Source organism: Geomicrobium sp. JCM 19038, from assembly GCF_000698125.1.
Classification (GTDB): domain Bacteria; phylum Bacillota; class Bacilli; order Bacillales; family Marinococcaceae; genus Geomicrobium_A.
The window spans coordinates 57672-115342 of the sequence record NZ_BAXA01000004.1 but is presented as its reverse complement, the minus strand read 5'-3'; the positions used below and the strand labels follow the sequence as shown (position 1 = coordinate 115342).

General features: G+C 42.7%; 56 protein-coding genes and 5 pseudogenes (2 of these 61 cut by a window edge). 27 read left to right on the top strand and 34 right to left on the bottom strand.

Going from position 1 to position 57671, the window contains the following annotated elements:
* The 5 genes in view from JCM19038_RS06850 to JCM19038_RS06830 are tightly spaced (at most 16 nt apart) and all read right to left on the bottom strand, a layout consistent with a single transcriptional unit that may run on beyond the window.
* Positions 1-109 carry the start of a mannitol-1-phosphate 5-dehydrogenase gene (locus JCM19038_RS06850; protein ID WP_042416009.1) on the bottom strand. Its footprint begins 1004 nt before the window's first position, so 109 of the gene's 1113 nt are visible here — the first part of the coding sequence; the start codon lies at positions 107-109; its stop codon lies beyond the left edge, outside the window.
* Positions 110-538, bottom strand: coding sequence for a PTS sugar transporter subunit IIA (locus tag JCM19038_RS06845; RefSeq protein ID WP_042416007.1), 429 nt, complete (start codon positions 536-538; stop codon positions 110-112).
* Positions 539-542: 4 nt separating this feature from the next.
* Positions 543-1067: a PTS sugar transporter subunit IIA gene (locus JCM19038_RS06840; RefSeq protein ID WP_042416004.1), complete on the bottom strand. Its 525-nt coding sequence runs from the start codon at positions 1065-1067 to the stop codon at positions 543-545.
* A complete protein-coding gene (locus JCM19038_RS06835) occupies positions 1064-2581 on the bottom strand; it encodes a transcription antiterminator (RefSeq protein ID WP_052361193.1) in 1518 nt (505 codons plus the stop codon). The genes JCM19038_RS06840 and JCM19038_RS06835 overlap by 4 nt, the downstream gene beginning before the upstream one ends.
* Before the next feature lie 16 nt (positions 2582-2597).
* Entirely contained in the window at positions 2598-4316 is a 1719-nt protein-coding gene (locus JCM19038_RS06830; RefSeq protein WP_238554309.1) for a PTS mannitol-specific transporter subunit IIBC, read from the bottom strand.
* Between the two features lie 234 nt (positions 4317-4550).
* On the opposite strand from JCM19038_RS06830, the gene JCM19038_RS06825 reads away from it, so the two are divergent.
* Genes JCM19038_RS06825 through JCM19038_RS06810 form a run of 5 tightly spaced genes read left to right on the top strand, consistent with a single transcriptional unit; the run spans position 4551 to position 6448 of the window.
* Positions 4551-4931, top strand: a complete 381-nt coding sequence (locus JCM19038_RS06825; protein WP_081831660.1) for a GntR family transcriptional regulator — start codon at positions 4551-4553, stop codon at positions 4929-4931.
* A complete protein-coding gene (locus tag JCM19038_RS24945; protein WP_307189983.1) occupies positions 4921-5280 on the top strand; it encodes an ATP-binding cassette domain-containing protein in 360 nt (119 codons plus the stop codon). Before JCM19038_RS06825 ends, JCM19038_RS24945 begins: the two co-directional genes overlap by 11 nt.
* Entirely contained in the window at positions 5246-5797 is a 552-nt protein-coding gene (locus JCM19038_RS24940; protein WP_307189982.1) for a hypothetical protein, read from the top strand. The genes JCM19038_RS24945 and JCM19038_RS24940 overlap by 35 nt, the downstream gene beginning before the upstream one ends.
* On the top strand, positions 5787-6005 hold the full coding sequence (locus tag JCM19038_RS06815) for a hypothetical protein (protein WP_042415998.1): 219 nt from the start codon (positions 5787-5789) through the stop codon (positions 6003-6005). The genes JCM19038_RS24940 and JCM19038_RS06815 overlap by 11 nt, the downstream gene beginning before the upstream one ends.
* On the top strand, positions 6002-6448 hold the full coding sequence (locus JCM19038_RS06810; protein WP_042415995.1) for a hypothetical protein: 447 nt from the start codon (positions 6002-6004) through the stop codon (positions 6446-6448). Before JCM19038_RS06815 ends, JCM19038_RS06810 begins: the two co-directional genes overlap by 4 nt.
* Before the next feature lie 112 nt (positions 6449-6560).
* Here the strand turns inward: JCM19038_RS06810 and JCM19038_RS06805 are convergent, their stop codons facing one another.
* Positions 6561-7727 (bottom strand): M20 family metallo-hydrolase, encoded by a 1167-nt coding sequence (locus JCM19038_RS06805; RefSeq protein ID WP_238554308.1) that lies wholly within the window; start codon positions 7725-7727, stop codon positions 6561-6563.
* 415 nt (positions 7728-8142) lie between these two features.
* Here JCM19038_RS06805 and JCM19038_RS06800 point away from each other — a divergent pair, with 415 nt between their 5' ends.
* Positions 8143-9411, top strand: coding sequence for an ArgE/DapE family deacylase (locus tag JCM19038_RS06800; protein ID WP_042415992.1), 1269 nt, complete (start codon positions 8143-8145; stop codon positions 9409-9411).
* Between the two features lie 19 nt (positions 9412-9430).
* The gene (locus JCM19038_RS06795) at positions 9431-10846 is read left to right on the top strand and encodes a sodium:solute symporter (protein ID WP_042415989.1); all 1416 of its coding nucleotides are present in this window, start codon (positions 9431-9433) and stop codon (positions 10844-10846) included.
* A 31-nt stretch (positions 10847-10877) separates the two neighbouring features.
* Here the strand turns inward: JCM19038_RS06795 and JCM19038_RS23400 are convergent.
* Positions 10878-11365 (bottom strand): annotated as a pseudogene (locus JCM19038_RS23400) (GNAT family N-acetyltransferase).
* A gap of 94 nt (positions 11366-11459) precedes the next feature.
* Here JCM19038_RS23400 and JCM19038_RS20505 point away from each other — a divergent pair.
* Positions 11460-11726: a PAS domain S-box protein gene (locus JCM19038_RS20505; RefSeq protein WP_052361188.1), complete on the top strand. Its 267-nt coding sequence runs from the start codon at positions 11460-11462 to the stop codon at positions 11724-11726.
* An 8-nt stretch (positions 11727-11734) separates the two neighbouring features.
* Positions 11735-12853, top strand: coding sequence for a sigma-54-dependent Fis family transcriptional regulator (locus JCM19038_RS06785; RefSeq protein WP_052361186.1), 1119 nt, complete (start codon positions 11735-11737; stop codon positions 12851-12853).
* 41 nt (positions 12854-12894) lie between these two features.
* Here the strand turns inward: JCM19038_RS06785 and JCM19038_RS06780 are convergent, their stop codons facing one another.
* Positions 12895-14307 (bottom strand): PLP-dependent aminotransferase family protein, encoded by a 1413-nt coding sequence (locus JCM19038_RS06780; protein ID WP_042415985.1) that lies wholly within the window; start codon positions 14305-14307, stop codon positions 12895-12897.
* Between the two features lie 106 nt (positions 14308-14413).
* Here JCM19038_RS06780 and gabT point away from each other — a divergent pair, with 106 nt between their 5' ends.
* Positions 14414-15724, top strand: coding sequence for a 4-aminobutyrate--2-oxoglutarate transaminase (gene gabT / locus JCM19038_RS06775; RefSeq protein WP_042415983.1), 1311 nt, complete (start codon positions 14414-14416; stop codon positions 15722-15724).
* A 12-nt stretch (positions 15725-15736) separates the two neighbouring features.
* Positions 15737-17133, top strand: a pseudogene (locus JCM19038_RS06770) (NAD-dependent succinate-semialdehyde dehydrogenase).
* A 23-nt stretch (positions 17134-17156) separates the two neighbouring features.
* Here JCM19038_RS06770 and JCM19038_RS06765 read toward each other — a convergent pair.
* Positions 17157-18602 (bottom strand): Na+/H+ antiporter NhaC family protein, encoded by a 1446-nt coding sequence (locus tag JCM19038_RS06765; RefSeq protein WP_042415980.1) that lies wholly within the window; start codon positions 18600-18602, stop codon positions 17157-17159.
* A gap of 383 nt (positions 18603-18985) precedes the next feature.
* Here JCM19038_RS06765 and JCM19038_RS21685 point away from each other — a divergent pair, with 383 nt between their 5' ends.
* Positions 18986-19144, top strand: a complete 159-nt coding sequence (locus JCM19038_RS21685) for an aspartyl-phosphate phosphatase Spo0E family protein (RefSeq protein WP_081831659.1) — start codon at positions 18986-18988, stop codon at positions 19142-19144.
* 76 nt (positions 19145-19220) lie between these two features.
* Here JCM19038_RS21685 and JCM19038_RS06760 read toward each other — a convergent pair whose 3' ends face one another.
* From JCM19038_RS06760 to JCM19038_RS06720, 9 genes are all read right to left on the bottom strand, one after another.
* The gene (locus JCM19038_RS06760) at positions 19221-19814 is read right to left on the bottom strand and encodes a GNAT family N-acetyltransferase (protein WP_052361185.1); all 594 of its coding nucleotides are present in this window, start codon (positions 19812-19814) and stop codon (positions 19221-19223) included.
* A gap of 23 nt (positions 19815-19837) precedes the next feature.
* Positions 19838-21109, bottom strand: coding sequence for an FAD-binding oxidoreductase (locus JCM19038_RS06755; RefSeq protein WP_052361184.1), 1272 nt, complete (start codon positions 21107-21109; stop codon positions 19838-19840).
* A 28-nt stretch (positions 21110-21137) separates the two neighbouring features.
* On the bottom strand, positions 21138-21986 hold the full coding sequence (locus tag JCM19038_RS06750; protein WP_042415977.1) for an ABC transporter permease: 849 nt from the start codon (positions 21984-21986) through the stop codon (positions 21138-21140).
* Positions 21983-22780, bottom strand: a complete 798-nt coding sequence (locus JCM19038_RS06745; RefSeq protein WP_042415976.1) for an ABC transporter permease — start codon at positions 22778-22780, stop codon at positions 21983-21985. Before JCM19038_RS06745 ends, JCM19038_RS06750 begins: the two co-directional genes overlap by 4 nt.
* An 18-nt stretch (positions 22781-22798) precedes the next feature.
* Complete coding sequence (locus JCM19038_RS24935) at positions 22799-23059, bottom strand: TOBE domain-containing protein (RefSeq protein WP_042415973.1); 261 nt, start codon at positions 23057-23059, stop codon at positions 22799-22801.
* Positions 23060-23105: 46 nt separating this feature from the next.
* The gene (locus tag JCM19038_RS06735; RefSeq protein ID WP_307189981.1) at positions 23106-23867 is read right to left on the bottom strand and encodes an ABC transporter ATP-binding protein; all 762 of its coding nucleotides are present in this window, start codon (positions 23865-23867) and stop codon (positions 23106-23108) included.
* A 60-nt stretch (positions 23868-23927) separates the two neighbouring features.
* Positions 23928-24995 carry a PotD/PotF family extracellular solute-binding protein gene (locus JCM19038_RS06730; protein ID WP_042415970.1) on the bottom strand — a complete coding sequence of 356 codons (1068 nt, stop codon included), beginning with the start codon at positions 24993-24995 and terminating at the stop codon, positions 23928-23930.
* A gap of 79 nt (positions 24996-25074) precedes the next feature.
* Positions 25075-26691, bottom strand: a complete 1617-nt coding sequence (locus JCM19038_RS06725; protein ID WP_042415968.1) for an amidohydrolase — start codon at positions 26689-26691, stop codon at positions 25075-25077.
* Positions 26692-26865: 174 nt separating this feature from the next.
* On the bottom strand, positions 26866-27777 hold the full coding sequence (locus JCM19038_RS06720; protein ID WP_052361182.1) for a ketopantoate reductase family protein: 912 nt from the start codon (positions 27775-27777) through the stop codon (positions 26866-26868).
* Positions 27778-27935: 158 nt separating this feature from the next.
* Between JCM19038_RS06720 and JCM19038_RS06715 the strand changes: the two genes are divergently transcribed.
* Positions 27936-28760, top strand: coding sequence for a class I SAM-dependent methyltransferase (locus JCM19038_RS06715; protein WP_052361181.1), 825 nt, complete (start codon positions 27936-27938; stop codon positions 28758-28760).
* A gap of 48 nt (positions 28761-28808) precedes the next feature.
* On the opposite strand, the gene JCM19038_RS22675 is transcribed toward JCM19038_RS06715, so the two are convergent.
* The 5 genes and pseudogenes from JCM19038_RS22675 to JCM19038_RS06700 form a co-directional block, all read right to left on the bottom strand.
* Positions 28809-28967, bottom strand: coding sequence for a hypothetical protein (locus tag JCM19038_RS22675; RefSeq protein ID WP_169966568.1), 159 nt, complete (start codon positions 28965-28967; stop codon positions 28809-28811).
* A gap of 161 nt (positions 28968-29128) precedes the next feature.
* Positions 29129-29791 (bottom strand): MFS transporter, encoded by a 663-nt coding sequence (locus tag JCM19038_RS24300; RefSeq protein WP_193745062.1) that lies wholly within the window; start codon positions 29789-29791, stop codon positions 29129-29131.
* Complete coding sequence (locus tag JCM19038_RS24295; RefSeq protein WP_373902561.1) at positions 29788-30324, bottom strand: MFS transporter; 537 nt, start codon at positions 30322-30324, stop codon at positions 29788-29790. The genes JCM19038_RS24300 and JCM19038_RS24295 overlap by 4 nt, the downstream gene beginning before the upstream one ends.
* A 197-nt stretch (positions 30325-30521) precedes the next feature.
* Positions 30522-30911 carry a VOC family protein gene (locus tag JCM19038_RS06705; protein ID WP_042415961.1) on the bottom strand — a complete coding sequence of 130 codons (390 nt, stop codon included), beginning with the start codon at positions 30909-30911 and terminating at the stop codon, positions 30522-30524.
* Between the two features lie 18 nt (positions 30912-30929).
* Positions 30930-32130 (bottom strand): annotated as a pseudogene (locus JCM19038_RS06700) (multidrug effflux MFS transporter).
* A gap of 71 nt (positions 32131-32201) precedes the next feature.
* On the opposite strand from JCM19038_RS06700, the gene JCM19038_RS06695 reads away from it, so the two are divergent.
* The 6 genes from JCM19038_RS06695 (at position 32202) to JCM19038_RS06675 (ending at position 38007) form a co-directional block, all read left to right on the top strand.
* Entirely contained in the window at positions 32202-33131 is a 930-nt protein-coding gene (locus JCM19038_RS06695; RefSeq protein WP_042415958.1) for a nucleoside hydrolase, read from the top strand.
* A gap of 265 nt (positions 33132-33396) precedes the next feature.
* Positions 33397-34494, top strand: a complete 1098-nt coding sequence (locus tag JCM19038_RS06690; RefSeq protein ID WP_238554307.1) for a thiamine pyrophosphate-binding protein — start codon at positions 33397-33399, stop codon at positions 34492-34494.
* On the top strand, positions 34491-35000 hold the full coding sequence (locus JCM19038_RS23390) for a thiamine pyrophosphate-dependent enzyme (RefSeq protein ID WP_238554306.1): 510 nt from the start codon (positions 34491-34493) through the stop codon (positions 34998-35000). The genes JCM19038_RS06690 and JCM19038_RS23390 overlap by 4 nt, the downstream gene beginning before the upstream one ends.
* A 379-nt stretch (positions 35001-35379) precedes the next feature.
* The gene (locus JCM19038_RS06685) at positions 35380-36420 is read left to right on the top strand and encodes an ArgE/DapE family deacylase (RefSeq protein WP_081831656.1); all 1041 of its coding nucleotides are present in this window, start codon (positions 35380-35382) and stop codon (positions 36418-36420) included.
* Positions 36421-36437: 17 nt separating this feature from the next.
* Positions 36438-37781: an ABC transporter substrate-binding protein gene (locus JCM19038_RS06680; protein ID WP_042415955.1), complete on the top strand. Its 1344-nt coding sequence runs from the start codon at positions 36438-36440 to the stop codon at positions 37779-37781.
* Between the two features lie 19 nt (positions 37782-37800).
* The gene (locus tag JCM19038_RS06675) at positions 37801-38007 is read left to right on the top strand and encodes a hypothetical protein (RefSeq protein WP_042415952.1); all 207 of its coding nucleotides are present in this window, start codon (positions 37801-37803) and stop codon (positions 38005-38007) included.
* A gap of 101 nt (positions 38008-38108) precedes the next feature.
* On the opposite strand, the gene JCM19038_RS06670 is transcribed toward JCM19038_RS06675, so the two are convergent.
* The 4 genes from JCM19038_RS06670 to JCM19038_RS06655 form a co-directional block, all read right to left on the bottom strand.
* On the bottom strand, positions 38109-39035 hold the full coding sequence (locus JCM19038_RS06670; RefSeq protein WP_042415949.1) for an alpha/beta hydrolase: 927 nt from the start codon (positions 39033-39035) through the stop codon (positions 38109-38111).
* Positions 39032-39496 (bottom strand): GNAT family N-acetyltransferase, encoded by a 465-nt coding sequence (locus JCM19038_RS06665; RefSeq protein WP_042415946.1) that lies wholly within the window; start codon positions 39494-39496, stop codon positions 39032-39034. Before JCM19038_RS06665 ends, JCM19038_RS06670 begins: the two co-directional genes overlap by 4 nt.
* Positions 39497-39624: 128 nt before the next feature.
* The gene (gene tcuA / locus JCM19038_RS06660; protein WP_042415943.1) at positions 39625-41127 is read right to left on the bottom strand and encodes an FAD-dependent tricarballylate dehydrogenase TcuA; all 1503 of its coding nucleotides are present in this window, start codon (positions 41125-41127) and stop codon (positions 39625-39627) included.
* 106 nt (positions 41128-41233) lie between these two features.
* A complete protein-coding gene (locus JCM19038_RS06655) occupies positions 41234-42094 on the bottom strand; it encodes a LysR family transcriptional regulator (RefSeq protein ID WP_042415940.1) in 861 nt (286 codons plus the stop codon).
* Positions 42095-42505: 411 nt separating this feature from the next.
* On the opposite strand from JCM19038_RS06655, the gene JCM19038_RS06650 reads away from it, so the two are divergent.
* From JCM19038_RS06650 to JCM19038_RS06630, 6 genes are all read left to right on the top strand, one after another.
* Positions 42506-43270 carry a tripartite tricarboxylate transporter substrate binding protein gene (locus JCM19038_RS06650; RefSeq protein WP_238554305.1) on the top strand — a complete coding sequence of 255 codons (765 nt, stop codon included), beginning with the start codon at positions 42506-42508 and terminating at the stop codon, positions 43268-43270.
* Between the two features lie 12 nt (positions 43271-43282).
* The gene (locus tag JCM19038_RS06645) at positions 43283-43732 is read left to right on the top strand and encodes a tripartite tricarboxylate transporter TctB family protein (RefSeq protein ID WP_042415937.1); all 450 of its coding nucleotides are present in this window, start codon (positions 43283-43285) and stop codon (positions 43730-43732) included.
* A gap of 12 nt (positions 43733-43744) precedes the next feature.
* A complete protein-coding gene (locus JCM19038_RS06640; protein ID WP_042415934.1) occupies positions 43745-45250 on the top strand; it encodes a tripartite tricarboxylate transporter permease in 1506 nt (501 codons plus the stop codon).
* A 363-nt stretch (positions 45251-45613) separates the two neighbouring features.
* Entirely contained in the window at positions 45614-46780 is a 1167-nt protein-coding gene (locus JCM19038_RS06635) for a hypothetical protein (RefSeq protein ID WP_042415932.1), read from the top strand.
* 12 nt (positions 46781-46792) lie between these two features.
* Positions 46793-47029, top strand: a complete 237-nt coding sequence (locus tag JCM19038_RS24930) for a hypothetical protein (RefSeq protein ID WP_307189980.1) — start codon at positions 46793-46795, stop codon at positions 47027-47029.
* On the top strand, positions 47002-48027 hold the full coding sequence (locus JCM19038_RS06630) for an amidohydrolase family protein (RefSeq protein WP_307189979.1): 1026 nt from the start codon (positions 47002-47004) through the stop codon (positions 48025-48027). The genes JCM19038_RS24930 and JCM19038_RS06630 overlap by 28 nt, the downstream gene beginning before the upstream one ends.
* Positions 48028-48080: 53 nt before the next feature.
* On the opposite strand, the gene JCM19038_RS06625 is transcribed toward JCM19038_RS06630, so the two are convergent.
* The 4 genes and pseudogenes from JCM19038_RS06625 to JCM19038_RS06610 form a co-directional block, all read right to left on the bottom strand.
* Positions 48081-50657, bottom strand: a complete 2577-nt coding sequence (locus JCM19038_RS06625; protein ID WP_042415930.1) for a hypothetical protein — start codon at positions 50655-50657, stop codon at positions 48081-48083.
* 171 nt (positions 50658-50828) lie between these two features.
* Complete coding sequence (locus tag JCM19038_RS06620) at positions 50829-51173, bottom strand: cytochrome C oxidase subunit IV family protein (RefSeq protein ID WP_042415928.1); 345 nt, start codon at positions 51171-51173, stop codon at positions 50829-50831.
* A 5-nt stretch (positions 51174-51178) separates the two neighbouring features.
* Positions 51179-51799: a cytochrome (ubi)quinol oxidase subunit III gene (locus JCM19038_RS06615; protein ID WP_042415926.1), complete on the bottom strand. Its 621-nt coding sequence runs from the start codon at positions 51797-51799 to the stop codon at positions 51179-51181.
* Positions 51783-53670, bottom strand: a pseudogene (locus JCM19038_RS06610) (cbb3-type cytochrome c oxidase subunit I). Before JCM19038_RS06610 ends, JCM19038_RS06615 begins: the two are co-directional and overlap by 17 nt.
* A 272-nt stretch (positions 53671-53942) precedes the next feature.
* Here JCM19038_RS06610 and JCM19038_RS20475 point away from each other — a divergent pair.
* Positions 53943-55111: pseudogene (locus JCM19038_RS20475) on the top strand (pyridoxal phosphate-dependent aminotransferase).
* 45 nt (positions 55112-55156) lie between these two features.
* Positions 55157-55330 carry a hypothetical protein gene (locus JCM19038_RS22670; RefSeq protein WP_193745061.1) on the top strand — a complete coding sequence of 58 codons (174 nt, stop codon included), beginning with the start codon at positions 55157-55159 and terminating at the stop codon, positions 55328-55330.
* Positions 55331-55373: 43 nt separating this feature from the next.
* Here JCM19038_RS22670 and JCM19038_RS06600 read toward each other — a convergent pair whose 3' ends face one another.
* The 3 genes in view from JCM19038_RS06600 to JCM19038_RS06590 are tightly spaced (at most 34 nt apart) and all read right to left on the bottom strand, a layout consistent with a single transcriptional unit that may run on beyond the window.
* Positions 55374-56198, bottom strand: coding sequence for an aldo/keto reductase (locus JCM19038_RS06600; RefSeq protein ID WP_042415924.1), 825 nt, complete (start codon positions 56196-56198; stop codon positions 55374-55376).
* A 34-nt stretch (positions 56199-56232) separates the two neighbouring features.
* The gene (locus tag JCM19038_RS06595; protein WP_042415922.1) at positions 56233-56985 is read right to left on the bottom strand and encodes an NUDIX hydrolase; all 753 of its coding nucleotides are present in this window, start codon (positions 56983-56985) and stop codon (positions 56233-56235) included.
* A gap of 16 nt (positions 56986-57001) precedes the next feature.
* Positions 57002-57671, bottom strand: the 3' end of a protein-coding gene (locus JCM19038_RS06590; RefSeq protein ID WP_042415920.1) for an amidase family protein. Its footprint extends 809 nt past the window's final position; 670 of the gene's 1479 nt are visible here — the last part of the coding sequence; the start codon falls outside the window, past its right edge — the gene reads right to left on this strand; its stop codon occupies positions 57002-57004.

Genomic DNA, 57671 nt, shown 5'->3' with positions numbered 1-57671 from the left:
TAACCTCTTCATTCACATCCACGAACGTAACTGCGTAGCCTGCTTGTTGCAAAAGTGCACCGATAAACCCTCTGCCAATATTCCCTGCTCCAAAGTGCACGGCATTCATTTACGCATTTACCTCCGAGAAGAAGTTTAGAACATCTTCTGCAGACTTTGACTGTAGCAGTGCATGAACATTTTCTTCTTCAGAACAAGCAATCGCAATCTTAGATAAGATCTCTAAGTGCTCGCCGTCTTTCCCAGCAATTCCGATAACAACTTGTACATCATTTCCATCCCACTGAACTTTTTCGTCAAGGAGTAGAATGCTAAGTCCAGACTCAATTACTTCATCTCTTGCATCTTCTGTTCCGTGTGGAATTGCAAGCAAGTTGCCCATATACGTAGATGTCAGCGCCTCACGAGCATGCATTTTCTCAAGGTAGTCTTGTTTCACATACCCTTCTTGTACAAGCACCTCTCCTGCACGGTCAATGGCTTCATCTCTAGATACAACCTCTACGTTTAGTTGGATATTCTCAGCTTTTAAAATCATAAATTTAATCTCCTTCACGAATAAAATTAATGAGATACTGCTTTGCTTTTTCTTCTAATAAAGCTAGTAGCTCTTCTCGTTTCCCTTCACTAAAGACCTTTACATCTTGCTCTGAACCAATAAATAACGTACTCACGTAGCTTAAAAAGGACAAATGATGAGGTGTGATTTCTTTTGGAGCTGCATAAACTACAATTCGTTTCACCCACTCATGACCTTCAATCATCGACGGTAGTGAGATCGCTTCCTCTAAATCAATGACATTGAAAAAGGGATCGCGGACCGCATCATTACGTCCATGATACAATGCAATATCCGTATTCGGAATCGCAAGCCCACCCACCCGTTCACGCTCTTTAAGCATCGTCACAATCGCATCAACGTGATCGACAAAACCAAGCCGATGCATCTCTTCTACACTCGCTTCGATTCCTTGCCATACGTCGCGATGGGAGAAAAACCGAATCGATTCGAGTAACCGTTCTATCATCGCGCTTAATGAGGAGATTTGCTGAAATGCGACCTTCACGCCGACGGTTGATCTTGAGTTTTCGTTGGGTTCTTTGTCGGTAAGCCACGAATGTACTGACGGATTTCTTTCACTTCCTGTTCCGTTAATACCGGACTTACATGAAATACTCGGTCCATATCATCAATATTCACCGTTGAGATAATCACATCGTAATTTGCTTTTTCCTTACTCAGTTCTAACAATGAAGCATTTTTAATTGTTGAGATTTCAGGAATTTCTTGCTCGATTCGACTCGCTAACATTTTTGCAGAACCGATGCCACTAGGGCAAATAACTAGAGCAGACACGTGGTGGCTACGCTTTCTTCTCTCAAGAACCGAACCAAAATGCAAACACAAATAACCAATCTCTTCATCTGGTAACTGTAATGGCTCAAAAGCAACTTGTGCTTGTCCACGCACAATGTTGAACAACGTTTCATAATCATTTTGTAATCGTTGAAGCAATGGGTTTGAAATGTGCATTCCTTGACGAATTCGATAAAGCGCAGGCTTTAAATGGGCGAGTAAGTCCTGAACAAGTGTTGGACCATAAATCGAAGTGTTTAGCTCTTTTTCAACACCATAAATGAGTGTTTTAATTCGACCGATTAACTCCGCATTCTGCTCCTCAAATGGCAGACTTTGACTCCCACTAATTCGAGCTCCTCGCAAGTGCATAGCAAGGTACCCTACTTCTTCACCTGGAATGCGAATGTTCATTTGTTTTTCTAACGCTCGTGCAAGCATTGAAGCCACTTCAAACTCTTCCATTTTGCGCAATGCTTCTAACTGATCGGTATCCATCATTATGATTTCTCCAAGTTCTAACCGCTTCACAGCAAGCGCCGTATGAACAACTAGAGCAATTAACGATTGATCGGCTATATACGGAAACAACGCAGGCTTCTCTGTTTGAATGACATGGGAGACTTCTTTAACCCGTTCGACATCAACGATATGAAGTAATCGTTCAGCAATTTGATTGTGAACGTTCTCTTCATAAAGCACCTCATACAATTCACTTTCATTAAAGTGAATTGCAATAATGCCACTAAGTGCTCGTCGTTTACGTTCTTCAGCACCTTGAATCTCAATGCCGTATCCCCTTTTCCTAACCACTTGTAGACCATATGTTTCGAGCCATTGTGACGCCTTATCTAAGTCTGAGCTGATTGTAGCAGCTGTCACACGTAACTCTGATGAGAGTGTAAAAAGCTTTACTGGTTCACGCTCTTGCAAGAGCCGAACAAGTAGGACTTGCTGCCGCTCATCACTCGTGTAATCACGATGGGTATCCGTTTTTACATACTGCGCTAATACGTGTGTGTCGCCTCGAAGTTGGACGGTTTGGTCAGGTAAACGTTGGAGATTGACATTAATCTTTGCAAGCTCTTTTTCTATCCCTTTTAAGTCTCTTTGAATCGTACGTAAACTAACAGAAGTAGCCTCAGCAAGTGAGGCTTGAGTCAACGGTGAAGACGCTGCTAAAAGCAGTGTCACTACCTGTCTTTCTCTTGCGGTAAGTTGCATTTGGCTACCTCCTTTATTAGTTTTTCAGACGTTCAACAAGTTCCGTGTATCTCGGACTATTTAAGAAGTTGTCAACCGAGATATGCTCAGCATTTGGCTGTTGCTCTTTTGCTCTTGTCGTTAAATCTTTATGCGTAATCACAAGATCCGCATCACTCGGAATGTTGCTAATGGATGTGTTTGACACATGGATCTCTGTTAATCCTGCCTTTTTGAACTTATCTTTTAGGATTGAAGCACCCATTGCACTTGAACCCATTCCAGCGTCACACGCAAAAATGACTTTGTTGATTGCTTTGTCATCCACCGCGTCACTCTCTTGAACAACCTCGTCTTCGTTGCCTTGTAACTTATCTATAATCTCTTTATAGCGAGGGCTGTTCATGAAATTATCGACGGATACGTGTATCGCATTCGGATGCTGTTCCTTCGCTCGTGTCGTCAAATCTTTGTGCGTAATGACAAGATCTGCGTGTTCAGGAATGTTACTAATGGATGTGTTGCTCACATCTACACCTTCAATTCCTGCTTTTTTAACGCGATCTTTCATAATGGATGCGCCCATCGCACTTGAGCCCATGCCCGCATCACAAGCAAAAATGATTGTAGATACTTGGCTGAATTGATTTGCCTCTGGCTCTGCTTGTGTTGCTTCATTGTTTTTGCCAGATTTCATAGCCGCTACTTTCGCTTGTGCCTCTTCAATGTTTTCCACTTCACCTTTACGATCAAACTTCAAGATTGGCGCTGCAATTGCGAAGGTAACAGCAGCTGCAACGAGTACAGAAATAATTGCACCAAGGTGACTTCCGCTAGCCGCAAACGCTAGGATCATAATAATACTTCCTGGTGCTGGCACACTTGTTAACCCAACATCCAATAACTGCACCATAAACACACCACTCATACCACCTGCAATGACCGCAACAATAAGAAGTGGTTTCATGAGGACGTATGGGAAGTAAATTTCGTGAATACCACCGAAGAAGTGAATGACACCCGCACCGTAAGAGGAGGCTTTCGCTGCACCTTTTCCAAAAATCATAAAGGCTAGCAAAATACCAATACCTGGTCCAGGGTTTGCCTCAAGCATGAATAACATCGACTGTCCATACTCATACACTTGGCTAGTCGCAAGTGGACTAATAATTCCATGGTTAATCGCATTATTTAAGAAAAGAATCTTGGCTGGCTCGATAAAGAGAGAGACAAGTGGTAATGCACCGATTGAAATCATCGCATCAACACCCGCACCGAGCGCCACTGTGAACCCTTGTACAACAGGACCTACCGCAAGCGAACCAATGATCGCGAGTAATGCACCGATAATACCGGCGGAGAAGTTGTTAATTAACATCTCAAAGCCTGGACGCACTTTACCGTCCATAACTTGGTCAAACTTCTTAATCACATAACCCCCGAGAGGTCCCATGATCATTGCTCCGATAAACATCGGTATATCTGCCGCTACAATAACACCCATTGCGGCTGTTGCACCAACTACACCACCTCGGAAATCGTGGATCATTCGCCCACCAGCAAACGCAATAAGTAACGGTAGTAAGTAGAACACCATTGGATCTACGAAAGCTTCTAACATGCCAATTTCAGTCGGTACGGCAATTGCGGTTAAGATACCCCAAGCAATAAATGCCCCGATGTTCGGCATAATCATACTACTTAAATGACTACCAAACCGTTGAATACGTGCACGGATACTTTTTTTCTCAGACACGTACGGTTCCCCCTTTGCTATGTTGTTCATTTTATTAATTCAAGTGTAGCGTGCCCTAACGCGTGCAACAATAAAAGGAAAATGCAATCTTGTCGCCAACGCGACGACAAGATTGCATTTGTTGAAAGCGGATACATGAAATTTATATTGACAAAATCACACGCACAGTCATATAGTTAGTTACATAACCAACTAACCAATTAACTAAGTCGTTTACGAAGGCGGTGATGTCGATTGCGACCGACATTAGATGATACTCGACCGATCTACTTGCAAATTAGAGAAATGATTGAAGATGAGATTATTGAAGGAAGACTACTCGAAGAAACACAAGCACCTTCTACGAACCAGCTCGTCGCATTTTATAAAATCAACCCAGCCACGATTTTAAAAGGAATCAACCAGCTCGTAGATGCTGGAATTCTGTATAAGAAACGGGGAGTCGGGATGTTTGTTGCTTCAGGTTCCAAACAACAATTACTTGAGAAAAGAAAAGAGCATTTCTTACGAGAATATGTTGAACCGATGCACAAAGAAGCAGAACGTCTAAGCATTTCTGAAGATGAATTGCACTCATTGATATTCAAAAGAGGAGGACATCCAAATGAAGATTAACTTTAATCAAGTCTCGTTTACACGTAAACAAAAAACGATTCTGCATAATATTTCATTTCAACTTGAAGGACCCAAAATCGTTGGGCTTCTAGGTCGGAATGGCGCTGGTAAAACAACCTTATTATCCATTCTCACTGCTTTTCAACAAGCATCAAACGGGACAGTAACTCTTAATAACGAGACTACGTTTGAAAATGAACACGCAGTGGAGCAAATGATCTTCGTTCGTGACCATAACTTCGAATATGAAACGGAAAAAGTAGGCGATTATATTGAAACCTATGCGAAGTTCCGTCCTAATTTCGATCACGACTATGCATCAACTATTAAAACGGTTTCGGGTTTCTAAAGACTTAGAAGTTGCCAAATTATCCAAAGGAATGGCCTCTGCAATGCAAGTGGTCATCGGTTTAGCCAGTCGAGCTCCTGTGACCATTTTTGATGAAGCCTATTTAGGCATGGACGCTCCAGCAAGGGAGTTGTTCTACAAAGAAGTGCTAAACGATTTTATGGAACATCCTAGGCTGATCATTCTATCCACTCACCTTATTTCTGAAATGGAGACGTTATTTGAAGAAGTAATCATCATTAAAAACGGTAGCCTTTTTACTCACGAAGATAAAGAAGCATTTCAACAGCGCGGATACCGCATTACCGGAGACGAACAAAGCGTAAATGAGTTCTCGAAAGACAAAACGATTGTCGCGACCCAACAACTTGGACCGACGAAGTCTGTTATGATTTACGGTTCATTTACTGACGATGATCAGCGTCGCTTAGCTGAGCTGAATTTAGAACGCTCATTCGTTTCCCTTCAAGATCTTTTTATTCACTTAACGGAGGAGGAGAATGAAGATGACGAGTAAACAATCTCTCGCCATTCGTACTCAAACAAAAGAGTTCTCATCATGGTCAGTATGGTATATTAGCATCTATTTACTCATCTATATTGGGATTAACGTCGTAACGTACTTTACTCAAGGCGAAATTACGTGGACGTTTATTGAAGGGTCCTTTTCATCAACACTGTATTCATGCTCATTGTCGGACTACTATCAATGGGAGGCTTTTTGAACCACTACCTTTCCACAGGACTCACACGTCGGATTTACTTTCGAAGTGTGCTCTTTTCAGGAATCCTCGTTACGGTCGTGATTGTGATCTTTACAACCTTACTCTCGTTCTTGATACACGGAGTGCTGTTAGCAACCGGATGGGATCAACTGTATTCAGATAGAATTATTGAAAATCAAAGCATGTTTCCTTCAATCGTAGAGTCTTTAACTTATTCGGCGAGTATCCTACTATTCTTTCTAATCGGGTGGTCGATTAGCTTCGGATTTTACAAACATTGGGTTCAGGGTGCACTATATATCGCATTAGGTGTTGCAATCACTATGATTACGAGTCATCCGCTTTTCGAATCAATTTTACCGATTTACTTTACCCTCTTCTTTATTGGTTTTTACGTATTCCTACTCCATCGTGGTACGAGAACACTCGATGTGAGACCGTAACGATTGAAACGCCGGGATTTTTTGTCCCGGCGTTTTTTCAATTAGTTAGCATCAAGTTGCAACACTGTATGAAGTAAGACTTCTACTCCATTGTGTAAATCATGATCATAGCTTAATTCATCTTCCCGGTGGCTAACGCTTGAACGCTCGGAATGAAGACCATTCCCGTTTTCCCGAAATACGGCATGTATTTCGAATCATGTCCTGCCCCACTATATAGTTTCATTCTCGTTAAACCGAGATTATCCGTCGATTTTTCAATCGCTCCCAACACATCTTCATCAAATAAAACGGCTGGACTCGCCCACAACTCATTGACTGTAACCGATGTTCCATCAAGCGCTGCTTGTTGTTTGAGAGCATGACGCATCTCATCAAGTGCAGCCATTCGCAACGTATCGTCTTCATGACGAACATCAAGCACCCACTCCACGTTGCCAGGTACGACATTCGCCACATTTGGGTGCACGTGTAGCTTCCCGACCGTCGTTTTTAAACCGCTATAAGAATTTGTTATTTCATACAATGTTGAGATCATACGCGCCGAACTCGCTAGGGCATCTTTTCGGTCTTCCATCGCAGTTGGTCCTGCGTGATTTTTTTCACCGATGACGTTTACGTCTAACCAATCCATCCCTTGAATTCCACCAACAACACCAATCTGTTTACTGTTTCGTTCAAGCATCGGACCTTGTTCAATGTGTAATTCTAAGTAGTATTCTGCTTCTTTGAGACGGTACTCTTCTTTCCCAACATAACCGATCTCTTGAAGAGCTTGCTCAAATGTTATACCTTTTTCGTCTTGAATCTCATAAACAAATGACTTATTAAAATGCTCGGTAATAGCGCCACTCCCGAGCATCGGTTGCGGAAACCGTGCTCCTTCTTCATTTGTGAAATTTACAATTATGATTGGACGCTCGGTTTGAATGTGATCGTCATTGAATGATTCAACGACTTCTAAACCAGCTAATACGCCAAGAACCCCATCAAATCGTCCCCCATATGGCTGTGTATCTAAATGTGAGCCGATCACAATCGGTTTTAAATGAGGGTTTTTCCCTTCTCTTCGACCGTACATATTCCCAAAGTCATCAATCGTAGTCGCTAACCCCGCTTGCTCAAACCACACCTTCAGTTGGTCACGAATTTCTTTGTCAGCCTGAGATAACGCTAAACGGTGTAACCCATTATTGTCAGTTCTCCCGACTTCTGAACTTCGTTTCACATAACGATTAAACCGTTCATGATTGATCTTTTTGCTTAGTTTGTTAGGCATCAGTCACCCCTCCTAAGCTTCTACAATGCAATGATTATGCCAATCGGGCCAAAATCACGCCGATGAAGGTCTTCCATACAAGATTCAGTCACAGATCCTACTTGCTACGCAATATTGGCACGATAATACCGATGACGAGAGTCGGAGCAACAGTTCCTTACTTCACCTATTTTTTACACGCAGCACGCAATTTGCTTAAACAACGAAGATAATTGAGTCAAATATGAATCAAATGCACGTCTCCCAGAGGATATTGATTCATATTTGAATATAATAACGTTTTATTTTTCATGATTGAATCAAATTGTACAAATAAACAAAGAATTCACCCTAAAAAAGCGATATTCTAAATGTTTTCGTTGGCATCCTTCTTGCAATAACAGAATACAAACCAAATGATGCAGGAGGATTATTCATGACAAATCAATCAATCGAACGCTTGAATCAAGCCATTGAAGAGCTATGGGACGAGCAACTTTTGTTCCTAAAATCACTGACCTCTTTCAAGAGCACACTCGGAAACGAGGCACAAGTACAACACTTCATTCGCCATCAACTTGATGATATGAAGCTTGAAACAAACGCCTTTGACCCTGATCCAGAACGCCTTCGCAAATATGAGAACTACGGTTCTCCAGAATGGGACTATACGAATCGTCCAGTCGTTGTTGGAGAGTGGAAAAATGACGGCAAAAAAACAGGTAAGAGTTTAATCTTGCAAGGACACATTGATGTTGTTAGCGCTGAGCCTGAGCATCTATGGACACACGCTCCTTACCAACCTGCCATTGTAGAAAATCGCCTCTATGGTCGTGGTGCTGTCGACATGAAAGGCGGTGTGTCCGCCATGGTTTACGCATTAAAAGCAATTCAAAAATCAGGCATACAACTTGGTGCTGACGTTCAAATTCAAACGGTCATTGAAGAAGAATGCACCGGAAATGGTGCACTCGCATTGCTTGATGCAGGTTACGTCGCTGACGGTGCATTGATTCCAGAACCTACAAACTTACAAGCCATGAAAACGCAACTCGGCGTTATGTGGGTCCGCGTGAATGTTCGTGGTCAAGGCGCTCACGTTGAACGGGCAGAACGTGCTCAAAACGCCATTAATAAAGCGAGCAAGCTCATCGCCGCACTTGATGATTATCGTGAGCACATTAATCAACGACCGAAACATAAACACTTTGAAAACCATGCACACCCTCTAAATGTGAACGTTGGCGTCATCCATGGCGGTGACTGGGCATCGAGCGTACCGACCGAATGTTATTTTGAAGCACGAATCGGATTTTACCCAGACCAAAAGCCTGAAGAGATTCAAGCTGAAGTAAAACAATGGATTCTGGATGCTGCAGCAAAAGACGAATGGTTAAAAGAACAACCACCTACTGTTTCCTTCTTTGGATTTAGCGCACCAGGTCGTGAAGAAGAGGGCGATACCGAGCTATACGATGTTCTAGAAAAAGCACATACCGCAACGACTGGAACGGAGTTACAACGACTGGCGTTTACAGCGACGACAGACGTTCGTGCATTTGAAGAATTTGGCATTCCATCCACATGCTACGGCCCAACGGGCGAAAACATGCATGGGGTTGATGAGTACATTGATTTGGATAGTTTAAAGACGGCTACGAAAACCATTGGCGCCTTTATCTTAGATTGGTGCCAAGAAAACTAAACGATAACGGGGAATTGGAATGTACATCACTGAGTCGACACAACCAATCTTAATCGCACTATTAGTTGCTTACGTTTTAATTATTTTGTTGTACTCGTATTATTTCTATCGAAAAACGAATACGTACGAATCGTACAACATGGGCGGAAGAGCGATGCCGTTAATCCCAATGATTTTAACAATTATCGGCGCTGCAGTCGGTGGCTCAACCGTGCTCGGATTTATGACAGATGCGTATCAATTCGGACTTGGTCAAGTATGGCTAGTCGTTTCTTTAGCGCTAGCACTATCGATTTTTACGCTCTTTTTTGCAAAGCGCATTCGCATTCTAGGAGACAAACATAAACTCTTCTCAGTAGGTGATTATGCTGTACTACGTTACGGAAGTGCCGCGAGGTACCCTGCTTTCATCGGGAACATCGCCGCTCTTGGAGCTCTTACAGGTCTGCAGTTCGTCGCGCTTGCAACGGTACTGAATTTAATTTTCGGTCTTGATATGACCGTAGGTATTATCGTCTCTTGTATTATCATTACACTAAAGACCTACCTTGGCGGACTCACTGCTGTCATTTGGACAGACGCGATTCAAGGTACGATTCAAACACTCGGTATTTTGACGATGTTTTTGTTCGTCTACTATTACACAGGCGGTTGGGACAATGTTGTAAGCAATGTTGAAACTAGTCCTGTCATTGCAAATGATTACTTACAAATGTTCAACATGCCTCTAGCTGAGTTTCTGATGCCGTTTGCAACCATTGGTGCTGCAATGCTCGTAAGACAAGATACGTGGCAACGTGTCTGGGCAGCGCGGAATTTATCAACCACATTAAAAGCAAACTGGGTTGCTGTTATTCTCATGTTCGTCACCGGACTAATGATTATAATCATTGGGGTAATGGCTCGGGCAGGACTTGGCATTGAAACGGATCGACCTGATCTCATTTATTATGACGTCATTTTCGGGGCGTTACCGTTTTGGCTCTCAGCATTAATGTTCATCACACTAGTTGCCATCATTATGTCTTGTGCAGATTCCTTCTTTATTGCGGGCTCAACCATCATGGTAAGCGATATTATAAAACCGGTATTTAAAATAACCGATGACAAAAAGTTACTGTCTGTTAGCCGTCTCATGGTCATCGCTATGGCCATCTTCTCACTAAGCCTTGCGTTATTAATCCCAAGGCTTGTAGAACTATGGATGACAGGGTCTGCTATTCTCGTTGCCGGACTGTTCGCTCCTATCTTGATCGGTCTGTTCTGGTCACGACCAGATAAAGTTGCCGGTCTCGCCTCCATGTGGACAGGTCTCATTCTTGCTGTATTTTGGCAACTGCTCGGTCACCCTTTCGGCATTCATCCTGTATTTATTGGTTTGCCACTATCTTTACTCGTATTACTCGTGCTTAGTTTCCGAAAGAAAGCAGCATAACTCAACGCGCAGCGAATCGTTCCGCTGCGCTTTAGTTTTTATTGTTAATCGCATAAATGATCTGCTGTTCACCGAAACGTTCGACTGTCGTTTCTTTTTTCATTCCTATACTTTCTAGCAAATGACAAGATCGAGTGTTTGCCGCTTGCGTTTCTGCAACGACCTTCGTCAAGTGAAGGTTTTGAAATGCATACTGTACAACGGCGCTGACTACTTCTTTCCCATATCCCATCCCCCACCATTCAGGAAGTAGTTGATATGAGACTCATCATTGATTTGATCATGATGTAACGCGATTGAAACCGTTCCAATAAAAGATCCCGTCCTCTTCTCAATGACAGCTGCAAAACGCCCCTCATCCGGCTCGTTTAAGCGTTTAATCAAACGTTTAATTAACGCTTCCTCCACGGGCCCACCTAAGTACCTTCGAACTTCTTCATCTTGATAGACTCTCAAAACACCTTGTCGATCGCACGCCTTTAAAGCACGAAGTTTACACCGATTCGTTTCAAGATTCATAGACATTCCCCCTATAAAGTTGCTCTCCTTCAACCATACAACGCATCGATCTATGCTACACTAAACGCTATACAAAAAACGAGGAGAGTAGTGAATGCAGTACAACCAGCTATTTCAAAATAAACGTTTACAAGCAGTGCTTGACCAACTTCCTATTTCTGTATTCGTTGCCGACCATGAAGGCTTTGTCGTTTGGAATAATCACATTAGCGCTGAAGGCATTGGCCTATCTCAAGCTGAAATGGCTGGCAAACATGTCAGTGATTTAGAAAAACAAGGCATCCTCAACCTTCTGTTACACGTCTCGCACTCGAACAGAAAAAGCAAATTACTCGCGTACAAGTCATCAATGAACATCTGAAACAACTCATGGTTGCAAAACCGATTTACAATGAAACTGGTCAGATCGAATTAATCATCTCCATTAGCCAACAATTCGAACATATCGGACAAGATGATGAAAGCATTGATGAAATCAACGACCTCATTCAAACGTATATTCTTGAGTTACACCGCTTTTATATGCAAGCGCCTTCAAGAGAATCTAATAAGCGCGCCGTTACGAAAAGCAAGGCAGCGAAAGCTTTAGAACAGAAGGTAACGAGAATATCATCCTTGCCATCTACAGTTCTGTTGACAGGTGAAACAGGCGTTGGGAAAAATTATACTGCACGTACCATTCATGATTACAGCCAAAGACGCTCGAACTCTTTTTTAACGCTGAATTGTAGTACCATCCCAGAATCGTTGCTCGAAAGTGAACTGTTCGGTTACGTAAAGGGAGCGTTTAGTGGTGCCAATTCTACCGGGAAGACAGGGCTCGTTCAAATGGCTGAAGGAGGCACATTATTTCTCGATGAAATCGCTGAACTTCCTTATGCCATGCAAGCCAAGCTGTTAGAACTCGTCCAAGACAAAACCTTTTTGCCAATCGGAAGTACCGAAAAACGACGAGCAGACATCCGCATTATCGCAGCCACAAATCAAAATCTCGAAACGTTAGTACATCACAAGCAATTTCGCTCTGACTTGTACTACCGATTAAACGTGTTCCAAATCGAAGTTCCTTCATTAAAAGAACGACTTGAAGACCTTCCACTGCTAGCCTATCAATTCGTTCAAAAATTTAATGAAGAATATCATCAACAGAAAAAACTCTCGCGTGAGGCAATCGAAACATTGACACACTATTCCTGGCCAGGGAACATTCGCGAACTCCAACATGCCATTGAGCGTGTATGTGTGTTTGCTGAGAACGACACGATTTCACCTGACGACTTTAAGAAAGAGCTTCAATTTACAGACCCTGAACAATCACTCGCTTTTGAAAAGCACGAAAACGAAACACTCCGCCAATTTCTAGAACGCATCGAGAAAAACGTCATCTTGCAAGCCGCAGACGAACATAGAAACTCTAGAGAAGCCGCCAAAAGTCTTGGCATGTCACAACCTACCTTTTCTAGACGTGTAAGAAAATACGAAACGTAAGTCATGCTAACTGGCGCTCGATCTGTTTCGTTCTATCCTAACTACAAACCGTACACAGCTTCTTTTAACGTTGTGACTGCTTCTTCCATCTGTTCTTCACTTAGCCGCGCAAACCCGATGACGAGGCTCGGTTGCGTTGATGTGTAGACTTGTTGATAAAAACGGCTTGTCCCGTACACTTCTAACCCGAGCGCCTTCGCGCGCTCTAAAATCTCTCGTTCCCCTCGCTCTGATTTAACTGTTACAACAAAGTGCAACCCTGAATTGGCACCAGTAATTTCGATTGTACGTTCGAACGCCTTCTCAAGTTCTTCAATTAAACGCTCTCGCCGCACTCGGTATAGCTTTGTCATTTTTTTTATATGTTTCTGGTATTCCCCTGTCTCAATGAAGCGCTGCAATGTGAGTTGTGCGAGTGTACTACATGAAGACATAAGAAATGCCAGTTTGTCGCGATACTTTTCAAGAAGAGGAACTGGCAACACCATGTAGCTAATGCGAAGACCGGGCAATAACGACTTTGAAAACGTACCGGTATAAATGACACGATTAGAACCATCTAGGCTTTGTAGTGACGGTACAGCATCGGCGTCATAAATAAATTCGCTATCGTAATCATCTTCGATAATGTACCGATTCTCATTCGTTACCGCCCAGTTCAAAAGCTCGATTCTTCTTGAGATCGGCATAATGATTCCAGTTGGAAATTGATGAGATGGCGTCGTAATCACCGTCGAAACACGACTCTTTTCTAAATATGACACAGAGACACCTTGGTCATCGAGTGGGACGTATGCCACTGAACGCCCCTCACTTTCTAGCAGATGGCGCAACCGTTGATACCCAGGTTCTTCAATGCCATACGTTGTATCTGGATTCATAATAGAAGAAAGCTGCCGCAACAATTGCTGGGTTCCTGATCCGAGTACGATTTGTTCGGGGCGGCATTTCACACCTCTCGTTAAACGTAAAAATCGAGCCAACGTCTGCCTGACGGTATACAACCCTTGTGGATGCACGTAGTTCTCTAGTTGTTTTCGTTCCGCCTTTAGTGCCTGTTGCTCACACTTCAACCAACTATCTAACGGAAACGAAGCATGATCAGCACTCATATGTGAAAACGAAGCAATGTGCTCCTTTGTTTTCTCATCTTCGCGTAAATGAGAAGGGAGTTCTTGCAACGCTTCATTTGGCTCCACTTCAAACATCGTGATTTCTTCTACAAAGTAACCCATACGTTCCTTTGCGTAGACGTAACCTTCAGCGACCAACTGCTGGTACGCCGCATTCACTGAATTAAAGCTCACACTTACATTCGCAGCAAGCTCTCGCTTTGACGGTAACTTATCGTGTGCCTTTAGATTTTTTTGTAATATCGCTTGCTTTAGTTGCTCGTATAGTTGTTGATACAAATACGTTTTACTTCTCGTCCGATCGATTTGAAAGGTAATCATTGTATCCCCTCATCTGGTACCATCAAATTTTTACTTTTGGTGCTTTTTATTTTACAGATGTGCAGTCAAAATAAAAAGAAAATACTACTTATGGGAGGCATTTATCATGACAGTTCAAACAAACGTAAGCACGGCTGAATGGCAAGAAAAACGAGATCGTTACGTTGCACGAGGCGTCGGAAACGGTAATCGAAACATCGCCGCAAAAGGTGAAGGTGCAATTGTTTACGATCAAGATGACAACCGGTACATCGATTTCGCAGGGGCAATCGGTACGATTAACGTCGGTCACAATCATCCGAAAGTCAACGAAGCAATCAAAGCGCAAATTGATCAGTTCATTCACCCTGGGTTTAACGTCATGATGTACGCACCGTATATTGAACTAGCGGAAAAACTCTCTCACCTCACACCAGGAGATCACGAGAAAAAGGCCTTGTTCCTAAACTCTGGTGCTGAAGCTGTAGAAAATGCGGTTAAAATGGCTCGTAAATACACTGGTCGTCAAGCGATCGTTACGTTTAACCGAGCCTTTCACGGACGTACGAACATGACGATGAGCATGACGAGTAAAGTAAAGCCTTACAAATTCGGGTTCGGACCTTTTGCTCCTGAAGTGTATCAAGCGCCTTACCCGTATCTATACAAGCGCCCTGAAGAAATGAGTGAAGAGCGTTACACAGACTTTATCATTGAAGAATTTAACAACTTTTTCGTATCACAAGTTGCTCCTGAAACGGTTGCTTGTGTCGTCATGGAGCCAGTACAAGGTGAAGGTGGGTTTATCGTTCCTCCGAAACGCTTCGTACAACACGTCGCTCAATTTTGTAAAGACAACGGCATCGTTTTTGTTGCTGATGAGATTCAAACAGGGTTCTCAAGAACGGGTAAATTGTTCGCATCTGAACACTTCGGAATCGTTCCAGATCTAATGACTGTCTCGAAATCAATGGGAGCAGGCGTTCCAATCAGTGGCGTTGTCGGTCGTTCTGCCATCGTTGATGCTGCAGATCCTGGAGAGCTTGGCGGCACGTATGCAGGTAGCCCACTCGGATGTGTCGCAGCACTTGCTGTTCTTGACATTATTGAAGAAGAAAAATTAAATGAGCGCGCTGAACACATCGGTCAAATGATTGAAGATCGTGCGAACGAATGGATGAAAACAGATAACGGAATCGGGGAAATCCGCCGCTTAGGAGCGATGGTAGCCATTGAGCTCGTCACAGATCGCGAGACGAAGACACCTGATAAAGCACGTACAGCAGCGATTGCAAAGTATGCAAATGAAAATGGATTGCTTCTTCTTACTGCAGGTGTGAATGGAAACGTCGTACGCTTCCTATCCCCACTCGTCATCACAGATGAGCAACTTACAGAAGGTCTTGATATCGTTCAAGCTGCATTTCAAAACGCGTAAGGAGTGTCATACATGACGGTTACAACAAAGACGATTGAAATCAAAAACCCAGCCACAGGTGAGATTGTAGATACAATCTCCCTGCAGACTGAACAAGACGTTAAAGCAGCGATTGAACGTTCTGAAGCAGGCTACCGCACTTGGTCAAAAACAACCGCTGAAGATCGTAGCAAACGACTTCGTACTTGGTATAACTTAATACTTGAGCACAAAGCAGAACTCGCAGCGCTCATTACAGCTGAAAACGGTAAACCTTTAAAAGAAGCTGAAGGCGAAGTTGTCTACGGAGCTGGTTATATTGAGTGGTACGCTGAAGAAGCAAAGCGTGTGTACGGTCGAACGGTTCCTGCTTCTTCGACGGAAAAACGAATTGTCGTAACTCGCCAAGCTGTTGGTCCTGTCGCTGCCATTACACCTTGGAACTTCCCTGCTGCAATGATTACACGTAAAGCAGCACCTGCACTAGCAGCAGGCTGTAGTTTCATTATTAAACCTGCACCAGACACACCACTTACTGCTATTCGACTCGTTGAATTAGGTCACGAAGCAGGTATTCCTGAAGACGTTTTGCAAGTGGTGAACGGCGATAGCGTCATGATTGGGAAGCAGTTTACGGAAAGCACAATCATTCAGAAAGTAACGTTCACAGGCTCAACAAACGTCGGTAAGCTTCTCATGAAACAAAGCGCAAGCACCGTTAAACAAGTATCCATGGAACTTGGTGGTCATGCGCCATTAATTATTAATGAAGATGCAAACCTTGATCTTGCAGTTAAGCAAACCGTTGCATCGAAGTATCGCAATGCGGGGCAAACGTGCATTTGCGCAAATCGCCTTATCGTTCACGAAGCGATTAAAGACGAGTTTGCATCCAAATTAGCTGCAGAAGTTAAATCACTAGTAGTCGGCATCGGTACCGATCCCACAACAGACATCGGCCCGATCATTAACAAAAACGGATTCGATAAAATCGTTAGCCAAATTAACGACGCAAAAGAAAAAGGTGCAAGCGTACTCATAGGTGGTTCTTTTGATCAAGACGAGGAAAAAGGAACCTACTTCGTGCACCCAACCGTTCTTGACGGTGTAACGGATGAGATGGCGATCATGCATGAAGAAACCTTCGGTCCCATTGCACCGATTACGACCTTTACGTCAATTGATGATGCAATCGCGATTGCCAACGACACGCCATTCGGCTTAGCTGCTACTACTTTACAGAGAATTACCGTCGCGGACTCTACATTGCCGAAAACTTAGATTACGGGATTATCGGCTGGAATGACGGTGGTCCGTCTGCTGTACAAGCTCCGTTTGGAGGAATGAAAGAAAGTGGAATCGGTCGCGAAGGTGGCCCTGAAGGCATCGAAGGATACCTCGAGACGAAGTATCTATCGATTGGACTCTAATAGAATGTGTACGAAAGCCCAGATCATATGATCTGGCTTATTCTTAATTGAATGCACGTTACTTCGCAATCATACCTCTCCCTAGCTTCACCTATTGCGAAACGCTTGTCTTCGTCAAACGAACGATAGATAATAAAGCCTGCGCCTAGGAATAACAATGTCGCGATGATGACCCCTAATACTACGTAAGGCATAATCGTTCGTACTTGCAATACTGGGGATACACCTGTCCCGGCAGAGGTCATAAAAATGGCATCTGAATAAAAACACGCCTGACTACCGAGAGCAACCCCTGACATAATTGCTGCAATCATTAAGGACGGATTCACTCCCATCTCAAACGACAAAGGCATAAAGATTGGAGCAACAAGTACGATTAACGCCCAGAAATTCCCTGTAATAAACGCAATGAATCCACACGCCAAAAAGGCGATTAAAGGTAGTAATTGAGGCGATATGAAAACCGTGAACACTTCAATCATATATTCAGATAAACCGAGCTCTCGATTTCCTTCACCGAGCGCTAATGCGAGAAGAATAATAAACGCAAGCGTCGTCATCGTTGTCAGACCTTCTCCAAAGTTGGTCATGAACTGAGTCGGTGTCATGATTTTTTGCGAAATGTACATGATTGCTTGAACGACGAGCGCAGCAATAATTCCGTGTATGAGATCATTATCAAAGTACATCATAACCACCACTAGAACAATAATTGGAATAATGAAATTTAATGGGCTTGATTTCTTTACATCCGTATTGATCGTGGCTTTAACAATTGCCGAACCTTTTTCCTCAGGAATCGTCGGACCACCTTGTTCCACACGTTCATAAGCTTTTTTCATTAGCCCTACTTTCGGTAAGAGCCCTACAGCTAGAAGCAATGCAATAATGACTGCAGCAAGCGGATAGAACATGAACGGAATCGCTGCAACATAATCTGAAAATCCAAGATCATAATCATTCACAACACCAACTGCAAATGCTGACCAGCTCGTAAATGGTACTAGCACACAAATGCATGCACCAGTGGCATTGACGGTATATGCTAAATGTTCACGGGGCACTAGCTTCTTGTCAGTAATGCTCCTCATGGATGACGACACAGCTAATGCATTCAGATAATCATCAATAAATATAATTAAACCGAGAAACCACGTCGTTAATAGACTCTTCTTAGGAGTTATCGCAAATCTCGCTAACGTACTCCCGAACCCAAGCAACGACCCTGACTTCTCAAAAATAGCAATCATCGCACCAAATCCAAAAATAATCAACACAAGAAATTGAAACGTATCACTTGCCATCGCCATATACAGGAGTTCAATGAACCCAGTAAAAAAGCCTGTCCCATACAGTAGTAATGCTGATACAAATACTGATAATATGAGCATTTCCTGTAAACGCTTCGTAACGATAATGCCCACAATCAAAATTAGAATGGGTATAACTGACATGATTCCATACTCCAAGATGTTTCCCCCTTATACCTTTTCCTAAGTAAACTGCAAATTATATGCCAAACAAAGCTTGACTCAGGAAGAGAAAACTCTCATTTAGTATGTATATATGCATAATGAATGTATTATCGAATAACTAAGACAACGTGTCCTCTGATCGCTTCGTTTTTCCTCACATTTACATCCATACAAGTAAAAAGCTTACGCTTTTAGGTTTATATTCGATCTAAAGAACCGCTATAAAGCAAGGAGGACACGAGTTCAGTAAAAAAATTCTCTAAAATTGCAATAATTTCGGTTTCAATTATGCTATTTAACGGGTAATATGTACGTAATAGTACTCGTACTTATCTTAATTTCTCTGCTAGTGAAGTTTTCTTTAAGGGGGGAACCGGATGCAACCACTCGTACAAGTAACGAACAACATCGACCTACTCCGTAATGAAATGAACACACTTGCCCAAGAGAAGGGCCTGAATAACCCCGACGTACTAGAGAAATCCAGAGAATTAGATCAATTAATTTATGAATTCCTGATTGTGAAGAAGAATTAGGAATTTTTTAAGGGAAGCCGATGGCTTCCCTTTTTTTACGCCCCTGTATTCTTCCATTCCATTAACGTTGCGTATTCTAAAGACTCATGGTCCTTTGGTAAGTACCTTTAAGCACTCTTTGAAATTGAAAGCCTTGCCCTAGTTGAAAGCTCATCACCGGGTCTTGTAAGTCTCCATTAATGACTCTCTGACAGTATTCCTCCGCAGACAACTCTTGAGCATAGCGATGATAGTGAGGAATTCGTCCACCGAACATAATTCCTTTTAGCCCTAACTTTCTACATAACTGTCTCCGTTGTTCATAAAGACGATGTCCAATTTTACGTCCACGATACGACGGATGAACCACCACATCTGCGCCGTAAAGATGGGTTCCATCACCGTTATGATTGTGGAAATAACCATTACCCGTAATCTCTGATATTGTATGCTGTTTCGCATAATCACTCATATCCACGATGAGACTCGAGCAAGAACCGACAATCTTCCCTTCTAATTCCGCAACAAACTGACCGTTTGGAAAATGCTCAAGGTGCTTTTCATAATGCTTTTCTTTGAATACAATGTGTTCGTTCCCAAATCCCTTTGCAGCTAATGCTGCGACATCTATAATATCAATCGGTTTCATTGCTCGTATTAACGGTTCATCCAACGATTCTGTTTTAAGCATGATTATCCTTCCTCTTTTCAGATTTAGCGACGATCTTGATGCTTATAATAAGACTTCATCAATGAAATCCCTTTTTGATAGTGTTGATGGAATGGAATCGTCTGCAATTGGCGTTTCGCTAGCGGAATGGATACGGGCGTTTGAGAATAAATGGCTTCCGCTAGTTGTTTCCCGAGCATTGAAGACATTGCAGCACCATGTCCTGCATAACCAAACGCATAATATGTTCCATCGTCTAATTGACCGATGTAAGGCAACTTTTCAGTCGTAAATGCAACTTTCCCGCCCCATTCGAATGCAATCTTATGGTCATACAATTGCGGGAAAACCGTCAACATTCCTTTGTGTAAATTTTCGAATAATCGCTTTTGATCCCGTTTTGATGAGCTTCTTCCTGATCCTCCAAAAGCAAGTCGATTGTCTGCCGTACGTCTGAAATAGTATAAGAGGTTCTTAGAATCAGCAACGGCACGATCATGTACAATTAGCTTTTCTACGAGCTTTTCTGGCAATGGTTCTGTAGCAATCATAATGCTTTCAACCGGAACGACCGATCTTTGAATCGTTTTATGCAAGGGTCCAGCATAGCCATTCGTGGCAATGACGAGTTCCTTTGCCGTCACCGTGCCCTTCTCAGTTTTAATGACGACTTGTTTTTTTAAACGCTTGATTGCTATAGCTTCCGTACGTTCGAAAATCGTTCCTCCGTGACCTTCGACTGCTTTCGAAAGACCGACCGCATAGTTAAACGGATGAAAGTGCGCGCTTTTTGGATCTACCCTTCCTCCGACATAAAACGATGTCGCAAGTTCGTTTCGAAGTTCGTTTCTTTCAACGATCTCTACCGTATGATCAAAGTGCTTGTGTAGCACTTCCTGTTCGGCTTTCATCGCATCTAAATCTGCTTCTTTATAAGCCGCATAGAAATCACCATTACGCTTGAAATCACATTGGATGTTTTGTTCGCGAATGATTTGTTCCACGAGGTCAATCGCATCTAATGAGAGTTGGAACATTTCCTTTGCGGCTTGCTCACCTTTTTTCTCCATCCAATGCTTCATCGAACCGTGATAACCGGTTAACACTTCACCCCCATTCCGACCACTCGCTCCAGAACCAACATACTTCTGCTCGAGAACAACCGTCTGAATGCCTTGCTTTTGCAAATGGTACGCGGTCGATAACCCTGTGTAACCTGCACCAATTATGACAACATCTGTTGTTACATCTTGTTCTAACGATGCGCGGTGTAGACGTTGTGTTGATGTTGCTTCCCACATTGATAAAGTTTCCATAGTTCCATCTCCCAGATTAAACGATGTGCTAACGAGTCATTCTCTTTGAACGACTTGACGTAAAGCGTGTGAAAATCAGGACTGACAATAAAACGAGTGCCATCAGTAAGATGGACAATGCAGAACCTAATTGCCAATTCATCTCAACAACGAAAGCGTCACGGATTACATTTCCGATCATGACTAGCCGGTTTCCTGTTAGTAAATCCGTAATTACAAAGACACTAACTGCCGGAATAAATGTCATAAACACACCTGCAATGACGCCAGGCATTGTAATCGGCAATGTTACACGCAAAAACGTCGATACAGGACCTGCTCCCAAATCTTCTGCAGCTTCTAAATACCTTCGGTCTAACTGTTCAATTGACGCATAAATTGGCAAGATCATAAACGGCAAAAACCCATAAACCATACCAACTATGATAGAAAATGGCGTATATAACATCGTGATTGGCTCTGAAATGATGCCAATCGATAACAACAACTGATTAATCACCCCTTCATTATTTAATAAAATGACCCACGCATATAAACGAATTAACAAGTTACTCCAAAATGGGATCATGACGAGAATTAACAAGATATTCTTCCACTTTCCTGAGTGGGCAATAAAGTAGGCAAACGGATAGCCAACGAGTAAGCAAATGACCGTAGACACAAACGCCCAAACGATCGATTGCCAAATAATCTGTAAATAAAATGGATCAAAGGCTTGAAGATAAGCATCTAAACTAAACTCATAAATGATGAGCCCATACCCACCATCTGTTGAAAAGCTGATCACTGTAATGAGTGCCACCGGCACTACTAAAAAGAGTGTTAACCAGACAATCGCTGGAGAAAGGAGAGCGTACGCATTTCGAATCGGTTTCATGAACGATCCCCTCCTCGTGATTGAATTTGAATGAGTACTCGTCCGACAATGAGAACAACGATCACAATGAAGATAAGTAAAATCGTTGATAAAGCGTTAATTTCCGGTGAAACACCACGTCGAACCATGGAGTAGATGAGAACAGGCAACGTGTTGGACCCAGGCCCTGTTGTGAAGAAGGCAACAACAAATTCATCGAGTGAGATCGTAAATGCGAGCAATGACGCTGCCAGTACCCCAGGGAAGATTAACGGAAAGGTAACGCGCCAAAACGTTTGCCATTTGTTTGCCCCTAAGTCTTTTGCTGCCTCTTCCATAGCAGGATCAAACCCATGAAGCCTCGCCATGACGACGAGCATCACGAAAGATGTCGCCATAACAACATGACCAGGAAAAACCGTATTTAAGCCGAGCGTCATGCCGACCATTGCATAAAGTGCAAGCAGTGAAATGCCAACGACAATCTCAGGCATAGCGACTGGAATATAGAAAATCACATTCAAAAATCTCTTTCCAGGAAAGTTATACCGATACAGAGCAATCGCTGCTAACGTACCGAGAATCGTCGAGATGATGGTTGTTACGACTGCAATATAGAGACTATTCTGCACCGCACTTAGAATTTGTCGATTTGAAAAAAGCGATTCATACCACTGGGTCGTAAAACCTGTCCAAACCGTTCCAACACTTGAATCATTAAATGAGAAAGCCATCACTACAAACAAAGGTATGTAAAAAAACAAAAACACAAGAACTGAAAAACTACCGAGGATAATCTTTGTCTTTTTTCTCATCGCTCACACCTGCTTTTCTTAGGCCGATAATACGATCGCATGCTTTGCTTCCCAACCAATAATCATCTCATCTCCCTCTTTTACTGCACTAAACCGATCACCACTCGCTTGAACGATTAATCGTTGCCCACTAGGTGTTTCGCATATAAATTTAATGATCGCACCTGCATAGATAATCTCTCGTAACGTTGTTGATACCGTAAACGGTGTCGCTTTTGATTCATAAAATTGAACGTTCTCAGGACGAATAGAAAATAAAATCTCATCTCCCTTTTTCACATCGGATTATGGTTTGCGATTACATCCATGTCACCTACTGATACGATCATATGATCCACCAGAACTTCTTGAACCGATCCCGAAAGAACATTGGCTTCACCAATGAACTTGCTACAAACGGCGTTCGTGGATGTTCATAGATTTCTTGAGGTGCTCCAAGTTGCTCAATTTCACCTTTGTTCATGACAACAATTCGATCTGACATCGTTAACGCTTCTTCTTGGTCATGCGTGACATAAACAAACGTAATCCCTAAACGTTGTTGTAACTGCTTTAATTCCAACTGCATTTGTTTACGTAACTTCAAATCAAGCGCACCGAGTGGCTCATCGAGCAATAACACTTTCGGATCATTAACGATCGCTCTCGCAATTGCCACTCGTTGTTGTTGACCACCACTAAGTTGCTTTGGGCTTCGATCAGCAAACGATTCGAGCTGGACGAGCGCCAGCGCTTCTTTCACTTTTGTTGCGATTCGATCCTTTTTCATCTTCTTCATCTTGAGACCAAAAGCGACGTTTTGGAAAACCGTCATATGAGGGAATAACGAGTAGCTTTGAAAGACTGTATTTACATCTCGTTGATATGGTTCTAGCCTTCCTACCTCTTTGTCTGAAAGCCAGATCTCACCTGAGGTAGGTGTTTCAAAGCCTGCGATCATACGTAACGTCGTTGTCTTTCCACATCCAGACGGTCCAAGAATTGTAATAAATTCCTTTGCACGAATGGTTAAATTGAGATTATTTACAGCAGTACCTTCATCAAATGATTTTGTTACTTGTTTAATTTCCACCATCGTCTCATCCAACCTGAATTCTCCCTTCTTAAAGAAGCCTTCTATGTCACTAGAAGGCTTTAACTTATATTCCTATTGCGCTCGAACTTCATTCCAGATTCGATTGATTGCTCTCGTTTCATCTTGAGTAGGGTCAACATAGTATTCTGATGAATCAGGAATCTCAGGGTAAGAAGCTTGATTCGATAATTCTTCCTCTGACATTAGCTCTCTAGCTGCTGCGTTTGGATTACTGCTTGGAATGTAATCCGTCAGCATCTTACTTACTTCCGCACCTAACATGAAGTTGATAAAGACTTCTGCTGTATATTGACTATTCGCATTAGAAGGGATCGCAAAGTTATCCATCCAAAGCATCCCACCATCTTCCTCAGGTAAGACATAAGCAATTGCGTCATTTTCTGCCATCGCAATTCCAGCTTGATCGGAGTAAGCGAGTGACGCGACCGTCTGGCCACTAATGAGTTCTGCTGCTGGTTGAGTCGTATACTTCAAGACGTTATCATTAAGATCACCTAAAATTCCTTGTGCTTCTTCTAAACTTGCATCATCCAAATCATTAATGCTTTTGCCGAGCCTTTGTAATGCGAGCGACACGAAGTCACGAGACGTATCATGCGCGGTTACTTTCCCAGCATATTCAGGGTCCCAAAGTACTTCCCAACTTGTCGGTGGTTCTTCAAACACTTCTGTGTTGTACGCTAAGCCTGTACTACCATATAGATAAGGAACAGAGTAACGATTCTCTGGATCGAACTCTAGATCTTGAAACTCTTCTGCGATATTTTCAAAGTTCGGAATATTTTCCATGTTAAGCTCTGCAAGTAAATCCATCTGAATCATTCGATCAATAAAATAGTCTGTCGGGATGATAATGTCATAGGAAATTGCACCGCTATTAATTTGGGTAAGCATCTCTTCATTGGATGCATACGTATCATAAATAACCTCTACACCAAACTCTTCTTCAAAATCAGCGAGAATTTGCTCATCAATGTTATGTCCCCAGTTAAAGAAATACAATTCGTCCGCAAGCTCTTGCTCATCGCCTGCTACGTCAGAATCTGAGCTTCCACCATTACCACAAGCACTGAGCACAGCAACCCCTAAAAACAATGTACCGAATGCAAACTTTTTCATTTTAAAGACCCCCTTATTTCGAATAATAAGCTAGCAAAGAAAAACGACGGACACCCCCTTATTTTCATGAATAATCTGCTTACGCTTCATAAATGACCTGTCCGTCCATGATCGTAAGTGCTGTTCTTATCTCCTTCAATTCGCTTTCAGACGATGTGAAGGGGTTTTGCTGGAGCACAATAACGTCAGCAAGCTTGCCTGCTTCTAACGTTCCGAGTCGATCTTCAGTGAAGCTTGCATGTGCAGAACCTTTCGTATAGTGTTGCAAAGCATCTCGAAGCGAGATTTTTTCTTTCGCATTCCAACCATCTTCAGGAAGATTGTCGTCATGCTTTCGAGTAACCGCTCGATAAATTTCAAGCCAAGGATCGAGCCCTACAACAGGAAAGTCCGTCCCAAAGGCAATTGCTGCCCCTTGGTCTTGCAACGTTCGAATTGGCCACGTCAAAGGTTCTCTTTCTTTCCCTAAACGATCGACGTACACATTATCTTGAAAGTGCTCTGCTGCTGCTAAATGTTCTGGTTGCATAGAAGCGACAACCCCGAGCTTTGCTACCCTTGATAGATCCGTTTCATGGATGACTTCAATATGCTCAATTGTATGCCTTGAATCTCGTACACCATTTGCAATTTGTGCAGCTTCGTAACAGTCTAGACCGAGTCGAACGGCCCCATCACCACACGCATGCAAGCGCACTCGAAATCCTTCCTTATCAGCCTCAACAACCCATTCTCGTACAACATCTGACGGAATTAATGTATCCCCAATGGTCTTTTCATTATCTGAATACGGCTCCACTAAAAGCGCAGTATACGCAATCGGTACACCATCAAGAAACTGCTTGAGCCCATTAAACTTTAGCTTGTCACTTTTGTACATGTCACGAAGCTGCTTCGGCTTCGTTAATTCTCCATCTAATGCAGACATAAAGTGAATCCGCGTCGTGAGTGTCCCTTCTTCTTCAAACGTTTTGTACATCTCTAGATCCCCAAGCGATAACCCTGGTAACGGAAGCATATCGCTAACAGATGTAACCCCATAACTTGCAGCCTTTTCTAAAAAAGCCTGCAACAACCGCCTTCTTTTACTTTCTGACAATGAATCAAACGCTTGTTGAGCGAAACCCATCGCAGTCTCATACAAAAAGCCAGTCGGTTCTCCATATTCATCTTTAACAATTTCACCAAACGGGGGATTTTCACTTTCTTTAGTAATTCCTAAAATGTCTAGCGCTTTGCTGTTTAACCATGCACCGTGGCACTCATCGTTAAACAAGAAAACTGGTCGATCGGAAATAAGTCGGTCAAGTGTCGCTTTTGTCGGCAACTCATGACGGTCCCAATAAATATGATACCAACGAAAACCGAAAATCCATTCATCTTCAGGGTGCTCATCGGCAAATGCTTTCACCATTTGCGCGGCCTCTTCTTCTGATTTCGCTGCATGAAGAAGCACACTTTGCTCTGCTAAACTACCTGCAAATAAATGAACATGAAAATCGTGGAACCCTGGCATGATCAGTTGATCACCGTATTCATACACGGTCGTTTCATCCGTTATGTAAGTTTGAATCGTTTCGTCCTTTAGAACAGCGACAATTTTATTCCCTGAGATCGCCACACCGCCCGCAAATGGCTGTTCTTCGTTCCCTGTAAAGATTGCACGGCTTTTTAATACGATGTCTACGTTATTCATGTAGGCCCCCTGAACTCAACAACATTTTTTGTAATATTCCCACTAAAGATGTCGATTCTTTTATAAAAGCGAATGTGTTTATAGTTCTATTTCTATAGCTTCCTTCTTCAAATGTCCAGTCATTTTTTCAAAAAAGACCGTGTGATAATCTGACATTAATGACATTCCGTCATTTTAAAAGCGCTTTTCTTCATGATGTACGAATGCATACAACGTTTCATTAACAGGTACTGAAATGCCATGTTTTTGCGCCATCTCAATGACTCGTTTTGCAAAATAATCATTCTCACTTTTTCTCTTAGCTTCGATATCTTGTAGCATTGATGTTTTTCCACTGTACCCTACTTTCGTCCAAACGTTTTCAAAGAACTCATCAATCATAGATTCTGTAAGAGCAATGTTGTTTGCGTTTGCAACCTTAATGACTTCATTCATGGCTCGCTTACTCACATTCAATAATTCTTCAGAGTCACGTAAGACACCGTGTGTCGAACGAGAGATTGCTGTCACTGCATTTACTCCGACGTTCACCATAAATTTATGCCACAATTGACGTTCCATATCGACTGGTACAAACGAAGGGATTTGCGCCCGCTCGAAAACTGCTTGTAACTGATGCACGCGTTCGGTTATCTGTTCATTTTGCTTTTCACCGAAATACAACGTTCCAGGGTATGTATAAAAAACTTCCTGATTGTTTTTCGTTGCATCAATGCCATTCGTCAATCCATACAATACACGATCTTCACCAAATCGCTTAGATAATTGTCGTTCACTATCAATCCCGTTTAACAATGATAGAAACGTCGTTCGATCATCGACAATTGGTTCAACGAGATCCATCGCAGCATCAAGTTGTGTATTCTTAACGGCAAAGATAACGTAATCGACCCCTTCGTTTACCTCACTTGGTGTGACGTAGTTCAAGTTAATCTCGTTGCCGTTAACGTTCATCCCTTCACTTACGTATCGCTCTTTTCGTTTTTCATCCATCACACAATAAAGTTGTGTCACTTCGTCTTGGTTTAATAGATTTGCGTAAACAGCACCTACTGCACCGATTCCGATCATTGCAATCGTCGACAATGAAACCCCTCCTCGTTCTCGTTTGCTATTCGTAATTCTACCATGATAACGTTACATACAGAAAAGGTCGATCACTTTAAAAATGCTAGAGACACTCGCCCAAGTTAAATAGCTTTGGCTACAAGTCTATGTATGCATTCAAACTGGAGGAACCGAACTTGTTTACAATCCCACCTCACGTATTAAAACGACCAAATGCGTTCACACCTTCTGAAGGCTCGATTTGGACAAATGAACACATCTCTAAAAACATGTTACAAGCACATCTTGATCCTTCGTTTGAAGGCGCTACTCGCAATCATAGATTTATTGATAAGTCCGCTGCATTTATCTCGACGATGGCCGGTCCGCGAATCATCGATTTTGGATGTGGACCTGGTCTTTATACCGAACGCTTTGCGAAGCTCGGTCATAACGTGACTGGACTTGATATTTCTAGTCGCTCAATTGCGTATGCAAAAGCTCATGACAATCAGAGCACCTATTACGTGCACGATTATCTTCAACCAGCTCCAACCGAGATGCTTCATGATTTTGCAACGTTAATCTATTGTGATTATGGCGCCCTCTCTAAAGAGAATCGCAAAACATTACTACACAATTTAAAACAAACCCTTACCTCTGGAGGTCAGTTATTTCTCGATGTCTTTTCAATGCATCAATACGGTGCATTTGAAGAAGCGATGATTTGGGAACATCATCCATCGTCTGGATTTTGGTCGAGTGAACCACATCTTACGTTAACTCAAAGTACCCGTTACACAAAAAACATCACACTCGAACAAACGGTTGTTGCAACAGAAGAAGAGACGGTCGTTCACTATATTTGGAACGAATATTTCACTTTGGAACAACTCGAGCAAGAACTGACTGACGCTGGATTTCTTGTTGAAAAGCGTTTTGATGATGTTGCAGGTTCAACTTATACAGGACAAGCACCAACAATTGCAATCCTTGCCCGAGTAGATAGCACACGCTCATGAAAAAAAACAGCTGCCACCGGCAGCTGTTTCCTTGTTCGATGTAAAGTTTCATACAGATTCATTGTCATCAATTGAATGTTCTAAATGAGGCACCTCAAAAGTGATTGCTTCATCGTCATCTTCTACCTGAATACTTTCTTTTGCGATCAACATACCTGCAAATGCCGCAAAAAGAAATACACTAATCATACCTACATTTTTCCACACGTTCGTTCACCCCAAACTATGTGCTTACAACTTACAGTATACTCATTCTAAATGGAGGAACAATGGAGCCAATGTGGAGATTATGTGTAGTTTTTAGCTCGTCTTCGTTTTGAACAACAGTAAGGTTAACAACAAGCCAACTAATGAAAAGACAAACGCTGCTAAAACGCCGCCTGTACCCCTTCTAAAAAAGCGATCGGATTCGCACCACCCGCTTCTGGAGCAGCTCTTGTAATAAACGAAATAATAAAGATAAGACCGATCGAGCCACCGAATTGACGAACGGTATTCGTAATCGCTGTGCCGTGAGAGATCCATTCATTCGGAAGAGCATTTAATGCCGCTGTCGTAAGCGGCATATTAATCATCGCAATACCTGCCATAAAGATCATAAACAACAATGCCGTTACAACGATCGGAGTCTCTTGGGACAAAACGAATACGTAGCTTAACGAAGAGCTACATAACAACACAAACCCGATTAACGCAAGACGGAGCCCTCCATAACGATCGAACCACTTCCCAGCTACGAGTGACATAACAGCGAGCGTAATGGCTCCAGGAAAGATAATTAATCCTGAATGAAAAGCAGAATACAACTGAACATTTTGTACATACATTGGCAAGATCGTCTCTCCAGCGATCAACAGACTAAAGGAAAGTGTCGTAATAACAATGACCAATGCAAACAATGGCGAACGAAACGTACGCAACTCAAGCACAGGGGTTTCGAGTCTGAATTGACGGATGACAAAGAGGATGAGCGCCAAAAACCCAACCCAAATTAAAACCGTAGCCAATGCAGAGTCATCCGTGCTGTTCACACCGTACAAAATCCCTCCAAAAGCAAGGTTGAAAGTAAAATTGACGATACATCAATGCTCGTCGGACGCTGCTTCGTAACGTTTTCCATAAAGAAATAAATAAGTACGAGTAGGAAGATTGCAAGAGGCAACGTGAGGACAAATACCGCTCGCCAGGTAAACGCTTCGATCAGCACACCTGAAATAACAGGACCAATTGCAGGGGCAACATTAATGACGAGGCCGACGAGCCCCATCGCATATCCTCGTTGCTCTCGAGGGTACACAAGTAACAAAATCGTCTGCATGAGTGGCATCATCATGCCAGAGCCAGCACCTTGTAACACCCTCCCGACGAGTAGCGTTTCAAAATTCGGTGCAATCGCTGCAACAAACGTTCCGGCTAAAAAACTCAACACAGCAGCCATGAGTAACGCTCTCGCTGTAAAACGATCAATTAAGTACGCTGTAATCGGAACAAGAATCGCAATCGATAACATAAAAATTGTCGTTAACCATTGAACTTCTGTTGCGTTGATTTGAAAATCAGACATGATCTGTGGGAAAGCGGTGATTAATAAAAACTGATTAAGTACACTCAAAAAGACGTGGATAGTAAAAGCCCTACGAGTAAACGCCTCTTCTTCGGAGTCAAATGCCTCACCTTCCCCTCATAAAATTGCCTTGCACGTACGAAAACGTCATTCAGATCAATAAAAAAGGCAGAGATCCTGTGATCTCCACCTTGCTTTTACGATGTACCACGCTCGACGAGTTGTAACAGCTCTTCATCAGGCCCATGAAAAAGAATCATCTTCCCACCATCTAACGTTGGTTTTGGTGCATCCGTTAGGAATGTGACTCCCTTTTCTTTCAGCTTCTCTACTTCCTCATCTAAACGCTCCACTGTAAATGCAATATGGTTGATCACACTCTTTGTTTCATAATTTCCTAAATCAACTTTATCCCGAATCAATTCAATCTCAACGTCTGGCTCATTTTCTAGATAGAGAAACGCCATTTCACGTGTTTCATTCTCTCCTTTAAGCCGTACGTTAAACCCAAAACAACGATGATAAAATTCAATGGAATGTGCTAAGTCATTGACTACGAGTGCAACATGTTCGATTTTTTTAATCATCTTTAATCCTCCTGACTTCTATTGATTTTTCTTCGTCTTAGCTAAGATTACATATGCCCCTAATGCGAGGAGCGAAGTACTAAACAAGATCAGCCCCATCGGTACCGCTGAACCTTCATTTAATCCAACAAGCGGCGCCACGATGGCTCCAATAAGTAGCGGGAATACACCCAGCAAGGCGCTTGCACTCCCTGCCGGTGGCCTTGTTTTGCAATAGCTAGCGTAAATGAGCTCGTCAAAATCATTCCCATTCCCGTCATATAGACAAAGATTGGAATCACAATGGCAGCGAGTGGTGCTTCAATAGCCGTCATGAATAACAAAATGAACGTAGCACCCACACCGATAACAAGTGCTGTAAACAGCAGCGTTCTCTCACGAATGATGCCACTAAACCGCCCAATAACAAACGAACCAATGATCATCGCAAGCCCATTAATTCCGAACAATACGCTAAACAGTTGTGGGCTCACATCGTAAATACCTTGGTAGACAAACGGTGTTCCTGCTACATACGCAAAGCTTCCACCATGTGCAAATCCTAACGCAAGAGCAAACCCCATAAATGTCCGGTCTTTTAACAACTCATAAAAAGTTGACACGATATGTTTCAAGGAACTCGGTGAACGCTTTGTTTCTGGTAGTGTTTCTTTTAAGCTAAAATAAACAATTCCAACGACAATCAAGCCGAGGAATGACAACGTATAGAAAATTCCATCCCATTCAAACGCTGGAATTGCAAGGAGTGCACCACCTGCAATGGGCGCAACAATGGGGGCAACGGCATTAATAACCATAAGTAATGCAAAAACTTCGTTAACGCTTTTCCATCGAAAACATCTCGCACAACGGCCCGCGAGACGACTAACCCTGCTGCAGCTGTGAACCCTTGAAGAAAACGTCCAACAATAAGGGTTTCAATGTTTTGAGCTACCGCACAGAGCAATGAGGCAAGCACAAATAGTAACACAGAGATCATTAACGGCTTTCGACGCCCTTTCGCATCACTGATCGGACCAATTACGAGTTGCCCAATTGCAAGTCCTAATAAGCAAGCCGTTAAACTTGCTTGCACAAGGGTTTGTGACGTCGACAAATCATTAGCAATGTCGGGGAAAGCAGGTAAGTACATATCAATATTCAGCGGTCCAAGCACCGTCAACATACTCAAAATTAACGCCAATGCATACCGCTTTTTTCCGGTCGGGTTTTCATTCATTACTGGAGTTACCTTTCTTTTTGAACTATTCTATAAGTGTAGCATGCAGCTTTATTGAAAAGGGGACAATCATGACAAAAAAAATAATCGTAGACGTCGACACCGGTATCGATGACGCCCTCGGTCTATTACTTCTCGCCCATCAACCAAATGTAGATGTCCTTGGCGTATCCGTCGTATCCGGCAACATCTCTCTACATAAAGCCATTTGCAACACACATAAAGTATTGGATTTAATTGGGTTAGACGTTCCGATCTTTGCGGGAGCCAAGCAACCACTCGTACGACAAGCATTTTTTGAACATGCGGTTCACGGTGATGACGGCATCGGAGGTGCCCTCCACGACGCACCGTTTAAAGACCGCACTGAGAATGAAACTGCATGGGACTATTTCATTCGAATCACGCATGATTATCCTGGTGAAATTACCCTTGTTCTTACAGGACCGATGACGAACTTTGCACACGCCTTAAAGAAAGACCCTTCAATCGTTCATCGTCTAAAAGAAGTCGTCTTTATGGGCGGCGCAGCCAATGGTAATGGCAATGTTACGCCTGTTGCTGAATTTAACATGTATGTTGATCCAGAAGCTGCCAAGCTAGTCCTTCATTCCGGCGTTCGACTGACGATGATTGGATTAGATGTAACAGAACAAGCACTCATGTCAAAAGAAGACGTAGAGTCTCTAGTAGGAACGAGTTATTATTCGTTTATTCGAGAAGCAACAGCAATTTATTTCAACGTTTCCTGGGAGCGAAATGGTATAAAAGAAATTGCCATGCACGACCCACTCGCCATTGCTGTAGCAATCGGAAAACCGTTCGTTACGACGTTTCCTTATTACGTCGATGTGGAAACGAACAGCACACTTTGTGACGGTCAAACGGTCTGTGATTATAAAAACGGATTGCAACGCACACCAAACGTTCACGTCGCCAAGCACGTCGATGCCAAGGCATTTATTGCCGATTACATCCAGCACGTTGGCCTACGCAACTAAATCAAGCGCTCACGATTTCGTCATCGTGGGCTTTTTTTCATAATCGTAATAACAGTTTCTTTATTAACTCCAACTTTTTTGGCGAAATTTAAACTCAATTAATGATTAGCGAAATGCTTTATCTATAAAGGCTTTTCTCTTCTTTTCCTGTCAGATTATCTACCTTCATCACAATTTATATCGTAAATTTTTTTATTATTTAGAAGGAGATTTCATTCCCAAGACAAATACATACGGTAACGTATTTTTATTTAGGAGGTATAGTATGAGTTCTTCAGAAGTGAAGATTAGAACCGAAGAAAAAGCCGCAGATTTAATCGTTGAAGAATTACTACGCGAAGGAGTCGAATGCGTTTTCGGAATTGTCAGTATTCATAACATGCCGATGTACGATGCGCTACTTCGTAGTAACAAGATTAAAATTGTAAACGCTCGTGGCGAAAGCGGTGCCGTAAATATGGCTGACGGGTATGCTCGTTCTACCGGAAAGCTTGGTGTCGTTCTTACGAGTACAGGAGCAGGTGCTGGCAACGCGGCTGGTGCTTTAACGGAAGCCTGGAATGCAGGCACTCCACTTTTGCACCTTACAGGAGATGTAGCGAGTGCATTTGTTGGGACGTCTAAACGGTACATTCATGAATGCAAAGATCAATTAAAGATGATGGATGGCGCATGTAAAACGGCCATTGCAGTGAGTGACCCGACGAACGTCCAAACGGTCGTTCGTGAAGCAATCAAACAGACAAAAGCCCAGCCTACAGGACCCGTAACAATTCAAATACCGATTGATATGCAATCAAAACTCGTCAATCGCTCCATCATTCAACAAGAGCCTCAACTAAATCGGGGAACATTTACGCTCGATTCAGAAGTTCTTTCTAAAATTCAATTAGCTGAACGACCTGTGCTTTGGGTCGGCGGAGGTGTTGTGAAAGCTTCTGCACATCGATTACTTACACAGTTCGCAGAGCAAATCGGCGCGGCTGTTATTACGAGTGAATCTGGGAAAGGCGCCATACCAGAAGACCACCCACAATGCATCGGTAATTATGCGGCAACAAAACCGACGATCGATCTTTTGAAGTCAGCGGATCTACTTATCAGTATTGGCGTACGCTTTCGCTGGAACGAAACGGGAAACTATTCTGTCCCTATTCCAGATGAGCACATTACGATTAATGCCGACGCCCTATCCATCAACCGAAACTATGATTGCCAACATGCACTCATCGGCGACGCTTATGACATACTCGATGCCCTTACAAAGCAATTTGAAGGAGAATCATTCACCGATAAATCAAGCTTCTTAGCTGAAGTAACAGCAGTCAAAGTTCAAGTAGACCGTGAGCTACGCGAAGCATGAGTCCATATGGAGAAATTGCCGATCATATGCGCCGTGTCATGCCAAAGAACACCATCTTTGTTCGTGACATTACACTCCCAGCTTATCAATGGGGACACCGACTCATCCCGATTTATGAACCTAGAACGTCCATCCACGCAACGGGAGGTGGAATCGGGCAGAGCTTACCTACAGCAATTGGAGCACAAATTGGACAACCAGACCAAAGGTGCCTCGTATTTGCTGGTGACGGCGGCTTTATGGTGAATCTAGGAGAAATGGCCACCGCTGTTGAGGAAAAACTACCGTTAGTCGTCGTGCTCTTTGATGATCACGGTTATGGCGTATTACGCAACATTCAAGATGCGACATACGGCCGCCGTGTTGCCGTTGATCTACACACACCCGACTTCGTTCAACTTGCACAGTCCATCGGCTTTCATGCAACTCGTGTGAAGACGACCGATGATTTTGGAGAAGTGCTAGAAAACGCCATTCAAAAACCGGTCCTACAATGGTTGTCGTAGATATGATTAGCATTGGTCCACCTGCAAAAGCTGGTGGTGTATCCCCTGCTGTAGCGAAAGAATTCGAACCTAAATAGCGAGAATTGACTACTAAATCTAGTGAGAGGCGAGGAGGAGAATCTATGAAAGTGCAGCTTTCGTCAAAAGAAAGAATTGATCAGTATATTAACGAAAACCAAACAGAGTTAATTGAAGCCATTCAAGAAGCCGTACGCATTAAAAGTGTCGTTGGTACTGAACAAGAGATGATTCATTTTATGAAACAAAAATATGAAGATCTTGGGCTAGAAACCGTGATCGTTCAGCCAGACTATGAAAAGATTCAAGATCATGAAGCTTCTCAAGTTCTGGCCTATCCTTTGATAACCGTTACAATGTCATCGGCATCTACCATGGTGACTCCGATAAACGATCACTCACGCTCGAAGGTCACGTTGATGTCGTATCTGCAGAACCGACCGAGTTCTGGACGAAAGACCCGTACGCCGCAATCATCGAAGGAAACCGTTTATATGGTCGTGGTTCTATGGATATGAAATCCGGCCTTCTTGCGAACTGGTTTGCACTTAAAGCGTTGCTTGATCTTGGTTTAAAACCTGCTGGAACTGTTCAATTGCATAGCACTATTGAAGAAGAGTCTGGTGGTGCAGGTGGTGCGCTCACTTGTCTTGAAGAAGGATACGTGACTGATGGGTTCGTTACGACAGAACCACACAGTTTAAATGTCACCGTTTCTCATACTGGCGTGATGTACTTCCGGGTAAGTGTTTACGGTAAAACCGCCCATGCAAGCCGAACTCAAGACGGAGTCAATGCGATCGGTAAAATGTATCCAATTTATCATGCACTTCAACAGCTTGAAGAAACACGAGCTGAAGACGTGCAATTTGAACTTTATCAACGTGGTTCTGATAAGCAATCCGTCAACTTAAATATCGGAACGTTTCAAGCTGGCGATTGGGCGTCCAATGTTGCAGGGAAAGCGACCATTGAATGTCGCATCGGCTTTATCCCTGGTGAAACACGAGAACAAATCCGTGACTTAGTGGAGAAAACGATTCTAGATACCGTCCAAGATGATGAGTGGCTAAGAAAACACCCTCCGCAAATTGAGTGGTATGGTTGGACAACTGAAGCATGGTATCAAGATCCTAACGATGACTATGTACAAGAGTTTCTTCAAACGGCGAAAGACGTACTCGATACGAACGATGTACAAATCATCGGAAGAACGGGTGGGAACGATGCACGCTTCACTCAATATTACGATCGGCCAGGCATAGGTTTTGGACCCATTGGTTCAGGCGCTCACTCTCCTGACGAATACGTTGAGATTGATAGTGTTCTTAAAACGGCGAATGTACTTGCTAATCATATCCTTGAATGGACGGCGAAAGATTTCAAACACGACTCTAACTAAAGGTAGGGATGACAAACATGCAAAAGTTTCCTAGGTTTGCTTTGGTTACAATGATTGGCACTGTTCTTCTATCCGCATGCGGTAATGACTCAGGAGATACAGAGAGCTCTGCTGAACCAACAGAGGGAGCAACGACTGGAGGAGAGTTGAAAGTTGCTTACTCCGCACAACCTCCGATTCTTGATGTACATGAATCATCCGCAATTGCAACGTCAGATATGATGCGACACGTCTATGAAAGTCTCGTAACAGTCGATTCTTCGTACAACATTGAACCGATGCTCGCCGAATCGTACGAATTAAGTGAAGACGGTACCGCCATTGAGTTCGTCTTGCGAGAGGATGTTCTCTTTCATAACGGCGAAACGATGACCGCTGAAGATGTTGTCGCTTCGATGGAGAAGTGGCTAGATTCACCAGGTAATGGCAACAAACTTCCCGACACGGCAACCATTGAACAAATCGATGATAAGACGGTCGTATTAGATCTAGGTGAGCCGATGGCAACCGCTCTGCCAATCCTTGCTTTTAATAGTGTAGGATTCCCAGCCATCATGCCTGCTGAACTTGCCGAAGAAGCTGACGGCACTGGCGTAAAAGAATACATCGGAACCGGTCCATTCAAATTCGATGAATGGATTCAGGACCAACATATTAAACTCCTAAAGTTCGAAGATTACGCCATCCGTGACGAACCGGCTGATGGTCTTGCAGGTGCGAGAGAAGCCCTCGTTGATGAGTTGCTTTTTGAATTCATTCTGGATTCTTCTACCCGTGTTTCAGGCATGCAATCTAGGCAATTTGACGTCGCTCACGCTGTGCCATTTGATAACGCCGATCAGCTTGAAAGCGATCCAAACTTAACCAACCATACGTATCCAGGCGCCTATTTGACGATTCACTTCAATAAACGAGAAGGCTTCTTTACAGAACAAGATGCAAGACAAGCCTTAGCAACGTCCATTGATAGTGAAGCCATTTTAACAGGTGCTTATGCAAGTGATGACTATTACGTTCTCAACCACAACATTATGATGTACCATCAACTCGAACAATGGCCAAGCGACGTCGGTCAAGACGTCTACAACACGAACGACTCGAGTAATATGGATGATTATTTAAGTGACATCGGTTATGACGGGGAAGAAATTACGATTATCACGACCCGTGATTACGAGGATCAGTACAACGGTTCAGTCGTTCTTCAACAACAGATGGAACAAATGGGTCTCAATGTAAAAATCGAAGTGTACGACTGGCCAACATTACTTGAAATGAACCAAGATGAAAATGCTTATGACATCTTCGTATTAGCGAATGTATCGGCAGCAGAGCCAGGCTCGAATGTTTTCATGAACTGATTATCCGGGCTGGAGTGAAGTGCCGTCGGTTGTCGATGACTTCCGTGCTTCTGCCACGCTTGAAGAAGCACAAGACAAATACGATGAAGTTCTTGAGTGGTACTGGGAGTATATCCCTGTCGTACGTATTGGAGATTTCAAACGGGTGGCAACGACCCAGGAGTATATTGACAACTTCCGTTATCAAGACGGGTTTGTGTTCTGGGGTGTTTCCAAAAACGATTAATGCTACTGCTCCCACAAGTATGTGGGAGCTTTTTTTCGTTGTTGCAGTGAAGGCACCCCTCAGAATACTAAAACGGCATCACTCATGATGAGCGATGCCGTTTATTGGTATGACTTTAATCGTTGGTGCTTCCATTCCGTAATGCTCGTATCGACCGCTTCTCTAGCCTCATCTACTTCGTTCATCATATGAATAAAACTATGCACAAGCCCTGAATAATTATGAATGACCGTTTTTGTGCCTGCTATTTGTAATTGTTCTGCATAGCGTAGTCCATCATCACGCAGTGGGTCGTGCTCTGCGGTTATAATGACAGATGGTGGTGCACCGGATGCAGAACCTAATAGCGGATTCGCTTTCCAACACTGGCTAGGCGCATAACATGACTCGTACCAACGAAGTTGAGCGGTCGTTAGATTTAATTCTTCTCCATGAACGAGATGAGCATCAGACTGATCATTAAGAAGGAGCCACGGGTAATACAACAACTGTGCATCTACTACAAAATCGTTATGAAGTTGATTGTTCAACATCACCCCGACTGCCAAATTCCCACCAGCGCTATCACCTGAAAGCGTTAATCGCTTTGGCTCCCCTCCGTACTGCTGAGCATTTGTTGCTGCCCATTTAGCCGCCACATACGCGTCTTCAAACGCAGCTGGGAACGGATGCTCTGGAGCAAGTCGATAATCAACCGATACGACAATCGCTTCACTTTTGTAACAGAGATAACGACAAAATCCATCGATCGTTTCAAGGTCCCCAACGACAAAGCCGCCCCCGTGGTAATAAACGATCACAGGAAACGGTGCCGTACCTTTTGGTGTATACAAACGAACCGGAACAGTGCGTTCCCCATCTGTTGCCAACAAATCCACTGATGAAGCAACGATCGCTTCGGGTACGTTACTTGAATGTCTCGTTTTTACATAGTCACTTCTTAGCTGTTTAATTTCTTCTATAGAGGAGGGTAACTGTTCATGCTGACTGCGTTCGATGACCTCTCTAATCGCTGGATGTAAGCTCATAATGGTCGTTGTTCCTTCTCCATAAAAACAAACTCTGTATCCTCAAAATCAAATTTACCCGTACGATAGACGCTATACCCGAGCTTTTCATATAAAAAAATGTTCTTTTCAGACTTTGCACCAGTAAATAACCTGTACACGACTGGATCAAACTTAGCTTCAATTTCTTCCATTAACGCTTGACCAATTCCTCGATTGCGACAAGCAGGATGAACCATTAATTTATTAATGTAACAGACGCCCTCTTCTTGAAACGCACGAACAGAGCCGATCATCACGTCGTCTTCCACGTACTTCAACACGATATTCTTCTCAAACGATTTTTTCGCTGTCTCAAGATCTTCTTTTAGTGGCATAATGGTGTAGTCATTGTAGATCTCCGCTTCAGAAACATACGCTAGCTTTTGCAAATTCAAAATGTGACAAGCATCATTAACTGTTGCCTCAACAATCTTTTCCATGACTGCTCCACCTACTTTCGATTTAATCCCAAGTAAATTAATGTGATTAATCTATATTATACCTGATTTATTGAAAAAGGTGAAGCGTTAACAAAAAAACTACGATGATATTCATCGTAGTTTTTGACTTACGCCTTGGTTGCAACGCTTTCAACGTACGTAGCTGCAGTTTCTCCACTTAACTTGCCAAATACTGCCCCTGACATTAATCCAGAACCGCCTGGGTAGTTCTCATAGAACAAACCGCCAACCATCTCACCTGCTGCATAAAGACCACCAATAGGTTGCTCTTCTGAATCGAGTACTTCTGCTTGGTCATCCACTTTAATACCACCGAACGTAAAGGTAATTCCACACGTTACAGGATAAGCATAAAATGGTGCCTCATCAAATGTAAGCGCCCAGTTTGATTTAGCTGGAGTTAACCCTTTAGTAGACTTGCCATCCTTCACACTTGGATCGTAGTCACCTTCTTGAACGGACGCATTGTACGCGTGAATTGTTTCCAAGAACTTCTCTTTCGGTACGTTCATTTTCTCTGCAAGCTCTTCTAAAGAATCAGCTTTTACAACGGACGCTTCTTCCAATTCGTACTCTACTCGAAGAAGAGGACGTACTTTTTGATCGTAAAGTTGGAATGCCTTTTGTTCAGGTTGCTTTAATGTTTCTTTTCCATATTTAGCATACGTATAGTTTCTAAAATCCGCACCTTCATCAACGAACCGGACACCTTCATTGTTCACGATCAAACCAAGGGGATACGATGACTTCTTATAAATGTCCCCTGGCTTCTCAAAGTCACCAACTCGTGGTGCATTGTAGTCCGTCGTATGTGCGTGACACGCTGACCAATCTCCAAATGGCGTAGCGCCTGCTTCAATCGCCATATCAAGTCCATCACCCGTATTATGCTCGGTTCCACGTACGACCGCATTTTTCCATTCATCACCGATGTATTTCATACGTTTTTGTTCACTTGCTTCAAAGCCACCACATGCAAGGATCACGCTTTTTGTGTCGATTTGCATTTCCTTACCGTCTTGCTCAACAACAAGTCCAGTAATTGCGTTGTCAGACTTTACGAGTGAAGTCCCCTTCGTGTTATACAGAACATCAACGCCTAATTCATCAGCACGCTTCCACCAAGCCGTCATAAGACCGATGCCTTTATTGTACGTTTTAACCGGCAGCCCGCCCCAGAAGCTCATTTTATTGTCTTTTTCAAAGTATTGATTTTCGTTAACGATAAACTCCACACCGTGTGATTGCATCCACTTGATCGTCGGATACGATTGTGATGTTAGAACCTTCGCCAATGCGGGTTCGCTTTTACCATTTGTCACTCTCATAATATCATCGTAATATTCTTTCTCACCGTATACAGGCATATCAACACGATCGTAGTCGTCATCTTTTAAGTCGCTATATACAGAGCGGAGCCCTTCAAGATCACCATAAGCCATGCGAATCGCACCATCTGTAAAGTACGAGTTACCCCCGCGTTTATCTTTTGAACCTTTTTCTACGACGAGTACACTTGCTCCCTTTTCACGTGCAGAGATCGCTGCGCTAAACGCTGCATTTCCTCCACCAACAACAATCACATCATACGATTTAGAATAGCTTTCCATTGTAAGTCCTCCTCATAAGCAGTACCTCTTTGTTACTTCTAGTATAAGAAAGCACTTACAATAAATGAAATATCAATATTTTAGAGTATCTCATAAAATATTTTTATCAGATTTGATTGTTTTTAAGGTATTCAATGAAGCGATGTACAATCGATAGATTTTGAGTTTGAGGATGATACATTAAATACGTATTTCTCGTAACGGGTTCCCCGTTCTTTCTATAGATGCCTTGTTTATACAACTGATCTGACTCAAGAAGACAAATGTCAGGCACAATGGCAAATCCGAAATTCTTTTTGACCATTTCTTTACACGTCTCAAGTCGGTCGACTTCCATCTCAACTGTAGGAGGATTCTTAAACTGGTCGATCCACCATTCATTAATGGTTTCTTTTAATGAACGATCCGTTTCATAATTAATTAACCTTCGTTCATCTAGTGAATCTATGTCAATTCTCTCTTTGGAAATGACTTGTAGCTGCTCTTCACGCAGGAGATATTTCTCACCGTGCCATGTATAGTCATTACGTACAATCGCTACATGAACTTGTGATTGTTGCAACATGGCATAGACTTCATTGCTTAGTCCTGATTGCACGTGAAACTGGACATTAGGGTAAAGCTCAGAAAACCGGTGCAGCATTTCAGGCAATATATATTGAGCGAAGTTACTCGAGACTCCAATTCGAAGAGTCCCTTGGACGTTGCTTTGTAAGTTTTGTAATTCGTCTTTCGTTCTTTGCAATGCCTCCAACATGTCTTCGGCATATGATACGAGATGCTCTCCCTCTGTGGTGAACTCTAATCCACTTTTCGTTTTATAAAACAACGTGACTCCAAATTCTGACTCGAGGTTTTTCAATCGATAGCTCAGAGAAGGTTGGGACACGTATAGCTTCTCTGCCGATCGCGTCATATTCTTCTCTTCAAAAATGGTCTTGAGCATAAACCAATCCTTTTGATCCATAAGCCACCCTCCTATTGTGCTAATATTATAAAATAATTTAATCGGATTTAATAAAAAATTATTATTTTATTTATAATTATTTTTAGTATATAGTTACCCATACGATATTAAGTCTAAAAAAGAAAGCGCTTCTTTCATTGTACAATAATTTTTACCCTATAATGATAGCGCTATCATCGAATACATCTTCAGAGGTGATCGTATGTGGAAACCTGTTTTAAGTAGTCTACCTTTTTTACTGCTTGTCGCTTGTAGTTCAAGTGCATCAAGTGAAGGAACTGAGTTCCCAACAGAACGTATGGAACTCATCGCTCCAGCTTCTCCTGGCGGAGGATGGGACATGACCGCACGGTCCGTTCACCGGGCGATGACGAGTGATGACATCATTACCCAAGATTCAACGTTGAAAATATGCCTGGTGGTGGCGGCGAAGTCGGTTGGCAATATTTACAGCGCCAAGATGCTCACTCTACTTCTGTAAACTCTAGTCTTCTTTTGACAAACAACTTGCTCGGTCAAAGTGATTTATCCTATGAAGATTTTACACCGATCGCCATGTTACTGACAGAATGGATCGCTTGGGCAACCGCTTCGAATGCTGACGTTCAAGACGCCGATGAGTTAATTACTAAATTACAAGATGATCCAGAATCGTTGATCTTCGGTCTTAGCCCTGCACTTGGAAGCGGTTACCATCTATCTACGTCTCAAATTGCTATGCTCTCTGGTGTTGAACCGCGAGATTTGCAAGTTCTCGTTTATGATAGCGGTGGCGAAGCAATGAATGCTTTGCTTGGAGGCCATATCGACATTCTCGTAAACTCAATGTCTGTACTTTCCAGTCAATATGAAGCCGGCGAAATTGATATCCATGCCGTAACGTCACCAGAACGATTAGAGCTGTTTCCAGACGTACCAACGTGGCAAGAACTCGGCGTTGATATTGAATTCCCCCATTGGCGTGGGGTAATGGGGCCACCGGATATGAGCGAAGAAGAAATTGCGCAATACGATGAATGGTTTGGTGAAATGGCAGAAAGTGAACAATGGCAACGGGATTTAGAATCAAATATGTTTTTTGACTTTTATATGGATAGTGCCGAAACAAAAGATTTCCTTGAAGAACAAAACGAGTTGTTTAATGACATTATTGAAAGTGTTGGCTTAATGCCATAGAGGTGTAGTCACATGTATATAATCCGTTTATCATTACCTGTCCTATTTATTGTCGCAAGTCTTATCTATGCAATTATGATCTTTCAATTACAACCCGCAATGCTCGGTGAACCGAATGCACCGCGGTATTTTCCACTCATTATTTGCACTGGAATTCTGATTTTTTCGATTGTCGACTTAATTAATATGAGAAAAGAGAACATTAGACAAAACGAAGACTTAGAAATGTTGTCTCGTAAAAGTACTTTAAAAGTCGTCGGGATCGTGCTTGGCTTCTGTCTCATTTACACATTGATCTTTGAACATTTAGGTTTCTTGATCTCAACCATCCTTTTCTTAGGAGCGTTACTATTCTATCTTAACGGTGTTAAGCATTGGATTTTGAATCTTTCAGTAACAATCATCACAGCATTTACAACATGGTATACATTCAGTTTCTTGCTCGAAATAAGCTTACCTTAGGAGGTTGCCGGTATGGACTTTAGCATTATCATCGATGGTTTATTTACAGCGCTCCAGCCGATCAACCTCATGTGGTTGGTTATTGGGGCAATACTCGGTACGATTGTCGGAATTCTTCCCGGACTCGGACCCGCCACAGGGATTGCTGTCTTAATCCCTTTAACATTCGGTATGGAACCAATCAGTGCATTAATTTTAATGGCTGCCATCTACTACGGTGCGCTATTTGGCGGATCAAGAAGTTCGATTTTAATTAATACACCAGGGGATGGATCCTCAATTGCGGCAACATTTGATGGCTATCCAATGACAAAAAAAGGACAAGCCGGGCAGGCGATGTCGATTGCGGCAATCGCATCGTTAATCGGTGGGGTTATGGCGATTTTCGGCTTTATTTTCCTTGCCATTCCACTCGCACAATTTGCCTTGAACTTCGGGCCTGCTGAGTATGTGATGTTGTTTATCTTCGCATTATCTGCGGTCGTTGCGTTATCCATGGGTAACATTGCAAAAGGCTTTTTAACGATGTTTATTGGACTAGGAATTAGTACGATTGGTGTTGATTTACAATCAGGGGTTCACCGCTTTACATTAGACGTGCCACACTTGACCGACGGTATTGATTTCATTGTCATCATTATCGGAATTTACGCACTCGGTGAAGTACTCTATAACATGTTCAACATTAACAAAGCAAAGAAGCCAGACCAAAATATTGGTAGCAAATGGTTCACAAAAGAGCAATGGAAAAAATCACTCGCACCGATCTTACGAAGTGGGCCCATTGGTTTCTTCCTAGGTATCCTTCCTGGGTCTGGAGGTACAATCTCTTCCTTACTCGCTTATAGTACACAAAAGCAAATTGCTAAAAACAAAGAAGAGTATGGAAAAGGAGCCGTTGAAGGTCTTGTTGCTCCAGAATCTGCAAATAGCTCGGCAGCTGTTGGCTCCATGATTCCGATGCTTACGATGGCTATTCCAGGCTCTGGCGCCACTGCGGTAATGCTAGGTGCACTCATTATGATTGGTATACAACCAGGTCCGCTCTTGTTCGAAAACAGCCCAGATCTCGTTTGGACATTAATTAACTCTATGTTCATTGGGAATATCATTCTTGTAATTATTAATATCGCAATGGTAGGGATGCTCGTTAAAGTCCTACATACACCGCCAAAAGTATTGTACCCACTCGTTCTCGTTCTTTCATTCCTAGGTGCTTATACACTTGGATATAGTACGGTAGACTTTTACATTCTTATTCTTGCAGGTGTACTCGGTCTCCTATTGCGAGTGTTAAATTACCCAGTCGTTCCACTCATCTTAGCATTGATTGTCGGAAACGATATGGAGCAGAACTTTATGCGTGCAACAGTAATCTATGACGGTCCTGTATCCATTCTATTCGCATCTCCAATTACAATCGGTCTCGCTTTATTAACCATTCTTTCTCTATCCTACCCACTCATCATTAAACTGCTAGGAAGACGTAAGAAAAAAGACCACCCGATGACCATGTAGAAAAAAAGCTTGAGCTCTAAATAGAGTTCAAGCTTTTTTCTATACAGCAATTGCTATCCTTCAAACATGCTTTATAAAATGAAATCCATTATTTCACCTTCAATAGTTAGAGAAAATCCATTCTCTTATGTAAGATTATGCGTTATACTACTATTTATAGAAAATTTTAAAAAGGGAGGCTATTTAGCGTCTTAAGTGATCAGACTATTGGCACTAAACCTTCGGTTATTACGTTTGTGCGACAGGTCCTCCATCGATAGACGCTCGTGAACGTGCTCTTCTTTTCTGAAGAAAAGCAACAAAAGACTAGACATTCACAATGACAACTTTGAATCACAATCAAGAAAAGAAAGAGAGCGTACTATGGAACCTATTTACTTAGCTGTATTTTTCCTTGCCCTTGTTGCTCTAGGAGAAGTTCTCTCTATCAAATCAAGAGCAAAAATTCCGACATTACTCGTCGTCATCGGGATCGTATTCATTTTACTTCAAGCCGAAGTGCTTCCGCCTGAATTCATTGAAGCAACTACGTTTGTTGCCTTTGGAAGTATGCTCGTCCCCATTTTAATCGTTCACTTAGGAACGATGATTCCTCTCTCTGTAATGAAGAAGCAATATCAAGCCGTCATTATTACTGGAATCGGCTTACTCATTTCAGTCGTTTCCGTATTAACGATCGTCACTTTCCTGTTCAACTACGAGACCGCCGTTGCAGGAACTGGTCCGATTACAGGCGGAATCATTGCATACTTAATTACTGCAGAAGGATTACGCGCTGCTGGTTTGACAACACTCGTTGCCATCCCTGTCACCATCTTCGCTTTGCAGAACTTTATCGGAATGCCATTAACCTCAATTCTACTTAGTCGCTATGCGAAAAGCATTCGTACCGATACTGACAATCACCATTACGCGAAGCTTGCAGCAGCCACAGATCAAAAGAAACAAGCAAAGAAACTACTCATTCCTGAGCGTTACTTAGAAAGTAACTTTATCATCTTATTCATCCTTTTCTGCGGTGGCGCCTTGGCAGTATTTCTTGACCAATTAACTGGAATTAATGCTAGTTTGTTCGCGCTTGTCATTGGTGTAACTGGAACGGCTTTACGTGTATTTCCAGAAAAAGCGTTAGAGCAAGCAAATAGCTCAGGCATTACGATGGTTGCACTATTTTTCGTCGTCCTTGCTTCCCTCGTTGGGGTGACTTGGAATGAAATTGTTGCCTCGATCGCTCCTGCACTAGTAATTATGTTCATCGGTATTACAGGACTTGTTCTAGGAGGATTAATCGGCGCAAAAATCTTCAAGTGGAAACCTACAAAAGCGATCCCTGTTGTTCTTACTGCGCTTTACGGTTTTCCTGGTGATTATTTAATTGTCGAAGAAGTCGCACGAAGTACAGGCCGTGATGAAGTGGAACGGAAACGAATAATGGACGAACTTGTAGCACCGATGTTAATTGGAGGATTCACATCGGTAACCGTTGGATCGATCGCGATCGCAAGTATTTTAATTGGAACATTATCTTAGGAGGACTTTATCATGACAAACTATGCGATTCAAAACGTCACCGTCATTGATGGAACAGGCTCAAAAGCAAAAGAAAATCAAACGGTGACTGTTAAAGACGGAAAAATTGAACAATTCACCTCAAGCAATTCTACATTGGATCCCTCACTTGAGGTCATTGATGGTGAAGGGAATTATTTACTTCCAGGCTCATTGACACTCATGTTCATATGGCCATGCAAATGCGTAACGTCCAAGATACGCTTTTAACACCGTTCTCTTTTCGTTTTTACGAAAGCGTCGGTTACTTGAAAAAAACGTTACATACGGGAATTACGACCGTCCGCGACGCTGGTTTTGCTGATGTTGGAATGAAACGTGCCATTGATCAAGGACTCATTGAAGGACCAAGAATGCAAGTGAGCATTAATCCGCTAACAATTACAGGCGGGCACGGAGACAATTGGAACGTGTCTGGTGTCGATACGACATTTCCCCACTATCCAGGTATGCCAAGCGGATTGTGCGACGGCAAAGAGGAAGTTCGTAAAGTCGTTCGTCAGATGCTCCGTTCTGGCGCAGATGTCATTAAAGTCCATGCAACTGGTGGTGTTTCAAGCCCGACCGACCACCCTGAATTTACGCAGTTTTCTCAAGAAGAGCTGGCGGTTATGGTTGAGGAAGCAACGTTTAGGAATGGAGTCAAAGTCATGGCTCATGCACAAGGTGCAGAAGGAATTAAAAATGCCATCCGCGCAGGCATTCATTCCATTGAACACGGCATCTTCATTGATGACGAAGTGATTGAACTTATGCTTGAGAATGGAACATATCTCGTACCGACATTACTAGCTCCAGTAGCCGTGCTCGAAGCAGCTGAACACTCAAACACAATGGCACCATTTGCCATTGAAAAATCAAAACAAGTCATTGAAACGCATAAAGAAAGCATTCGAAAAGCTTATAAAGCAGGTGTGAAAATCGCAATGGGTACAGACGCTGGGGTATTCCCTCACGGCATTAACCTTCGGGAATTAGGTCTGATGTGCGACATTGGCATGAGCCCAATGGAGTCCATTGTTGCAACGACAAAAACAGCTGCAGAATGCATGGGGATAGGCGATGAAATCGGAACCGTTGAACCGGGTAAAGTAGCCGATTTGATCCTTGTCAGCGAGAACCCATTAGAACGAATCCACGTTGTCGAAGATGAACGCAACATTCGCTTCGTTATGAAAGACGGGAAAATCATTAAGAAGTTATTTTAGAACTGAAGACGCTTCAGTAAAGCCTATAACATGGCCTTACTGAAGCGTCTTTTTTATTTCTCTTGCTTATGCAAAGGATTGCAATACTTACACTGATTTGGACAACAACAACGTATTCGAATGGATTGTGTAATCATCTGTTCACCCGTAACAATAGGGCCAGGAGGCTCAGGTGGTATGATACCTTCAAACACAGCATACAAAATAAGGTTGCCTGTTGTTCCTTCAGGAATGACAGAAATGAAATTACCGTTTGCATCACGCCAACCGATAAACCTTAACCCTGGAATTGGTTCTGGATCATTTAATACAATTGGTAGATCCAAGATCGTATACGTTTCTGGATTATTGCTTTGACCACCTTGTAGATTTTCGTACGTAATGGTATAGATCGCTGGTGCTATTTCTACCGCCGTACGATCTGCATTAAGTCTAACTTCCCAACCATCAAAACCTATGATGGGCTTCAAGAAAGCATCGGCGTCACTTTGACTAAGAAGTGGGTATTCTGGTGTAGCCACCGCCACCGTTACTGGATTCCCTTCAGGATTGGTCACAACATAAGGCGTGTTATTTAATTGAATTGCTGAACCAGCAAGAGGACCTCGAATTTGTGCAACATTATTCCCTGAAGGAATATAAAGGCCATTAGTGATGTTTCGCACTCCGTTCACATTTATAACTCCCCCGTTATAAATACCTGGTGCAATTGGTGCTTCATTTAGAGTAGGCACTCCAATAAGACTAGCATCGATTAACGTGAGCGTACCTCCTGCACTTACATAGATAGCTCCTCCAACAAGTCCAGCAATGTTGCCAGATATCGTTCCACCTATGACTGTTACCGTTGCCCCGAGAGCTATAAAGATTCCACCTCCGTAACGACCTGCATAATTACTTACAATCTGAGCATTCTCCTCAATAATCACTGAGCCAGCCACAGCGGCAATCCCCCCACCATTGTTAGAAGCTAATTGTAAATTGTTGTTCGCAGCATTGTCCTGAATAACTACAAGTCCAGTAATCCGTAAAACACCGTTTATTGCATTGTAATAAACTCCACCGCCATTGCCTTGAAATGAAGTGTTTCCACGAATAATTGTAGCGCCAATTAACGTGAGATTCGCATTCGGGTCACTAGCCCAGACACCACCTCCGTTACCATTTGTAGTAAGATTATTTGATACATTCGTATTAGAGATGCTAGCGGTCAATACACCGTTTGCTGCTGAGAAATGAATGCCCCCTCCGTCGAGAGTTGCCGTATTGTCTACCACAGTTGTTGATTCAATTAAAAATTGATCATTTCCATTTGCAGTTTGACCAAAAAATATTCCTCCCCCATCTACAGTTGCAGTATTATTCGTAAACGTTGACCCTATAATTTGAGTAATTGAGCCTGCGGTGCTATTGATGACAATTCCCCCACCACTACCTAATAAGCCTGCAACGTTTTCTGTAAACGTACTATTTATAACAGTAGTTGTAAGAAGTCCAGGTCCACCGATTAAAATTGCTCCCCCACCATTTCCTTCTGCTATATTTCCTTCAAACATTACTGCATTCATCGCAATATCAGAAGGTTCGGACGAAGTATTCGCATAATAAAACCCACCTGCTTGCGAGTTGTTCGTGGAATTGTCTATAAACGCTACATTCGAGAGATCACAAGTTCCTCCACCTGCTGAAGTTACTTGAAAGCCTCCCGATGCGTTATTAGCAACATTCTCTCTTATCGTACCACCGGTCATTAAAACATTTGCACGGCTATTTGATAAGAAGTTTAAAAAGCCTGCGCCACCGTTGTTGTTCGCAACGTTCTCTGCAAAGATTACATTTTCAGATTGCACATATTCATCGTCTGAATTTGTAGCAAATAAATAAACACCAGCTCCGTTATTCGCATTATTTTGACTAATCACTGCATTGTTCGTAAAGGTTAAGGAAAGTGGCACTGTATTGCCATTAACAAAGTTCGATGCATATACTCCACCACCATTGGCCACTGCCGTATTATTTGCAATTTGAACGTTATCGCCTATGTTCAATCTCCCACCCACACCTAACACATACGATCGGAAATACAACCCACCGCCAAATTGTGCAACATTTGAATCAATCAGCGCATCTTCGGATATGGTCACAGAATCTGCATTATTTCGAAGAGCAACCATAATACCGCCACCTGTTACCCTCGTATAACAACTCGTGATTCGAGCGTCCCCCCTCATCACTAGCGTATTAACGGTATTTTCACCCCCTCTTAAATAAACTCCTCCCCCTTCTAAATAAGCATTATTGTTTCTTAGTAATGAACCTGATTCTAAAAACAAACTCCCTCCACTCACCGCAATTAAACTTCGATTCGTTGTATCTCCAATAGGGTGGTTAACAGCATCTCCATCCAATATTAAGTTCGACACTTGCATTGAACCATTCGAAATAATATTAAACATATAATTGGAAAACGCTAGATCACGACTAACTATAAAAGGTCCACCAGCCCCGCTAACGAATGTCACATTGTAAAGTATTGTGATCGTTTGACTAATCAAGAAGTCATTTTCTATCACAATCGGGTTCGTTTGTAGAGCAAGCTCCAGCAGTAGTTCTGTTTGATTTGTTGCCATTCTCATTCACCTCTCTACATCATGTTCTTATAACAGTTTATGTAGCGTCATCCATAGGTGGATGGTGTAATGACATTAGATGAATGTGGAGTTTTCAAATGGTTTTCTATAGAAAAAAGCTGCTCCTTAAAAGGTCCACTGATTAGTGACCTGTAAGGACAGCCTTCATCTTTAATACTTCACAACACCAATAATTAAGATCAAAGCAACAATCGTCGGAATCGATAATACGAGTCCCGAAACCATAAACGTATTCGCCCAACCATGATCTTTGTCTTTTAGATGCATAAAATAGTACAACTGTAAAAACAACTGAATGAACGCCAAGAAGATAATAAACGAAATGACAAAGCCTGGAGGTGCAACCTCTGCCCCGACTGCAATAAAAGCGAGGAACGTCAATGCAATCATAAACGCAAATGCAATAAATTGAATTCGCATCTCTCGTTGCGTCTTCATGATCTCTTCATTTGTCATTGCGCTCTTCTTAAATGGCTCTGATAAGTGGTCGGCCATGTTCGTCAACCCCCTCCAATACCCATGAGATAAACCACAGTAAAGATAAATACCCAGACAACGTCAATAAAGTGCCAGTACAAGCTAAACATATAGAACTTCGGAGCATTCGTGAGCGTAATTCCAGCACGGTTATAACGAATGAGCAACAACAGCACCCACCCTAGGCCAAACACGACGTGTGCACCGTGCAAACCGACGAGTGAATAGAATGAGCTAGCGAATGCACTCGTTGAAAAGCCTAGCCCATAATGGACATACTCGACAAACTCATAAATCTCGAAGCCAAGGAAGGCAACACCGAGAAAAAAGGTGATCCACATCCACAGCTTCATTTTTTTGAACTGATTCTTCTTCATCGCCGTAATTGCAATGACACTCGTTAATGAACTCGTAAGTAAGATCATCGTCATAATAAATACGAGTGGCATATGGAATAGATCTGCCGCTTCAGGTCCACCAGCCGTACCATTACGAAGCCCAAGGTACGTTCCAAAGAACGTTGCAAACATCGTCACTTCACCAGATAGGAACACCCAAAAGCCTACGAATTTATTTTTTCCTTCTAAGGTTGCCCGCTCCGGATGAGCTGGCAAACCTCTCGAAACATCAACGGTTTCGCTCATCTGCTAACGCCTCCCGTTCCATAGCCTCAACGTTTTCTTTTGTAATGTGATAGCCGTGATCTTCTTTCCATGAGCGAACAGCCATTGATCCGAACATCACGAGCAAGCCAAGCACAACAACGAAATACGGATTGATCCATGCATCCATATGTTTCATGATTAGCCCGAAACCTGCGATAAAAGAGCCTAGAGCAATCATAAATGGTAAGAATGAACCGTTCGGCATGTGAATATCACCAAGTGGTTCTGTAGGTTTCATTTTTCCATCTCCGTGGATCTTTTCATAAAATAAAGGATCTAGAGATCTTACTTGAGGAACTTGTGCAAAGTTATACTCCGGTACAGGCGTGTGTGTCGCCCACTCCAGTGCACGGCCATCCCAAGGGTCATCAACGATGATTCGGTCTTTTCTTCGCTGAGTAGATGACATTAATTAATAACAAGATAATTGCTACCCCTTGCATGAATGCACCGATCGATGAAATCAAGTTCATTCCATCCCAACCTTGGTCAGCAAGATAGACATTCACCCGACGTGGCATACCAATTAGACCAAGAATATGTTGAATAAAGAATGTTAAATGGAACCCAATGTAAAAGATCCAAAACATCCACTTACCGAGCGTCTCGTTTAAACAGTGCCCAAACATTTTCGGGTACCAATAATACGTCGCACCGAGGAGGCCGAGCACAATTCCACCGAGAATAATGTAATGAAAATGGGCAACGACGAAGTACGTATCGTGGTACAAATGTGTCACCGGTGACATGGCAAGCATGATCCCAGTTACCCCGCCTAATACGAATGTCGGTACGAACGAAGAAGCACAGAGCATCGCTGTTGTAAAACGAAGTTTTCCGCCCCACATCGTGAATAGCCAGTTAAAGATCTTAATCCCTGTCGGTACACCAATTAACATCGTTAAAATGGCAAAGATTGAATTCGTAATTGGACCGAGATTTAGCGTAAACATGTGGTGAACCCACACCATGAACCCTAAAAACCCGATGACAATGGTGGCAAACACCATCGCTGTGTAACCAAATAAACGTTTCTTCGAAAATACAGGGATAATTTCTGAAATCATTCCGAATGCCGGCAATACAAGAATATAAACTTCTGGGTGACCAAAAATCCAGAAAATGTGTGGCCAGATAACCGCATTCCCTCCTGCTGCTGCTAAGAAGAACTGCCCATCAAACATTCGGTCGAGCATGAGTAACGCTAACCCTGCTGCAAGTGGAGTGAACCCAAATACGATTAGCATCGATGTAATAAACGACGTCCAACAAAACAACGGCATTCTAAGCAAGGTCATCCCGGGGGCACGCATTGTAATCATCGTTACAATAAAGTTAATCCCTGAAATTAAGGTTCCAAACCCTGAGATTTGTAGACCGAGAACGTAGAAATCTAGTCCAATACCAGCATAATCTCGACTCGATAATGGTACATACGCCGTCCACCCCGCATCTGGCGCACCTCCAAAAAACCACGATAAACTCAGCAATAAACCGCCGAAGAAGAAAAACCAAAAACCTAACGCATTTAAAAAAGGAAACGCAACATCTCTCGCTCCAATTTGCAATGGAATGAAGTAATTCATGAAAGCAAAAAGTAACGGTGTTGCTGCCAAGAAAAGCATAATCGTACCGTGCATCGATAACAATTCGTTGTACGTTTGTCCGGTTACAAACGTATTTTCAGGAATCATAAGTTGAATACGAATTAAAATTGCCATAAGCCCCGCTTTTCCAAAGAATAACGTACCGGCTATTAAGTATAAAATCGCAATTTTTTTATGATCCACAGTCGTAAGCAAGTCCCATAAAAGACTTTTCTTAAGCGTATGTGCAGCCTCTCTGACCATATTTACAGCCTCCTTCAAACAATTCTCTGAACAGTTTGCCCCGAGCCATCGGCATTATGCATCGTTCTTTTTAGACAAAAATAAATAACCCCTTCCAATGCGCGCAATCATTGAAAGGGGTCATCCAGTTAGAGAAAATCATCAATAAAGGACTAATCCTTGTGGTGCCTTGACGTTTTAAGTCAAGACAATACTAGTATGAGAACGTCCACCGGATTTTATACGTACAAGTTGAATATTCATGCTATGATGATGAAAAAGGGGGCAAATTTATGTTACCGTCAAGTGCAAAACGGATGACGAACGTTGAATTTTCGAAGATCAGAGAAATCTCTGCGAAAGCTGCTGAACGGGCAAATGCTGGTCATGATGTGTTCCGCCTCACATTAGGAGAACCTGATTTTGATACACCAGCCATCGCACAAGCTGCTGCGTTTGAAGCCATTAAAGCAGGTGACACTCACTATACCCCGAACACCGGAATTCAAGCGTTACGAGAAGCTCTTGCAAGCAAATTATTAAATGAAAACGGCATTCCCGCCAAAGCTGAAGAAATCATCGTCACAAACGGAGGAAGCGAAGCGCTATTGGATACGTTTCTTGCCCTTTTGAATCCTGGAGACGAAGTCATGATCCGAGCCCAGCTTGGCCGAACTATGACTCTGCCGCTCATCTGGCAGGAGCAACACCGGTACACATTCCAATGGAAAGTGAAAATGGAAAATTCATTTCACCTATTGAACAAATTGAAGCGTCGATTACACCGAACACGAAAATTCTAGTCGTGAACACACCACACAACCCGACAGGCGTAGTTCTCTCAAAGGAAGAATTGCAGGAACTTGCAAACTTAGCAACAAAACACAACCTGATCGTCGTATCTGATGAAATGTATGAGAAAATCATCGCAGATGAAACACCACATTACAGCATTGCCAGCTTTCCTGGTATGGCAGAACGAACGATTACGATCAACGGTTTCTCGAAAGCCTATGCAATGACAGGCTGGCGTGTCGGTTATTTGCACGCTCCAACCGCTTATTACCCGGCAATTTTCAGAGTACACCAATTTAATACCGCCTGTACTCCTGGGTTTGCCCAGCAAGCTGCCCTTACACTTCTAAAAGATGGTGAACGGGCAGTCACTGAGATGAAAGAGTCATTCCAACGACGACGCGTGCTACTACAATCTGCGTTAGAAAAAGCGACGAACCTTACGGTCATGGAAGCAACAGGCGCGATCTACTTATTTGTTCTCGTTCAGCACAATGACTCAAATATACGCGACTTTGCACTTCGGTTATTAGATGAAACGGGTGTCGCTTGCGTTCCTGGAACTGCATTTGGAAGCGCAGGTGAAGGGTATTTACGATTGTCTTACGCGACATTTGAAGAAGACTTACTAGAAGCGGCTAAACGTTTAGTCGCGTATGTCGGATAAAGACATGGTATAATAACGTGCAATCGTCTAGCACGGAGGTCAAGTATGGATCCACAACTAAGAAACGGAATGATTTTTGTATTCATCGGACTCGTTCTGTTATTTCTAACATTCATCGTTCACTTCTCTTTATGGTTATGGGCAATGATTGTCGGGGCGAGTTTTGTCATTAATGGGGTTGGGGTCGTTCACCTCATCCGTTATATTCGAAAGTTATAAGCATAAGAAGACCATCCGTTTTTATACGAATGGTCTTCTTTTTTTATCGCTTATTCATATCATTTGGAGCAAAACCTTGGCGCTCATTACGATTTAATTCATTAATTCTCTTCATTTGATCATCACTTAGCTCAAAATCAAACACATGTAAATTTTCGATAATTCTCGCTGGTGTAACCGACTTAGGGATGACGATGCGATTGTGTTGTAAATGCCAACGGAGAATTACTTGAGCCGGAGTACGACTTACATCTTCCGCAATTTGCACGATTGCAGCGTCTTGTAAGCTATCTCCTCCTTGGTTTAGAGGGCTCCATGCTTCCACATAAATATTATGTTGATCGCAAAACGCTCGCAACTCTTCTTGCTGCAAGTACGGGTGGCATTCGACTTGGTTTAAGACTGGAACAACTTCACACTCATCAAGAAGACGTTGTAAATGCTCAATTTCAAAATTACAGACGCCGATTGCTTTTACTTTGCCTTCTTTATAAAGATGCTCAAGGGCGCGATAGGTTTCGACGTAATCATCAAACTGTGGCGTCGGCCAATGAACCAAATACAGATCTACATAGTCAAGCCCGAGCCGCTCAAGACTGGCTTCAAAAGCTTGTAACGTCTCGTTATATCCGTGATCACTATTCCAAACTTTCGTCGTGATAAACAATTCTTCACGCTTAACTCCTGAATTGCTGATCGCTTCCCCTACACCAGCTTCGTTTCCATAAACTTTTGCTGTATCGAGTGAACGATAGCCCGCTTCTAATGCGCGCTCGACCGCAGGAATTACTTTATCATTCTCAACTTTCCAAACCCCAAAGCCTAATTGAGGCATTTTAACGCCATTGTTTAATGTTACTTCGTACATCTCATTCACTCCCTCTCATTCTAATACGCCAAAATTATAGCATATTGTAGAGAAGTGGTCTTAAATAACGAATGAGTTCCTTATGATGCTCTTGAAGAAATTGACCAATGTCCGAAGGAATATTCTTAACCGTAATAACTTCTTCGAACTCTGGAATCTCTCCTTTATTCCTCAGCTGCTCATTGTGCCTGTTCACCCGTTTAACAAGCTGATCTCTCGTGAACGTTGAATGAAGCTGAAACACAATTGCTAGCCACCCCATGCGATCTGGGAATACCAATTTATCTGCAAAAAAAGCTTTAGCCTCATGGTCGTCTTTTACATTAATCCCTAGTTCCTCTTCTACTTCTCGTGTAACGTTACTAACCACATCAATCTCGTTTAACGACACATCTTCTTGATCAATCCCACCACCTGCACACTGAATAACACCCGGCTTCGCCGTTTGACCTCCCATTCTTCCAAAGAGAAGGTAACCGTCTGATGAAACGACAAACGCAACAGGTGCAAGAATTGGACACGCTTCTTCTTTAGATAAACGATTGTTTTTAGCATATAAATGATGTGCATACTCTGTTTCCTTCATCCCAATCGTTAACTCGTCTGCTGTTAGCTTTATATCATCCATTCGATACAATGTTCCTCGAAAAAACGTATTGTCTTTATTAATTTCTTGCCAATGTTGTTCGATCTTACATTGCGTTTCTTCTGAGACATGTACTTTGCCAGCTCGAATTGGAAACTGCATCTTTGCTGGTGCTTTTATGATGTTAATGTGGTCATTCATCGCTCTTCACCCTTCGTTATTCGTCTCGTAAACCCCCTTGCCATAAATAACTATCTTCAAGCGCATTCCCTAACCGTAACAACAACGCTTCATTACCCTTTTGTGCCATTGCTTGTACGCCGATTGGCAAACCGTTCTTACACTGATAGACTGGAAGTGAAATGGCAGGTTGACCTGTCATGTTAGACAGTTGTGTAAATGGTGAATACGTTAAGCTCGGGAGAAACATCTCGTAAATGAGGGCTTGTTGTTGCAGTGGGTCAGACTCATTTAAGCGCTCGATCCATTTTTCTTTCTCCTTCTTTGAAGGGGTCAACTCTCCAATCTTAGGTGCGTGATCCGCTGTCGCAGGAGTTAAATACAAATCATACGTTTCATGAAAGCGAACCATTCGAACGAGCGCATCATCCCAACTAGCGATGCTTTTTGAATAATGATTCGCACCTATTTGTCTGCCTGCAGTTGCTAGCATCCACGTCTCCAATTCACAATCTTCTTCAGTGATCGTAATGCCCGTCGTCTTCTCAAGCGAATCCAGGACATTCGCCATCTCACCACTATTCATCACATAATAACTTTCCATCAAGTTCGTGCCATCAATCCCTGGTGAACAGTTCTCTACATAATGACCTTCCCGTTCAAGCCAGTAAGCCACTTGCCTAACAGCTTCTTTTGCACTCTCACTT

What these genes read in the sequence shown, in the direction of transcription:
- JCM19038_RS06845 (WP_042416007.1), bottom strand. Translation starts at nt 538, where the DNA reads ATGATTTTAAAAGCTGAGAATATCCAACTAAACGTAGAGGTTGTATCT.
- JCM19038_RS06835 (WP_052361193.1), bottom strand. Translation starts at nt 2,581, where the DNA reads ATGCAACTTACCGCAAGAGAAAGACAGGTAGTGACACTGCTTTTAGCA.
- JCM19038_RS24945 (WP_307189983.1), top strand. Translation starts at nt 4,921, where the DNA reads ATGAAGATTAACTTTAATCAAGTCTCGTTTACACGTAAACAAAAAACG.
- JCM19038_RS24940 (WP_307189982.1), top strand. Translation starts at nt 5,246, where the DNA reads ATGCATCAACTATTAAAACGGTTTCGGGTTTCTAAAGACTTAGAAGTT.
- JCM19038_RS06815 (WP_042415998.1), top strand. Translation starts at nt 5,787, where the DNA reads ATGACGAGTAAACAATCTCTCGCCATTCGTACTCAAACAAAAGAGTTC.
- JCM19038_RS06805 (WP_238554308.1), bottom strand. Translation starts at nt 7,727, where the DNA reads ATGCCTAACAAACTAAGCAAAAAGATCAATCATGAACGGTTTAATCGT.
- JCM19038_RS06800 (WP_042415992.1), top strand. Translation starts at nt 8,143, where the DNA reads ATGACAAATCAATCAATCGAACGCTTGAATCAAGCCATTGAAGAGCTA.
- JCM19038_RS06795 (WP_042415989.1), top strand. Translation starts at nt 9,431, where the DNA reads ATGTACATCACTGAGTCGACACAACCAATCTTAATCGCACTATTAGTT.
- JCM19038_RS20505 (WP_052361188.1), top strand. Translation starts at nt 11,460, where the DNA reads ATGCAGTACAACCAGCTATTTCAAAATAAACGTTTACAAGCAGTGCTT.
- JCM19038_RS06785 (WP_052361186.1), top strand. Translation starts at nt 11,735, where the DNA reads ATGGTTGCAAAACCGATTTACAATGAAACTGGTCAGATCGAATTAATC.
- JCM19038_RS06780 (WP_042415985.1), bottom strand. Translation starts at nt 14,307, where the DNA reads ATGATTACCTTTCAAATCGATCGGACGAGAAGTAAAACGTATTTGTAT.
- gabT (WP_042415983.1), top strand. Translation starts at nt 14,414, where the DNA reads ATGACAGTTCAAACAAACGTAAGCACGGCTGAATGGCAAGAAAAACGA.
- JCM19038_RS21685 (WP_081831659.1), top strand. Translation starts at nt 18,986, where the DNA reads ATGCAACCACTCGTACAAGTAACGAACAACATCGACCTACTCCGTAAT.
- JCM19038_RS06760 (WP_052361185.1), bottom strand. Translation starts at nt 19,814, where the DNA reads ATGCTTAAAACAGAATCGTTGGATGAACCGTTAATACGAGCAATGAAA.
- JCM19038_RS06755 (WP_052361184.1), bottom strand. Translation starts at nt 21,109, where the DNA reads ATGGAAACTTTATCAATGTGGGAAGCAACATCAACACAACGTCTACAC.
- JCM19038_RS06750 (WP_042415977.1), bottom strand. Translation starts at nt 21,986, where the DNA reads ATGAAACCGATTCGAAATGCGTACGCTCTCCTTTCTCCAGCGATTGTC.
- JCM19038_RS06745 (WP_042415976.1), bottom strand. Translation starts at nt 22,780, where the DNA reads ATGAGAAAAAAGACAAAGATTATCCTCGGTAGTTTTTCAGTTCTTGTG.
- JCM19038_RS06730 (WP_042415970.1), bottom strand. Translation starts at nt 24,995, where the DNA reads ATGAAAAAGTTTGCATTCGGTACATTGTTTTTAGGGGTTGCTGTGCTC.
- JCM19038_RS06725 (WP_042415968.1), bottom strand. Translation starts at nt 26,691, where the DNA reads ATGAATAACGTAGACATCGTATTAAAAAGCCGTGCAATCTTTACAGGG.
- JCM19038_RS24295 (WP_373902561.1), bottom strand. Translation starts at nt 30,324, where the DNA reads ATGTCTGATTTTCAAATCAACGCAACAGAAGTTCAATGGTTAACGACA.
- JCM19038_RS06705 (WP_042415961.1), bottom strand. Translation starts at nt 30,911, where the DNA reads ATGATTAAAAAAATCGAACATGTTGCACTCGTAGTCAATGACTTAGCA.
- JCM19038_RS06695 (WP_042415958.1), top strand. Translation starts at nt 32,202, where the DNA reads ATGACAAAAAAAATAATCGTAGACGTCGACACCGGTATCGATGACGCC.
- JCM19038_RS06690 (WP_238554307.1), top strand. Translation starts at nt 33,397, where the DNA reads ATGAGTTCTTCAGAAGTGAAGATTAGAACCGAAGAAAAAGCCGCAGAT.
- JCM19038_RS23390 (WP_238554306.1), top strand. Translation starts at nt 34,491, where the DNA reads ATGAGTCCATATGGAGAAATTGCCGATCATATGCGCCGTGTCATGCCA.
- JCM19038_RS06680 (WP_042415955.1), top strand. Translation starts at nt 36,438, where the DNA reads ATGCAAAAGTTTCCTAGGTTTGCTTTGGTTACAATGATTGGCACTGTT.
- JCM19038_RS06670 (WP_042415949.1), bottom strand. Translation starts at nt 39,035, where the DNA reads ATGAGCTTACATCCAGCGATTAGAGAGGTCATCGAACGCAGTCAGCAT.
- JCM19038_RS06665 (WP_042415946.1), bottom strand. Translation starts at nt 39,496, where the DNA reads ATGGAAAAGATTGTTGAGGCAACAGTTAATGATGCTTGTCACATTTTG.
- tcuA (WP_042415943.1), bottom strand. Translation starts at nt 41,127, where the DNA reads ATGGAAAGCTATTCTAAATCGTATGATGTGATTGTTGTTGGTGGAGGA.
- JCM19038_RS06655 (WP_042415940.1), bottom strand. Translation starts at nt 42,094, where the DNA reads ATGGATCAAAAGGATTGGTTTATGCTCAAGACCATTTTTGAAGAGAAG.
- JCM19038_RS06650 (WP_238554305.1), top strand. Translation starts at nt 42,506, where the DNA reads ATGCCTGGTGGTGGCGGCGAAGTCGGTTGGCAATATTTACAGCGCCAA.
- JCM19038_RS06645 (WP_042415937.1), top strand. Translation starts at nt 43,283, where the DNA reads ATGTATATAATCCGTTTATCATTACCTGTCCTATTTATTGTCGCAAGT.
- JCM19038_RS06640 (WP_042415934.1), top strand. Translation starts at nt 43,745, where the DNA reads ATGGACTTTAGCATTATCATCGATGGTTTATTTACAGCGCTCCAGCCG.
- JCM19038_RS06635 (WP_042415932.1), top strand. Translation starts at nt 45,614, where the DNA reads ATGGAACCTATTTACTTAGCTGTATTTTTCCTTGCCCTTGTTGCTCTA.
- JCM19038_RS24930 (WP_307189980.1), top strand. Translation starts at nt 46,793, where the DNA reads ATGACAAACTATGCGATTCAAAACGTCACCGTCATTGATGGAACAGGC.
- JCM19038_RS06630 (WP_307189979.1), top strand. Translation starts at nt 47,002, where the DNA reads ATGCGTAACGTCCAAGATACGCTTTTAACACCGTTCTCTTTTCGTTTT.
- JCM19038_RS06625 (WP_042415930.1), bottom strand. Translation starts at nt 50,657, where the DNA reads ATGGCAACAAATCAAACAGAACTACTGCTGGAGCTTGCTCTACAAACG.
- JCM19038_RS06620 (WP_042415928.1), bottom strand. Translation starts at nt 51,173, where the DNA reads ATGGCCGACCACTTATCAGAGCCATTTAAGAAGAGCGCAATGACAAAT.
- JCM19038_RS06615 (WP_042415926.1), bottom strand. Translation starts at nt 51,799, where the DNA reads ATGAGCGAAACCGTTGATGTTTCGAGAGGTTTGCCAGCTCATCCGGAG.
- JCM19038_RS22670 (WP_193745061.1), top strand. Translation starts at nt 55,157, where the DNA reads ATGGATCCACAACTAAGAAACGGAATGATTTTTGTATTCATCGGACTC.
- JCM19038_RS06600 (WP_042415924.1), bottom strand. Translation starts at nt 56,198, where the DNA reads ATGTACGAAGTAACATTAAACAATGGCGTTAAAATGCCTCAATTAGGC.
- JCM19038_RS06595 (WP_042415922.1), bottom strand. Translation starts at nt 56,985, where the DNA reads ATGAATGACCACATTAACATCATAAAAGCACCAGCAAAGATGCAGTTT.